Genomic DNA, 57316 nt, shown 5'->3' with positions numbered 1-57316 from the left:
GCGTCGGCCACGATGTCACCGTGTTCGAAAAGAGCGACCGCGTGGGCGGCCTGCTGCGCTACGGGATCCCCGACTTCAAGATGGAAAAGAACCTGATCGACCGCCGGGTCGAACAGATGCAGGCGGAAGGTGTGACCTTCCGCACCGGTGTCCTGATCGGCAAGGATTTCCCGGCCAGCGTCAGCAACATGGCGCGCGACACCATCTTCCCGGAAGACCTGGACAAGGAATTCGACGCCGTGATCCTGGCCGGCGGCGCCGAGCAGCCGCGCGACCTGCCGGTGCCGGGGCGCGACCTGAAAGGCGTGCACTTCGCGATGGACTTCCTGCCGCAGCAGAACCGCGTGAATGCCGGCGACAAGCTGAAGGACCAGCTCAAAGCCACGGGCAAGCATGTGGTGGTGATCGGCGGCGGCGACACCGGTTCGGACTGCGTCGGCACCTCGAACCGCCATGGCGCGGCCTCGGTGACCCAGTTCGAACTGCTGCCGCAGCCGCCCGAGCACGAGAACAAGCCGCTGGTCTGGCCTTACTGGCCGACCCGCCTGCGCACCTCGTCCTCGCACGAGGAAGGCTGCGAGCGCGACTGGGCGGTAGCGACCAAGCGCCTGGAAGGCAAGGGCGGCAAGGTGGACAAGCTGATCGCCTGCCGCGTCGAGTGGAAGGACGGCAAGATGATCGAAGTGCCGGATTCGGAATTCGAGATGAAGGCCGACCTGGTGCTGCTGGCGATGGGTTTCGTCTCGCCGGTACAGCAGGTGCTGGACGCGTTCGGGGTGCAGAAGGATGCGCGCGGCAATGCGCGCGCCACGGTCGATGGCGACGTCGCCTACCAGACCTCGAGCCCGAAGGTGTTCGCGGCCGGCGACATGCGCCGGGGCCAGTCGCTGGTGGTGTGGGCAATCCGCGAAGGGCGCCAGTGCGCACGCGCGGTGGACGAGTTCCTGATGGGGGCATCGACGCTGCCGCGCTAAGCATGGCGCGCGCATGAAAAAAGGCCGCCGGTCATCCCAGCGGCCTTTTGTTTTCAGCGGGCCGGCATCAGGCCCGTTTCAATTCCCGCTGCGGCGCCGAGTCGGCCGAAGTGGCCGCCACGCCATCCTTGCGGCGGCGCGCCAGCAGCACCAGCGCCAGCCACACCAGCAGCGCGCCCGCGCTGACCCACAGGCCCGCGACTTCGACCGGCAGGCGAACGTAGTGCAGCGCCACGTCGTGACGCCCGGCCGGCAGGTCGAGCACGATCGCGCCGGTGTCGGCGTCCAGGCGCCAGTCCTGCACCCGGCCATCGACCGTGGCCTGCCAGGCCGGGAAACCGAATACCGGCAGGCGCAGGCTGGCCGCGCGCGGCGCATCCACCGTCAGTGCGTAGGAATGGCTGCGCTTGTCGACGGCCGAGCAGGCGACGCCGGCGCGCCGGCAATCGTGGGCCTGCGAACCGTTTTCGGCGTACTCCTTCCACTGCGGTCCGCGCGCGCCCAGCGCGTATTCCGGCTGGCCGAAGCGGCCGCTGAAATACTGCTCGTGGGTCAGCATGCGCTCGCCGTCCTTGACGATCTTCAGCTGCAGCAGGGCGGCCTGGCCGCACTGGCCCAGGACCAGCAGCACCGCCGCCACCCGCACCGCCTTGCTCCAGCGCGTCCACGCGCCTTCGCTCAGCTGGATCGCCAGCGCGATGCTGGCCAGGATCGAGGCCACGAACATGAAGCGGTAGGGGAACTGCAGTTTTTGCATGGCGCCGATGTAGGCGTACAGCGGATAGGCCAGCTCGCTGCCCAGCAGCAGCGCGCACAGCGCGACCCAGCCGATGCGGCGCGCGGTAACCAGGCCGGGGCTCAGTGGCTGGGTTGCAGTGGCACGCACGCTGCGCGGAAGCAGTACCAGCAGCACCAGGCCCAGGCACAGCAGCGCGAACGGCCACTGCACGCCGAACCAGTAGGTGCCGTGCACGAACTGCGACACCAGCGGCAGCGCGAAGCAGCGGCGCCAGTTGAAGCCCTGTTCCCAGCCGGCCGGATTAATCAGCGCCATCTGGGTCACGGCCGGATAGACGAAGAACGCCGCCAGCGCCAGGCCCAGCACGATGCCGCCCAGCCAGGTCAGGTGGGCCGGCCAGGTGGACGGCCGCGGCGGCGCGACGATCAGGCGTGCGAAGCCGGTGCACAGCAGGGTCATCATGCCGCTCAGCAGATGGCTCAGGCAGATCAGGCACAGCAGCGCGGCGATGACGCGCGCGCGCGGCTTGTCGCGCATGCTCTCGGCCGCGAACAGGAGGCTGAACGGGATGCTCAGGCTCCACGGGAAGGCCGCCAGGTGGGTCGACATGAAGTACAGCGTCGGACAGGCCACCACGAACATCGCGCCCAGCAGCGCGGAGCGGGCCGGGTAGCGCCGCAGGAAGTACCAGAACACCACCGCCGCCACCATCAGGAACGGTACCGCGGCCGCCAGCACCAGCGCGCGCTCGGGCCGGAAGCCCAGCCACAGGAACAGGCTGCTGATGTAATAGAACAGCGGCTGGTAATAGAAAAACGACGGGTCGCCCAGCCCGCCCTGGGCCGCATAGGCCCAGCGCGGCAGCAGCCAGCCGTCCTGCAGCGCGGTATGGAACTGCTCGATCCAGCGCAGATGCACCGCGATGTCGTTCTGGTGCGCCAGCTTCAGGGTCATGGCCGGGTACAGCCACATCGCGGCGATGAACAGGAACAGGGCCAGCGCGCCGAGGGGACGCAGGCGGCTTTCGGTGGTGTTCATGGCTGCATTCCTTGGCGAGGGTGATCCTTGGCGCGGCGCAGGCGCCCGGCCACCAGCAACAGCAGCACGGCCACCCCGGCGGCCAGGCTGATGATGCGGCCGGTACGATCGGCCGCCAGGCCGATCCAGTGCAGGGCGACCTGATGGCGGCCCGGCGCCAGTTGCGCCAGCACCACCCCGGTGGCGGGATCGGCGGCCAGGGCTTGCGGCGCGCCGTCCACCGTCAGCTGCCAGGCCGGATAGGCGAACATCGGCAGGCGCACCTCGACCGCGCGCGGCGTCTCGATGGTGGCGCCGAAGGCGTGGGTGCCGTCGTCCCGGACCGGGGTGCAGGCGATCTGCAGGCGCAGGCATTCGCCGATCAGGCCGCCGTCCTCGACGTACTGCTTCCAGTGCGGACCGCGCACCGCCGGCAGGTATTCGGGCTGGCCGAACACGCCCTGCATGTATTGCTCGCGCTGCGGCAGATCGAGACCGCTCCGGTGGATCTGCCACTGCAGCAGCAGGGTCTGGGCGAAGTAGCCGGCGAAGATCGCCAGCGCCGCCAGGCGCAGCAGCCGGTTCCAGCGCGACCAGCCGCCCTCATACAGGTGCAGCACCAGCGCGATGCTGGCCAGGATCGTGGCCACGAACACGAAGCGGTAGGGGAACTGGATCTTCTGCAGCGGCGGCAGCAGCGCGTACAGCGGATAGGCCAGCTCGCTGCCGAGGGCCAGCGCCGCCAGCGCCACGATCGTGAAGCGGCGCGCCAGCACCTGTCCCGGCGTCGGCACCGGCGCGCGCCTGGCCAGCAGCACCAACAGGCACATGGCCAGCGCGAACACCGCGAACGGCCACTGGATCGCGGCCCAGCGCAGGCCGTACTGCATGAAGGTGACGGTCGGGAAGGCGAAGGCGCGGCGCCAGTCGAAGTTGTCGCCGCCGGTCCAGCCTGCCGGATTGATCAGGCCGAGCTGGGTCACCGCCGGATAGACGAAGAAGGCGGCCAGCCCCAGGCCGAGCGCGACGCCGAGCAGCCAGGCGCCGTGGCGCATCAGGTTGTGGCGCGCCGGGACATGCAGCACCAGCCGGCCGACACCGGTCGCCATCAGCGCGATCAGGCCGCTGAGCAGGTGGCTCAGGCACAGCAGGGCGAGCAGGATTGCAACCCGCGCCGGACGCGGATCGTCGCGCGTGCTTTCGCGGATGAACAGGATGCTGAACGGCAGGCTCAGGGTCCAGGGATAGGCCGCCATCTGCGCCGCCAGGAAGAACAGCACCGGGCAGAACACGACGAAGCAGGCGCCCAGCAGCGCGCGTCCGGCGCCGTAGCGCTTGAGGATCGAGAACTGCACGACCAGGCCCAGGATCACGAACGGCGTCAGGGCGCCCAGCAGCAGCGCGCGCGGCGGGCTGGCGCCGAGCAGCGCATAGGCACTGGTGATGTAATAGAACAGCGGCTGGTAGTACGAGAAGGTCGGGTCGCCCAAACCGCCGAACGAGGCCCAGGCCCAGCGCGGCAGCAGCCAGCCCTCCTGCAGCGCGGCCAGGAACTGATCCGACCAGCGCAGGTGTACCAGGATGTCGACCTGTTTCGGCAGGCGCAGTTCGAATAGCGATTGCGCCCACAACAGCAGCACGAAAGCCAGCAGCAGCGCACCGGCCAGCAAGGGATTCAGACGCGCGCTGGCGCCTCCCGCAGCGGGAAGGACGCCGGCGCCGTCGGCCGGCGGCGTGGCGCTCATGCGCCCGGTTCCTCGCGCTTGCTGAAGCTGCCGTCCAGTTCGGACGGGACCAGGCGGTTGAGCAGGTACAGCGGACGGCGCTTGACCTCGTTGAAGATGCGGCCCACGTATTCGCCCAGCAGGCCGACCGAGATCAGCTGCACGCCGCCGAGGAACAGGATCACCGCCATCAGGGACGGATAGCCGCGCACCGGATCCGAGAACAGCAGCGCCTTGGCGATCACCACCACCGCATACAGCAGCGCGAACAGGGCGATCGCCACGCCCGCGTAGGTGCTGACCTTGAGCGGGGCCACGGTGAACGAAGTGATGCCCTCGATCGCGAAGTTCCACAGCTTCCAGTAGTTCCACTTGGTCTCGCCGGCGGCGCGCGGGTCGCGGCGGTAGGACAGCGGACGCGAAGGGAAGCCGATCCAGGCGAACAGGCCCTTCATGAAGCGGTGCTCTTCGCGCAGGCCGCTCAGCGCCTGCACGGCGCGCCGGCTCATCAGGCGGAAGTCGCCGGTGTCTTTCGGGATGTCGACCCGGCTGACCTGCTTGATGATGCGGTAGAAATATTTGGCGGTGAGCTTCTTGAACCAGGTCTCGCCGTCGCGCACGGTGCGGGTGCCGTAGATGACGTCGTAGCCTTCGCGCCAGCCGTCGAGCATGGCGGGAATCAGTTCCGGCGGATCCTGCAGGTCGGAGTCGAGCACCACCACCACATCGCCCTTGGTGTGATCGAGGCCGGCGCTCAGGGCAATCTCCTTGCCGAAGTTGCGCGACAGGTCGACCACGGTGACGTGCGGATCGCGCTCGCGCAGGGCGTGCATCAGCTGCAGGGTGGTGTCGCGGCTGCCGTCGTTGACCAGCACGATTTCGTAGGCGCAGCCGATGCCGATCATGACTTCGGTCACGCGGCGGTGGAATTCTCCCAGTACCTCTTGCTCGTTATAGGCAGGCGCGACCACCGAGATCGAGGGCATGGCGCCGGGACCGCGCGGGGTCAGGGCGGCCTTCAGGCCGGGTCCGGGTTGGGGAGCGGTTACAGCCGGGTTTACCGATAAATCCATTTTTTGCTCACTACGAAATTAATGAAAAGAACGAGGACGGTGGCGACCACCTGGGACAGCAGGAAATGCAGGCCAATGCCGCTCAGCCAGCCGACGATGGCGCCATTGAGCACCGCGCCCAGCACCGACAGCGCGACGAAACGCGGGATGGTCTCCTTGTGCGAACGCTCGGTGGTGAAGGTATAGCGGCGGTTCAGGATATACACGACGCAGGCGCCGAAGCAGGCGCCGATGGCGGCGGCCAGGCCGGGGGCGACGTCCAGGAACATCACCAGCGCCAGGAAAATCGCATAATGCAGCCCGGTCGCCGTGGCGCCGACGAAAGCGAACTTGAGAAACTGCATGCCGTTACGGGCGCGTGCGCCGGAAAGCCGCGAAGGGGCAGCGGGCTTGTTCATGGCAAGAACCTTGACTTGAAAATAAACATTATATTAACAACTAGAAATGACAGGCGCGTTTTATGTAAGGTAACAACACTTTTTTGTGGACAAAACGAATACGCAAACCGTCTTTATATAAGAGAACCGGGAACCGCGGCCACGCGAATTGCTGCAAAGCAGCGATGACAAGAGGAAATGAACGGAGGTGGCTAAAGTTGCCTCACTGCATTTGTTGACTTAATTCAATAAATCGCAATATTGCGAAACATACATATCTCAACAAAAACAATAGCTTACCGAGCGAAATAGATGACTCGTGAGTTATTAGTGTTGTAATAGTACGTCGCCGCCTCGCCGTAAACAGGGGTGTCTCCAGCAGGATGATAGCTTTCTGCACTACAATACCGGATTACCCAAACTTTAATTACGCCGTGTCGAACCTAGTCGAAATCCGCGATCTGCATTTTGCGTACGGTGAGCGTTCCATCCTGTCGAATCTGCGCATGGACTTCCCGCGCGGCAAGCTCATTGCCGTCATGGGCGGCTCCGGCTGCGGCAAGACCACGGTGCTGCGCCTGATCGGCGGCCAGATCCGCCCCCAGCGCGGCGAAGTGCGCATCGGCGGCGAAGTCGTGCATCAGCTTGACACGCAGGGCCTGTACCGCCTGCGCCGCCGCATGGGCATGCTGTTCCAGTTCGGCGCCCTGTTCACCGACCTGTCGGTGTTCGATAACGTCGCTTTCCCACTGCGCGAACACACCGATCTGCCAGAAGAACTGATCCGCGACCTGGTGCTGATGAAACTCAACGCCGTCGGCCTGCGCAATGCGCACCGCCTGAAGCCGGCCGAGATCTCCGGCGGCATGGCGCGCCGCGTGGCCGTGGCGCGCGCGGTGGCGCTGGACCCGGAACTGATCATGTACGACGAGCCGTTCGCCGGCCTGGATCCGATCTCGATGGGCGTCACTGCCAACCTGATCCGCAACCTCAACGACGCGCTCGGCTCGACCTCGATCCTGGTCTCGCACGACGTGCAGGAGTGCTTCGCCATTGCCGATTACGTGTACTTCATGTCGGCTGGCAAGATCGTGGCAGAAGGTACGCCAGACCAACTGCGTGTTTCGGAAGACCCTTACGTGAAGCAATTCGTGAATGCAGCGCCGGATGGCCCGGTGCCGTTCCACTATCCCGGCAAGTCGCTGGCCGACGACCTAGGCTTGGGGGTGCGTAAGTGATCGCTCGCATTATTGGCGGCGTTGGCCGCACTGTGCGCGAAAACATCGCCAGCTTCGGCTTTGCGGTGCGTTCCTTCTTCAACCTGATGCGTGTGTCGCCTGGCGCCTTCCGTCGTCCGGGCCTGATTTCCGAGCAAATTCATTTCATCGGCAACTACTCGCTGGTGATCATTGCCGTCTCCGGCCTGTTCGTCGGCATGGTGCTGGCGTTGCAGGGTTACTACACCCTGAACCAGTACGGCGCCGAGCAGATGCTGGGCCAGGTGGTGGCGCTGGCGCTGGTGCGCGAGCTCGGTCCGGTGGTCACCGCGCTGCTGTTTGCCGGCCGCGCCGGCACCTCGCTGACCGCGCAGATCGGCCTGATGAAGGCCGGCGAGCAGCTGTCAGCAATGGAAATGATGGCGATCAACCCGCTGCAACGCGTGCTGGCGCCTCGTTTCTGGGCCGGCGTGGTCGCGATGCCGGTGCTGGCCACTGTGTTCTCGGCGGTCGGCGTGCTGGGTGGTTACCTGGTGGGCGTGAAACTGATCGGCGTCGATGAAGGTTCGTTCTGGGCGCAGATGCAATCCGGCGTCGATGTGCGAAATGACGTACTGAACGGCGTAATCAAAAGCTTTATCTTTGGCATCGCAGTGACCTTTACCGCCCTGTTCCAGGGGTATCAGGCCCAGCCGACGCCGGAAGACGTGTCGCGCGCCACCACGCGCACCGTCGTGATCGCTTCGCTGCTGGTCTGGGGTCTGAACTTCGTGATGACCGCCCTGATGTTCAATAAATAAGTTATTCAAAAAATACAACGGTTCTGAAGGTATTCAAATGCATCGCAAAACTATCGACGTCTGGGTCGGCCTGTTTGTCCTGCTGGGTCTGGCTTCCCTGCTGTTCCTGGCCTTCCAGGCCGGGAATATGAGTTCCATGTCGTTCGGCCAGACCTACAGCATCACCGGCCGTTTCGACAATATCGGCGGCCTCAAGCCGCAAGCGCCGGTCAAGAGTGCCGGCGTGGTGGTCGGCCGCGTCAGCGACATCACGTTCGACGACAAGAGCTTTCAGGCTTCCGTGCGCCTCGATATGGACACGGAGTATAAATTCCCAAAAGATAGTTCTCTTAAAATTTTGACTGCTGGTTTGCTCGGCGAGCAGTACATCGGTATCGAAGCCGGTGGCGACGAGAAAAACCTGGCCGAAGGCGACCGCATCATCCGTACCCAGTCGGCGACGGTGCTCGAAGATTTGATTAACCAATTTATCTACAGCAAGGCTGCAGAAGGAAAGGAAGGTAGTGAATGAAGCACACCGTCACGCTCTCGCGCCTGCGCGCATGCGCCATTGCCGCCGCTGTACTGGTCCTGAGCGGTTGCGCCACCACGGCCAATAACCCGCAAGACCCGCTGGAAGGCTATAACCGCGCAGTATTCAGCTTCAACGACGCGGTCGACCGCGCCGTGCTCAAGCCGACCGCCACCGGGTATAAAAAAGTGGTGCCGGGCTTCGCGCAAACTGGCGTGAACAATTTCTTCGGCAATTTGTCGGATGCCTGGAGCTCGATCAACAATTTCTTGCAAGGCAAGGGTGAAGACGGCGCCACCGATTTCGGCCGCTTCGCACTGAACTCGACCTTCGGCGTGCTGGGCCTGTTCGACATCGCTTCCGAAGCCGGCATGCCGAAACACAACGAGGATTTCGGCCAGACCCTGGGTAAATGGGGCGTGCCGAGCGGTCCCTTCTTGATGTTGCCGTTGTTGGGCCCATCTACGGTGCGTGACACCGCGGCCTTGCCGGCCGATTTCGCCGGCGACATCTGGAAGTACAAGGATCCGACCAACGTGCGCAATATCGGCGCCGGTGTGCGCATCGTCGACAAGCGCGCCACGCTGCTCGACGCGTCGAACCTGCTGGAAGAAGCCGCGCTGGACCGCTATGAGTTCCTGCGCGACGGCTACATGCAGCGCCGCCAGAGCCAGGTGTACGACGGCGACGTGCCGCGCCAGGCCGACGACGATGCGGATGCCGACGCGAACTCGCAGGTGGTGCCGCAGCCGGTGTCGCCGGACAAGAAGTAAACACTAACCAGGTACCAGCCGCCCGGCTGCGCTGTTGAAAGCGCCCGGCGGCGCCAACCGAAAGGAAAATGTATGAAGCCAGTCATGCAACTGTTCGCCGCCGCGGCCGCGACCGTGGTCTTCTCCACCAGCGTCATCGCCGCGCCGGTCGCCAATGAAGCGCCGGACGCGCTGGTCAAGCGCATCAGCGCCGACGTGATCGACAGCGTCAAGGCCGACAAGGACATCCAGGCCGGCAACCGCAGCAAGATCATGGACCTGGTCAATTCCAAGATCCTGCCGTACGTAGATGCACCGAAGATGACCCAGCAGGCGGCCGGCCGCCACTGGCGCACTGCCACCCCGGAGCAGCAGCAGAAGCTGACCCAGGAATTCCGCACCCTGCTGGTGTACACCTACGCCGGCGCGCTGTCGACCATCAAGAACGAAACCGTCGAGTTCAAGCCGATGCGCGGCAGCCCGACCGATACCGACGTCGAAGTGCGTTCGCAGGTGAACGTCTCGCGCGGCGAGCCGATCACCCTGAACTACCGTCTGAGCAAAGGTGACCAGGGCTGGAAGATCTACGACGTGAACGTGCTCGGTGCCTGGCTGGTCGAAACCTACAAGAGCACCTTCAACAGCGAAATCAGCAAGGGCGGCGTGGATGGCCTGATCAAGCGCCTGGTCGATCGCAACGCCCAGCTGGCATCGAAGCCGCTGGCCACCCCGGCAAAGTAAGCACGACGTAATGGCTGAAGCAAATCCGATGCTGTCGATCGACGCCCTGACCTTCACCACCGCCCGCGAGGCGCTGGAGCAGGGCGCGGCCGCGATCCGCGCCGGCGAGACCGTGTTCGACCTGGGCGGCGTGAAAGCCGCCGACTCGTCGGGCGTGGCCCTGCTGCTGGCCTGGCAGCGCCGCGCGCTGGACGCCGGCCACCGCGTCACCTTCGTCAACGTGCCCGACAACGTGCACAAGCTGGCGGCCCTGTACGGGGTCGATACGCTGCTGCCGCAGCAGGCGTGAAGCGCTGCCGTTGAAGTCCTTCGCATCGCGCCGGCCCGTCCGGCGCGACGTTTTTGTGGCATCCCTTGTGCGTAGTCCCTCCTGCCTGCGCCTGTATTGCACCCGCCCGTCGGGAATCCGGCCACGCCCGGCTTGACATGGCGATTTCACCTATAATCACCGGTTTCCCCTGCACGGTTACGGTGCGTACGATGTGCGCGCGCCACCCCACCCAACAAGCATGACAGCGATCCAGATCGACAGCGTCGAGAAAAGCTACAAAGGCTTCAAGGCCCTGAAGGGCGTCTCCCTGAACATCGAACAGGGCGAGTTCTTCGGCCTCCTCGGTCCCAACGGGGCCGGCAAGACCACCCTGATTTCCACCATCGCGGGCCTGATCCGGCCCGACGCCGGCAGCGTGCGCATCCACGGCCACGATGTCGTCACCGACTTCCGCGAAGCGAGGAAGCGCCTGGGCGTGGTGCCGCAGGAACTGGTGTTCGACCCGTTCTTCACGGTGCGCGAGACGCTGCGCCTGCAGTCGGGCTACTTCGGCATCCGCAACAACGACGCCTGGATCGACGAGGTGATGCACAACCTGGACCTGACCGACAAGGCCGACGTGAACATGCGCGCGCTGTCGGGCGGCATGAAGCGGCGCGTGCTGGTGGCGCAGGCGCTGGTGCACCGTCCGCCGGTCATCGTGCTCGACGAGCCGACCGCCGGCGTCGACGTCGAGCTGCGCCAGACCCTGTGGAAGTTCATCTCGCGCCTCAATCGCGAGGGCGGCCACACGGTCGTGCTGACCACCCACTACCTGGAAGAGGCGCAGGCCATGTGCCAGCGCGTGGCCATGCTCAAGCGCGGTGAAGTGGTGGCGCTGGATAACATGAGCAGCCTGCTGCGCCGGGTGTCGGGTTCGCAGCTGGTGGTGCACCTGAAGTCGGGTGACTTGCCGGAAGGGCTGCGCCATCTGGTCTCCCATGATGAGCATAACCACGGCAACAAGTACACGCTGCGCGTGAACGATTATTCCGAAGTCGAACCGATCCTGGCGCGCCTGCGCGAGTCAGGCGCTGTGATCGACGAGATGCAACTCGAACAAGCCGACCTGGAAGACATCTTCATCCAGATCATGGAGGGAAAATAAATGAACCTGTTCTCCGTGGGCTTCCGCACCCTGTTCTATAAAGAGTCGCTGCGCTTCTGGAAGGTCGCCACGCAAACCGTGGCCGCGCCGGTGGTCACCGCCATGCTGTACCTGCTCATCTTCGGCCACGTGCTGGACGGCCGGGTCGAGATGCTGGACGGCGTGTCGTACACGTCGTTCCTGATCCCGGGCCTGGTGATGATGAGCGTGCTGCAGAACGCGTTCGCCAACTCGTCCTCGTCGCTGATCCAGTCCAAGATCACCGGCAACCTGGTGTTCATCCTGCTGCCGCCGCTGTCGCATGCCGAGATTTTGTCCGCCTACGTCGCCGCCTCGATCCTGCGCGGCCTGGCCGTGGGTGCCGGCGTGTTCATCGTCACCGCCTGGTTCGCGCACCTGACCTTTGTGGCGCCGCTGTGGATCATCGTGTTCGCGCTGCTGGGCGCGGCCATCCTCGGCACCATGGGCGTGATCGCCGGCGTATGGGCCGAGAAGTTCGACCAGCTGGCGGCGTTCCAGAACTTCCTGATCATGCCGGCCACCTTCCTGGCCGGGGTGTTCTATTCCATCCAAAAATTGCCGCCTTTCTGGCTCGCCGTCTCGCATTTCAACCCGTTCTTTTATATGATTGACGGGTTCCGCTACGGCTTCTTCGGCCAGTCGGACGTATCGCCCTGGACCAGCCTGGCCATCGTGCTGGTGTTCCTGGTGGTGCTGACGACGATTGCGATCACCTTGCTCAAGCGCGGCTACAACCTGCGCCATTAATGAATACCCGCGCGGCATGGCCGCGCACCTTGAAGATATCTGGAGTTACCTTGGCGACCACACCTGAACTGATCCACGGCTATATCAGCGCCGGCCTCGAATGCACCCACCTCGAAGTCAAGGGCGACGGCCACCATTTCGACGCCGTGATCGTCTCCAACGCGTTTGCCGGCAAGCGCCCGATCCAGCGCCACCAGGTGGTGTACGCGGTGCTGGGCGACCGCATGCGCGAAGAGATCCACGCGCTGTCGATGAAGACCCTCACCCCTGAAGAATATCAAGGATAAGCATGGACAAGCTCCAGATCGTCGGCGGCAAACGCCTGCAAGGTGACATCCCGGTCTCCGGTGCCAAGAACGCGGCGCTGCCTATTTTGTGCGCGGGCCTGTTGACCGCGGGCGACCTGCACCTGTCGAACGTGCCGCGCCTGCACGACGTGCGCACCATGCTCAAGCTGCTCGAGAAGACCGGCCTCAAGATCGAGCAGGACGATGAGAAGGTGACCATGAACGGCAGCGCCATCGACTCGCTCGAAGCGCCGTACGAACTGGTAAAGACCATGCGCGCCTCGATCCTGGTGCTCGGACCCCTGCTGGCGCGCTTCGGCGAAGCCAAGGTTTCGCTGCCGGGGGGCTGCGCCATCGGCTCGCGTCCGGTCGACCAGCACATCAAGGGCCTGCGCGCGATGGGCGCCGAGATCACGATCGAGGGCGGCTACATCTACGCCAAAGCCAAGAAGCTGAAAGGCGCGCGCATCCACACCGACATGATCACCGTCACCGGCACCGAGAACCTCTTGATGGCCGCGACCCTGGCCGAAGGCGAGACGGTGCTGGAAAACGCCGCGCGCGAGCCGGAAGTGACCGACCTGGCCAACCTGCTGGTGGCGATGGGCGCGAAGATCGAGGGCATCGGCACCGACCGCCTGGTGATCCAGGGCGTCGACGAACTGCACGGCGCCACCCACGCCGTGATCTCGGACCGCATCGAAGCGGCCACCTTCCTGTGCGCAGTGGCTGCCACCGGCGGCGAGATCGTGCTGACCAACACCCGCACCGACATCTTCGACGTCGCGCTCGACAAGCTGCGCGAAATGGGCCTGCAGCTGACCGTCGGCAGCGACACCATCCGCGCCAAAATGGATGGCCGTGCGCAGCCGGTGTCGTTCCGCACCACCGAATATCCGGGCTTCCCGACCGACATGCAGGCGCAGTTCATGGCGGTGAACACCATCGCCAACGGCGCCTCGAAGGTCACCGAGACCATCTTCGAGAACCGCTTCATGCACGTGCAGGAGATGAACCGCCTCGGCGCGCATATCTCGACCGAAGGCAATACCGCCTTCATCAAGGGCGTGGAACGCCTGGTCGGCGCGCCGGTGATGGCGACCGACCTGCGCGCCTCGGCTTCGCTGGTGATCGCCGGCATGGCGGCCGAGGGCACGACCCTGATCGACCGCATCTACCACCTCGACCGCGGCTATGACAGGATGGAAGTGAAGCTGTCGGCGGTGGGCGCCGATATCGTTCGGATCAAGTAAGTGCGCATCAAGTAAAGACTCACATGACTTTCGAAAGCAAAAACGGCACGTCCCTGATCCTGGCGCTGTCCAAGGGCCGCATCTTCGAAGACACCCTGCCGCTGCTGTCGGCGGCCGGGATCGAGGTGCTGGAAAACCCGGAAACCTCGCGCAAGCTGATCCTGCCGACCAACGACCCGGGCGTGCGCGTGCTGATCGTGCGCGCCAGCGACGTGCCGACCTATGTCCAGCATGGCGCCGCCGACTTCGGCGTGGCCGGCAAGGACGTGCTGCTCGAGCATGGCGGGGAAGGGCTGTACCAGCCGATCGACCTGCGCATCGCCAGCTGCCGCATGTCGGTGGCGGTGAACGCCGGCTTCGACTACGAGAGCGCGGTGCGCCAGGGCGCGCGCCTGCGCGTGGCGACCAAGTTCGTCAACACCGCGCGCGAGCACTTCGCCTCGAAAGGCGTGCACGTCGACCTGATCAAGCTGTATGGTTCGATGGAATTGGCGCCGCTGGTCGGCCTGTCGGACGCCATCGTCGACGTGGTCTCGACCGGCGGCACGCTGCGCGCCAACAACCTGGTCGAAGTCGAAAAGATCATGGACATCTCCTCGCGCCTGGTCGTCAACCAGGCCGCGCTCAAGCTCAAGCGCGAGCGCCTGCAACCGATTTTGGAGGCGTTCGAACGCGCCTCGAATGCTAAAGGCTAAAAGCAATGGCAGTACAGATCCGCAAACTCGATTCCAGCACCGCTGACTTCAAGCAGACGCTGGGTGCCCTGTTGGCCTTCGAGGCCGAGACCGACGACGCCATCGAGAACGCCGTCACCAGCATCCTGCGCGACGTGAAAGCGCGCGGCGACGCTGCGGTGCTGGAGTACACGAATAAATTCGACCGCATCCCGAACGGCGGCGCCAGGTCGATGTCCGAATTCGACGTCGGCCAGGCCGAACTCGATGCGGCCCTGGCATCGCTGCCAGCGGCCCAGCGCGACGCGCTGCAAGTCGCGGCCGAGCGCGTGCGCGTGTTCCACGAACGCCAGAAGGAAGCGTCGACCGGTTTCACCTTCACCGAACCTGACGGCACGATTCTCGGCCAGCGCGTGACGCCACTTGACCGCGTCGGCATCTACGTCCCGGGCGGCAAGGCGGCGTATCCGTCGTCGGTGCTGATGAACGCGATTCCGGCCCACGTCGCGGGCGTGAAAGAAATCATCATGGTCGTTCCGACCCCGGACGGCGTGAAGAACCAGATGGTGCTGGCCGCGGCCGCGATCGCTGGCGTGACGCGCGTGATCACCATCGGTGGCGCGCAGGCCGTCGGCGCGCTGGCGTATGGCACCGAGACCATCCAGCCGGTCGACAAGATCGTCGGCCCGGGTAACGCCTACGTCGCCTCGGCCAAGCGCCGCGTGTTCGGCGTGGTCGGCATCGACATGATCGCCGGCCCGTCCGAAATCCTGGTGCTGTGCGACGGCACCACCGACCCGGACTGGGTGGCGATGGACCTGTTCTCGCAGGCCGAGCACGACGAGCTGGCGCAAGCCATCCTGTTGTGCCCCGACGCCGACTACATCGCCAAGGTGGAAGCCAGCATCCACAAGCTGCTGCCATCGATGCCGCGCGCCGCCACCATCACGACCTCGATGAGCGACCGCGGCGCCCTGATCAAGGTGCGCGACATGGATGAAGCGTGCGAGATCGCCTCGTCGATCGCCGCCGAACACCTGGAAATCTCGGCCGTCGAACCGCAGCAGTGGGCCGATAAAATCCGCCACGCCGGCGCCATGTTCCTGGGCCGCTTCTCGTCCGAATCGCTGGGCGACTATTGCTGCGGTCCGAACCACGTGCTGCCGACCTCGCGCACGGCGCGCTTCTCGTCGCCGCTTGGCGTGTACGACTTCCAGAAACGCTCGTCGGTGATCCAGGTGAGTGAAGCCGGTGCGCAGACGCTGGGCAAGGTCGCCGCAACCCTCGCCTATGGCGAAGGCCTGCAGGCGCACGCGCGCAGTGCCGAACTGCGCCTGCAACCAGTGCCGCCGCAGCAATCATGACGGCCTGGGTCAACCAGGTATTCTGCGAGGATGCGCTGGCCGGGCTGGCGCGCATCCCGGACGGTTCCATCGACCTGATCCTGACTGACCCTCCGTACAACCTCGGCAAGGACTACGGCAACGCCTCCGACCAGCAAAGCGTCGAGGCCTACCTGGCCTGGACCGAGCAGTGGATCGACGCCGCCGTTCCCAAGCTCAAACCCAACGGTAGCCTGTACATCTTCCTCACCTGGCGCTTCGCGCCGGAGATCTTCGTCATGCTCAAGAAACGCATGACGATGATGAACGAAATCATCTGGGACCGCCGCGTGCCGTCGATGGGCGGCAGCGTGCGCAGCTTCTCGTCGGTGCACGACACCATCGGCTTTTTCGCCAAGCGCAAGGATTACTACTTCGACCTGGACGCGGTGCGCATCCCGTATGACGCCGAGACCAAGAAGGCGCGCTCGCGCTCGATTTTCGTTGGCGCCAAGTGGCTCGAAGTCGGCTACAACCCGAAGGACGTGTGGAGCGTGTCACGCCTGCACCGCGAACATCCGGAACGCGCCGACCATCCGACCCAGAAACCGCTCGAGATCATCGAACGCATGGTGAAAGCCTCGTGTCCGCCGGGCGGCGTGGTGCTCGACCCGTTCATGGGCAGCGGCACCACGGCCATCGCGGCCAAGCGCCTCGGACGCCAGTTCACCGGCTTCGAACTGAACCCGGACTATTGCGAGATCATCCAGCAGCGCCTGGCCGCGCCCGAGGTGCCGCTGACCGGCGCCAAGGTCAAGGCCGCGGCCAAGGCCGCCAAACAACGCAAGGCGGCCAAGGCCGTCGACACCACCACGGAAGAAACATCATGACCGACATCACTAAGCTGATCGACAACGCCATCCGCGCCGACGTGCGCGCCATCGGCAGCTATCACGTGCCGGACGCCAGCGGCTACATCAAGCTGGACTCGATGGAGAATCCGTACCAGCTGCCGGAAGAACTGCGCGCCGAACTGGGCACGCGCCTGGCCGAGGCGGCGCTGAACCGCTATCCAGTGCCGTCCTACGACACGCTCAAGAGCCGCATCTGCGCCAAGCTGGGCGTCCCGGCCGGCTACAACGTCCTGGTCGGCAACGGCTCCGATGAGCTGATCACGATCCTGGCCACCACGATAGCGCGCCAGGAGCGGGAAAATAAACGCGCCGTGATCATGGCCCCGATCCCGGCCTTCGTCATGTTCTCGCGCTCAGCCCAGTTTGCGGGCGCGGACTTCGTCGGCGTGCCGCTGCGCGCAGACTTCTCGCTCGACCGCGAAGCCATGCTGGCCGCGATCGAAGAGCACAAGCCGTCGCTGGTGTTCCTGGCCTACCCGAACAACCCGACCGGCAACCTGTTCGACGCCGGCGACATGGAAGCGATCATCGAAGCGCTGGGCGAAACCGGCATTGCCGTGGTCGACGAAGCGTATCAGCCGTTCGCCAAGGTCAGCTTCATGGAGCGCCTGCCGCGCTTCCCGAACCTGATCGTGATGCGCACCCTGTCCAAGCTGGGCCTGGCCGGCATCCGCCTCGGCTACATGGCTGGCGCCGCGCCGCTGCTGGCGCAGTTCGAGAAGGTCCGCCCGCCGTACAACGTCAACGTGCTCACGCAAGTGGCGGCCGAGTTCGCGCTCGACCACATCGAGGTGCTGGACCGCCAGGCCGATCTGCTGAACGAAGAACGTTCGCGCCTGGCGGCCGCGCTGGCCGAACTGCCGGGCGTGACGGTGTTCCCGTCGGCCGCGAATTTCATCTCGCTGCGGGTGCCGGACGCCGAGCGCGTCTGCACGCATCTTCACGGCGCGAAGGTCCTGATCAAGAATTTGAGTAAAATGCACACATTGCTGGCCAACTGCATCCGCGTCACGGTCAGCACTCCCGAAGAGAACGCCCAGTTCCTGAACGCCCTGAAGACGTCCCTGAAGTAAACCAACCGCGGTCCACCGAGGCCGATTGACGAGCACCCCAGCAATGACCCGCACCGCCGACATCACGCGCAACACCAACGAGACCCAGATCCGCGTCTCGATCAACCTCGACGGCACCGGCCGCCAGAAGCTCAATACCGGCGTCCCCTTCCTCGACCACATGCTCGACCAGATCGCGCGCCACGGCATGTTCGACCTCGAAGTCGAAGCCGTCGGCGACCTGCACATCGACGCCCACCACACGGTCGAAGATGTCGGCATCACGCTGGGCATGGCGGTGGCCAAGGCGATCGGCGACAAGAAGGGCATCCGCCGCTACGGCCACTCGTATGTGCCGCTGGACGAGGCGCTGTCGCGCGTGGTGATCGATTTCTCGGGCCGTCCGGGACTGGAACTGCACGTGCCGTTCACGCGCGCCATGATCGGCACCTTCGACGTCGACCTGACCGGTGAATTCTTCCGCGGCTTCGTCAATCACGCGGCGGTGACCCTGCACATCGATAACCTGCGCGGCGTGAACGCGCACCACCAGTGCGAGACCGTGTTCAAGGCCTTCGGCCGCGCGCTGCGCATGGCCACTGAACTGGACGAACGCGCCGCCGGCATCATCCCGTCGACCAAAGGCAGCCTGTAATCATGGCGAACAAGATTGTGGTGGTCGACGGTCTCGGCAACCTGCGCTCGGTGGTGCAGGCGCTGCGCACCGCGGCGCCGGAAGCCGACGTGCTGGTCTCGCACAACGCCGACGACATCGACCGCGCCGACCGTATCGTGCTGCCGGGCCAGGGCGCGATGCGCGACTGCATGACCAGCCTGCGTGAATCGGGCGCCGAAGAGGCCGTGCTGCGCGCCGCGAAGACGCGTCCGGTGATGGGCGTGTGCGTCGGCGAGCAGATGCTGTTCGACGCGAGCGAAGAAAACGGCGGCACGCCGGGCCTGGGCCTGTTGCCGGGCAAGGTGGTGCGCTTCCAATTAGACGGCAAATTGCAGAGCGACGGCTCGCGTTTCAAAGTGCCGCAGATGGGCTGGAACCGCGTGCGCCACTCGCGCGAGCACCCACTGTGGGACGGCGTCGACGACGGCAGCTATTTCTATTTCGTGCACAGCTATTACGCGGTGCCCGAGAACGCGCAGGACACGATTGGCGAAGCCGACTACGGCGCGCCCTACTGCTGCGCGGTCGGCCGCGATAATATCGTCGCCACCCAGTTCCACCCGGAGAAGAGTGCGGAAGCGGGCCTGCGCCTGTACCGCAATTTCGTTCACTGGACTCCTTGAATCATTGTTGATTCACCCCGTTCGATTCACCCCGACTCACTCGTCAACCCAACCGATAACGACCATGCTGCTGATCCCCGCCATCGACCTGAAAGACGGTCACTGCGTTCGCCTGAAACAAGGCGATATGGACCTCGCCACCGTGTTTTCCGAAGATCCCGCCGAGATGGCGCTGCATTGGCTCAAGAAGGGCGCCCGCCGGCTGCACCTGGTCGACCTGAACGGCGCATTCGCGGGTAAGCCGAAGAACGAATCCGCCATCAAGGCGATCCTGAGAGCGGTGCAGGACTATGCCGACGACAACGGCATCGACGAGATCCCGGTGCAGCTGGGCGGCGGCATCCGCGACCTCGACACCATCGAGCGCTACCTGGACGACGGCATCAGCTACATCATCGTCGGCACCGCCGCGGTGAAGAACCCGGGCTTCCTGCACGACGCCTGCGGCGCCTTCCCGGGCCACATCATCGTCGGCCTGGACGCCAAGGACGGCAAGGTCGCGACCGACGGCTGGAGCAAGATGTCGGGCCACGAAGTGATCGACCTGGCGCAGAAGTTCGAAGGCTACGGCGTCGAATCGATCGTCTACACCGACATCGGCCGCGACGGCATGATGGGCGGCGTGAACATCGAAGCCACCGTCAAGCTGGCGCGCGCGGTGAAGATTCCGATCATCGCCTCGGGCGGCGTGCACGTGCTGGCCGACGTCGAAGCGCTGTGCGCGGTGCAGGACGAAGGCATCGAAGGCGTGATCTGCGGCCGTTCGATCTATGAAGGCACGCTCGACCTGGCTTCGGCCCAGGACCGCGCCGACGAACTGACCGAAGGCTCGGACGCTTAACGCATGCTCGCAAAACGCATCATTCCCTGCCTCGACGTCACCGGCGGCCGCGTGGTCAAGGGCGTCAACTTCACCGAGCTGCGCGATGCCGGCGACCCGGTCGAGATCGCGCGCCGCTATGACGCGCAAGGCGCCGACGAGATCACCTTCCTCGACATCACCGCCTCGAGCGACGGCCGCGACCTGATCCTGCCGATCATCGAAGCCGTGGCCTCGACCGTGTTCATTCCGCTCACCGTCGGTGGCGGCGTGCGCAAGGTCGAGGACGTGCGCCGCCTGCTCAATGCCGGCGCCGACAAGGTCAGCATGAACACCTCGGCCGTGACCAATCCGCAGCTGGTGTTCGACTGCGCCCACAAGCACGGCTCGCAGTGCATCGTGGTGGCGATCGACGCCAAGCAGGTCGAACCGGGCCGCTGGGAAGTCTTTACCCATGGCGGGCGCAACCCCACCGGCCTGGACGCCGTGGAATGGGCGCGCAAGATGGAAAGCCTGGGCGCCGGTGAGTTGCTGCTCACTTCGATGGACCGCGACGGTACCAAGTCGGGCTTCGACCTGGGGCTGACGCGCGCCGTGTCGGACGCGGTCGGCATTTCGGTGATCGCTTCGGGCGGCGTCGGCGGCCTGCAGGATCTGGCCGACGGCATCCTCGAAGGCCACGCCGACGCGGTGCTGGCGGCCAGCATCTTCCACTACGGGCAGCACACGGTCGGCGAAGCCAAGCGCTTCATGGCTGAGCGTGGCATCCCGATGCGCCTGGAGTAAGCAGATGGTGAACAACGCCAAATGGCTGAACAAGGTGCGCTGGGATGAACACGGCCTGGTGCCGGTGATCGCCCAGGAAGCGGCGACCGGTGACATATTGATGTTCGCCTGGATGAACCGCGAAGCGCTGGAACGCACCGTCGAACTGAAGGAAGCGGTGTACTGGAGCCGCTCGCGCAAGAAGCTGTGGCACAAGGGCGAAGAATCGGGCCACACCCAGAAGGTGCTGGAGATTCGCCTCGACTGCGATGAAGACGTGGTGCTGCTCAAGATCGAGCAGGCCGGCGGCATCGCCTGCCATACCGGACGCCATTCGTGCTTCTTCCAGAAGTACGACAATGGCGACTGGCACAGCGTCGAGCCGGTGCTGCAGGACCCCGACACCATCTATTCTACGGACAAGAAGAAATCCCCATGAGCGTTACCCTGGCCCGTGTCGCGGCCGTGATCGAATCGCGTAAACCCGAGCAGGGCGGCGACCCTGCGACCTCGTATGTCGCCAAGCTGTTCGCCAAGGGCGACGACGCGATCCTGAAGAAGATCGGTGAGGAAGCCACCGAGCTGGTGATGGCCGCCAAGGATGCGCGCGTGGCGGGCGACTCGGGCAAAGTGCTGTATGAATGCGCCGACCTCTGGTTCCATTCGATGGTGTTGCTGGCCAAGTTCGACCTGACCCCGCAGCAGGTGCTGGACGAGCTGGCACGCCGTGAAGGCGTGTCGGGCATCGACGAAAAAGCCGCGCGCAAGGAATAAGCTGTTGCATTAAAGCTTGCCTCGATGCAAGTAAGCGCCTGCTCACCGTGCGGCCAAGCCGAACCGGTGTCATAATCGGCTTTTGGTCGTCACACCGATGTCACGCTTCGTTGATACGATGCGCTGGTTCCACGGAAAGCCCAGCCACGTGGCACGGTGTAATAAAAAACCTGGAGACAAGATGGATAACTGCATTTTTTGCAAGATCGTCGCCAAGCAGATTCCGGCCGCCATCGTCTATGAAGACGAAGACGTGCTCGCCTTCAAGGACATCAACCCGGCTGCCCCCGTGCACCTGCTGGTGATCCCGAAGCAGCACGTGGCCACGCTATCGGACTGCACCGATGCCCATGCCAGGGTGCTGGGCAAGATGCTGGCGCTGGCGCCGAAGCTTGCAAAAGAGAATGGTATCGACGTCAAGACCGACGCGAATGGCAACACCAGCGGCGGTTTCAAGACCCTGATCAACGCCGGTCCGGATGGCGGTCAGGAAGTCTATCACCTGCATTTGCACATGGTTGGCGGTCCGCGTCCGTGGCGTGGCCTGAACATCTAAGGCAGGCGTAAGTTTTGGTGGGAGCAGTCGGTTCCCGCATCGCATATACTGCGTGTTGGCGGCACTATTCGCTGCACATACGCTTGTCCGTTTTACAGGCGCCAGGCGCCTTGCTAGGAGATAAACATGGGTTCGATGAGTATTTGGCACTGGGTGATCGTGCTGGTGGTTGTGATGCTGATTTTCGGCACCAAGAAGCTGGGCAATATGGGTTCCGACCTGGGCAAGGCCGTGAAAGGCTTCAAGGACGGCGTCAAGAGCGATGAAGAAAAGGCCAACGCGGCCAATCCGGTCAACCCGGCCACGGGTCAGCCGACCCAGCAAGTGGCCGACAAGTCGACCATCGACGTGGAAGCCCGCGACAAGACCCGTCTGTAATCAAGCAGTTCCATGATCGATCTTGGACTGTCGAAACTGGCGATCATCGGCGTGGTCGCCCTGATCGTGATCGGCCCTGAAAAGCTGCCGAAAGTGGCGCGCATGGCCGGGACGCTCTACGGCCGCGCCCAGCGCTACCTGCACGACGTTAAATCCGAGGTCAGCCGCGAAATCGAGCTCGACGAGCTGCGCAACCTGCACAAGGAAGTGCAGGACCGCGCGCAGTCGTTCAAGGACGAGGTGCAATCGGCCAAGAACGACTTCGAGTCGAACGTGACCAGTCACGTCGACGAGGTCGAAGCGCTCTGGGATGGCGGTAATGCCCATGAGAACGCCAGCACCAGTGCCAGCAGCAGTAGTGGCTACGGCACGCCGACGCTCGAAGACATCGACCGCAAGGCCAAGGACTTCCGCCGCAAGAAGCTGGTGCGCACTTCCGCCGTGCCGGCCTGGTACAAGAACCGCCATGGCACCAAGCGCCATGTGATGTCGGGCGCCGCCCGCGTCCGCAAGTTCCGTCCGGGTTCGGGCGCGAAATCCAATTCTTCCTTCTTTTGATTAGCTGAAAATAGTAGATGAGCGAGCAAGCCGGCGAAGAAACTTTTATCTCGCACCTGGTCGAGCTGCGTGACCGGCTGGTCAAGGCCTCGATCGGTATCGCGATCGTCTGCGCCGCGCTGATGCTGTGGCCGGGCCCGTCGCAAATCTACGACCTGCTGGCCGAGCCGATGATCGCCTCGATGCCGAAGGGCTCGACCATGATCGCCACCGGCGTCATTTCGCCGTTCCTGGTGCCGATGAAGGTGACGCTGCTGCTGTCTTTCATCGTCGCGCTGCCGTGGGTGTTCTACCAGGCCTGGGCGTTTGTCGCCCCTGGCCTGTATGCCCATGAAAAGCGCCTGGTGCTGCCGCTGGTGATTTCGTCCTCGCTGCTGTTCATCGGCGGCGTGGCGTTCTGCTACTTCTTCGTGTTCGGCCGCGTGTTCCACTTCATCGGCGAGTTCGCCCCTACCTCGATCGCGGTCATGCCCGATATCGAGAACTACCTCGATTTCGTGATGTCGATGTGCCTGGCCTTCGGCGCCTCGTTCGAGGTGCCGGTGGTGGTGGTGATCCTGGTACGCATGGGGATCGTCAGCATCGAGAAGCTGCGCGAGATCCGTTCGTATGTGATCGTCGGCGCGTTCGTGATTGCCGCCATCGTGACGCCGCCGGACGTGGTCAGCCAGCTGGCGCTGGCGATTCCGATGTGGCTGCTGTACGAACTGGGCCTGCTGGTGGCGCCGGCCTTCCAGCGCGCGACGCAGGCGCCGGAAGAGGCAGCGTAATTCGTAGGGGCGGCGGCGTAGCCGCCAACCCTAAGGGCAACTCCCCACCACGTAATATCCCGCCGACCTCTGCGCCAGCGTGCTGGTGAAGAAGATGTTGTACAAGCCCATGTTCTGATTCGAGCCGTTGGCCAGCGCATAGCCGCCGCTGGCGTGCGCGCGACCCGCCTGCACGTGAGCGTAATTGGTGGCCGTGCTGGTGGTGCAGGTGAACACCGGTGGCGGTGTCCCGGTGCCGACCTGGAACGATGGAATCGTACAAGCCGCCGACACCTGGCCGTTGCTGCCGGTCGCCGTCACACTGCCGCTGTAGGTGCCGTCGAGCCGCGCCGCATACGCCTTGCTGAACCCGCTCCCGCTGCCCGCCGCAGCATCGTTCACCGGCGACGGCCCGCTCAACAACACCCGATAGCTCGCGATCGTCCCGCCATCGAACGAGGCGGCACCGGTGATCGTCACGGTCGATCCCGATACGCTGGCGCGGCACGCGCTCATCACCGGCGCCTGCGCCTGCGTCACGCGCAGGTTGTTGGTGAACCAGAAATCCATCAGGAAGGCCGGATAGTTCACCCGCGTCGCATTCACGAAATTGGCATTCTGCCCGCCGCTGCCGGCCGGCCACGCATGACCCAGCCCGCTGACCGTGATCTCGGTGGTGCGCAGCTTGCCGTTGGCATCCGTGTACGGCACGTTGCTGCCGCTGCCCGGCACGCTCACCGCCGCGCCTTTCACGAACGTGCCGCCATAGACCTGGCGCAGCGCGGCGGCGTCGAGCGGGCCGTAGGCCTGCGCCACCGTGTAGTCGCTCGTGCCCCAGATCACGCTCGCGATCTGGCTCGAGAAGGAAGCGGCCGCGTTGCCCGCCATCGCGCGGCAGTTGTCGGCTGCGGTGGTGGCGCTGAAGCCCGACGGCACCAGCGAGATCTGCCCCGAACTGACGCCCGGCGCGGGACCGGCGCTGATGCCGACGCCGGCGAAGATCTCGGGCGCGGTGCAGGCCAGCACCATGGCCTTGGCACCGCCCGAGGACAAGCCCGTCACGTACACCTGCTTCGGATCGATCGCGTACTGTGGGTTGCTCAGGAAGCGGTTGACCAGATCGAGCAGCACCGCGCTGTGGCCATAGCTGCGGCTGCGGTTGGTGGCGGCCCAGTCCCAGCAGTGGGTGCCATAGACATTGCCGGTGGCGTTCGGCGCCAGGATCACGGCACCGTAGCGGTCGGCCATCGCCTTCCAGTTGAAGCCGGCGTCGCCGCTGCTGTCGATCACGTCGCCGCCCGCCGTCTGCACGCAGCCGTGCAGCACCAGGATCAGCGCGCGCTTGCCGTCGAGGGTTGGCGGCGTGGCCGGCCAGTAGTAGTAGCCGGTGAGGGCGCCGCCGTAGGTCGTGTCGCTGGCCCAGGTCTGGTTGGCGCTCCAGGTGCCGGGGCCTTGCTGGACCGGCGTCTGCGCGTGCGCCGATGCCCAGGGCGCCAGCAGCACCGCCAGGAAGGCGAGCTGCAGCAGTAACTGGGGGAAGAACAGCATGGCGGCGTGCGCCGCCCGTCGGACGAGGGATTGCATGCGGTGTCTCCGATTATGGTTATGCGACGGGAAGCCCGTCGTTTCATCATAGTCCGCGAGATACCGTGCACAAGCGGGCGTGCCGGCACGCCGCTTGTGCGCTTTTGCACAGCCGAGTGGCCGTGCGCAAGGAAGGTATTACTGCATCAGCTCCGAGATCATCTTCACCGGCGCATTGCCGTAGCTGAGGAACTGGTCGTGGAATTCCTTCAGCTGGAAGCGCTCGCCCAGCTGCTGCTTGCGCTGCTCGCGCAGTTCCATGATCTGGTGGTAGCCGCTGAAGTAGCTGGTCAGCTGCACCGAGGTCAAGGTCACGCGGCGCCACTTCTCGTCGGCTTCCTGGCGCGTCTGGAATGCCTGGCGGGTCAAGAGGTCGATCGCTTCGGCCTGCTTCATGCCGTTCACATGCACGCTGTAGTCGAGGATGGTGTTGGTCACGCTGCGCAGGTTCCACTTCGAGTACATCAGCCACATCTCGGGCGCGTTGTCGCCGTAGCCCGATTCGAGCATCATGCGCTCTCCATATACGGCCCAGCCTTCGACCATGGCGCCATTGCCGAACAGGGATTTGATCAGCGAAGGCGAACGGTTCGCATGCACCAGCTGCGCATAGTGACCGGGGATCGCTTCGTGGATGTTCAGGATCTGCAGGATCCACTCGTTGTACTCGCGCAGGCTGCTCTCGGCCTGTTCCGCCGTCAAACCGTCGAGCGGGGTGACGTTGTAATAGGTCTTGTCCTTGGAGCGGTACGGGCCCGGTGCGTCGATGCTGGCGCCGGCCACGCCGCGCTGGTACATCGGGGTTTCGCGCACTTCCAGCGGTTTGCTTGGGTCGAGCGTGAGCAGGTCGTGCTTGATGACCCAGTCCTGCAGCTGCGGGATCTGGCGCCGGATCTCGGACACGAAGTTCTCGCGCGTCACGTGGCGGCTCGAGAGCTTGTCGATCATCATGCCGATCTTCTTGAAGCGGTCCGTTGGCTTGCTGACGCCCGCCATGTAGCGCGGCCATAGTTCATCCGACACCGCATCCATGCGGGTAAGCAGCTCTTCGCGCGTGGCCAGCGCCTTGCGGTAGGTCTGCTCGGCGCTGTTTGAAGACTGGATGTCGAGCGCGAACTTCTGTTCGTACAGCGCTTTGCCGATGCGGAACGGGCGCGCCTGGCCGTTGGCGGCCTGGCGCTTCTCGATCCCGTCCAAAAATTCCATGTAACCCAGCAGCGCAGTGCCGGCGTTGGCGATGCGCTGGGCGAAGATGGCTTTTTCCTGCGTGGTCAGGATCGATTCCTGGGCCGCCTTGCCCAGGTCGGCCAGGATCACCATGGTGCCCGGCGCCTGCGCGATCGCGAGCTGGGTGTGCTCGCGCGTCGGCGTGGTGATCGAGGCTTGCGCCGCCTGGTAGTAGGCCGGCACCTCGGCGAGGCGCTTGAGGATGGTGCGCAGGCGCTGCGGCTTGGCGGCGTAGTCGGTATTCAGGATCAGGTCGAGCGGCGCGGCAACGTTGTACAGCGCCGGGTTCCACTCGTATTCGCGCCAGCTGGTCAGGCTCCAGCGGTCCTGTTCCAGTTTGTTCAGCAGCAGCGCCAGGTCGGTGCGGTAGCGCGGCGACAGCTGCTTGGGATCGAGCTTGCCGAATTTTTCCAGCCACTCGTTGGCGAAGGCGAGCTTCCTGGCACGGGTGGCGGCATCGGGAATGGTCAGGTTGGCGGCCTGGTCGAACTTGCCGACATAGATGCCGCCTTCAGGATCGATGCGCCACAGCGCGGTCAGGTATTGCATGCTCATCGACGCCATGCGGCGGTCGAGGCGGCGCTCGCTGGCGCTGGCGCTGGACGCGGTCGACGCGGTGGCCGCACCGGCAGCGGCTGCGCCGGCTGCGACGACGGCGGCTTTCTTGCCTTTATTGCCCGTCGTTTTCTTGACGACTTTGGAGGACTTGGCCTTGGCTTTGGACTTGGAGGTGGCGGCGCTGGCCGGCGCCAGTGCGAAACACGCCAGCAAGGCTGCCAGCGCGATCTTGGTTTTCATCATCGTATTCGGCCCTGTGACAAATGAATAGGGTGGCCAGAATCGCCCTTTGCAGGCGCGGATTCGGGCGCGGAGCGCGTGCAGATTAGCATCAAACGTGGCCGTTGCGGCCATCCTGAAACATTCCGACACGTAAGTTTGACAATGTTGATGTCGCGTCAACCTAGCGTCCCAGGCCCGTGCGCAACATCTCCAGCATGTCCTGCGGCGACATGCGCGCCGCCATCTCGGTGCCTTCCAGCAGGCTGTCGGCCAGGTCGCGCTTGTGGCGGTGCAGGTCGACGATGCCTTCCTCGATGGTGCCGCGCGCCACCAGGCGGTAGATGGTGACGGGACGCTGCTGGCCCATGCGGTGCGCGCGGTCCGAGGCCTGGTCTTCCACCGCCGGGTTCCACCACGGATCCATGTGGATCACATAGTCGGCCGCGGTCAGGTTGATGCCGACCCCGCCCGCCTTCAGGCTGATCAGGAACATGTCGCCGTCGCCGGCCTGGAACGCATCGACCCGTTTTTTACGTTCCTGCATCGGCGTCGCACCGTCCAGGTACTGGTAGCGGATGCCCTGTTTATCCAGGTAGCTGCGGATCAGGGTCAGGTGGTCGACGAACTGGCTGAACACCAGCACCTTGTGCCGGTTCTCGAGCAGGTCGGACGTCAGGCGCGCGAACGCGGCCAGCTTGCTGCTGACAATGCCGGCGCCGGGCGCCACCAGCTCGGGATTGCAGCAGGCGCGGCGCAGGCGCATCATCTCGGCCAGGATCTCGATCGACTTCTGGCCTTCGGGCGCTTCCAGCGCCGCCAGTTTATCCAGCGCTTGCCGGCGCAATGATTCGTACAGCGCGCTCTCTTCGGCACTCAGCTCCACCGGCAGCACGATTTCGGTGCGCGGAGGGAGTTCGGTCAGCACCTGCGCCTTGGTGCGGCGCAGGATGAAGGGCGCGGTCAGGCGGCGCAGGCGCGCACGGGCGCCGGCTTCGGCGCGTCTGTCTCTATTCTTGTCCGTCTGCGCCTTTTCGATCGGGCCGGCGAAGCGCAGCTGGAACTGGTCGGCGGTGCCGAGCAGGCCCGGATTGATGAAGCGGAACAGGTTCCACAACTCGCCCAGGTGGTTCTCCAGCGGGGTGCCGGTGGCGGCCATGCGGAAGTCGCCCTGCAGCGCCATCACCGTCTGCGAACGCTTGGTGTGCATGTTCTTGATCGCCTGCGCTTCGTCCAGCACGATGCTGTGCCAGCGCCGGCCCTTGAACCGCGCCGCTTCCAGCTGCAGCAGGCCGTAGCTGACCACCACCACGTCGAACGGGCCGGCCTGTTCGACCGTTGCCGCGCGGTCGCCCGCACCGAACAGCTTCAGGTTCAGCGTCGGCGCGAAGCGCGATGCCTCGTCGATCCAGTTCAGGCACACGGTGGTCGGCGCCACCACCAGCGCCGGACCGTCCTTGGCGCGCGTGAGCAGCAGCGCCAGCGCCTGCAGCGTCTTGCCCAGGCCCATGTCGTCGGCCAGGCAGGCGCCCACGCCCCAGTGGGCCAGGCGTCCCAGCCACTCGAAACCCTCGCGCTGGTAGTCGCGCAGTTCGGCCTGCAGCGTCGACGGCAGCGCGGGCACGAAGGCCGCGTTCTCGGCCATGCGCGCCAGGTGCGTGGTCCAGGCCTTGTCGGCGTCGACGCTGCCGGCGTCGCGCGCCAGTTCGTCCAGCGCAAAGCTCGACAGCGCGTGAGTACGGATACCGTCGCCATGCAGTTCGCCGTAGGCGCCCAGCTCGGTCAGGCGTCGGTGCAGTTCGTCGGACAGGGCCAGGTATTCGTTCTCGCCCAGCGCCACGAAGCGGCTGCCGCTCTCGCGCATCTTCTCCAGCAGGGTGCGCAGGTTCATCACGCGGCCCTCGTCGATCACGACGTCGCCGTTGGCCGCGAACCAGTCCTTGTCGCGCCGGATCTGCACCCGCACCGATTTGGCTGTCGCCTTTTTGGTGACGCGGAATTTCTCGCCTTCGGGCCAGGCGACCACGATGCCTTGTTCCTCGACCCCGCGCAGCTGGTCCACCAGTTCCAGCGCCAGCAGTGGCTGGCCGAGCAGCCATTCGCCGTGGTCGAATTCCGCCTGCTCCAGCACCTGGCAAGCGCCCACCAGCTGGCGCTCGGCTTCGCGCTCGGCGTTCAGGTCGCGCCGCGCCTCTAGGCGCACGCCGTCGACATCGGCGATCACGCTGGCCGCGCCTTCGCCCGGACCGTAATAGGCGCCGGCATCCGGCAGCGGGCGCACCAAGAGCTGCATGCGCAGGCCCTGTTGATAAGGGCGCAGGTGCACGTGCAGCCGCGGGTCGGCGTCGATGGTCTCGATGTCGGTCGCGCTGGCACCGATGTCCGACTGCACGGTGACGATCGAGGACACGGCGCCGATCGCGCGCAGCACGCGCCGCTCGGCCGCCAGCGGCACGTTCAGGCCGTCGCCCAGGATGGCGGCGATGCGCCGGTGTTCGTCGTTGATGTGCACCAGGCGCAGGCGGGTCGGCGTTTCGCGCGTGACCACCACGTCGCCGTTGGCCGCTTCCAGGCTCGGTTGCAGCGCGATGTGGACGCTGTCGTCGTGCTTGGTGACGCGCAGTTCCGGCTCGCCCGGCAGCAGCTCGACCCGCGTGCCCGGCGCATCCATCCAGAACAGCAGCGGATGGCCGACCAGCGCCGCCAGCGCCTTGGTGATCTCGAGCTCGAAGCGGATGCCGCTGCCGGCGTAGTAGCGGCGCCCGGCGATGGCATGCACCGCCTGCAGGTCCTGGGCGGTGAGGAAGTCGAGTTGCTGGCCTTCCTCGGCCAGGCGCTTTAGGCCCACGGCGCGGCCGCGGGTCCAGGCGCCTTGCGCGTCGCGTTTCTGTTCGCGCGGTTCGACTTCCTGCACGCCCAGGTGCGGGTCGTAGCGGATCATCCACACCAGGCGCGATTCGCGTACCGTCTCGACGCTGACTGCCGGCTGCAGGTTGATCAGGGCGTTCAGCTGGCGCTCCCACGATTCCTCGCGCGCGAACCAGGACGTCATGTCGGCGAAGCGGTGGCGCCGGCGCAGTTCGGAGGCGCGCTGTTCATGTGCGATTGCACCTGGAACGGCGCCGGCCTGGCCCATCTGCGCCAGCACGCCGGCCAGCTGGGCCGACCACAGATCGAAGCCGGCTTGTTCGGACACGGCCAGCATGTCCTCGATGCGGGCGCGCTGCCCGCTCAGGGCGGACAACCCCAGCCAGTAGTGGATCAGGGCGCGGAACACGGTCGGTTCCAGCGCCATCTCCCAGCTGCGGGTGGCGAACAAATCGGCGTCGACGGTGCCGCGCCTTACTTCGTGCAGCATGCCGAGCTGGAACCAGACCGCGTTTTCGGGACGCTGCACCGAGCGCGTGACGCTCTCCAGCCAGGCATCGAGCAGCTTGCGGTGCCCGGCATCGGTGCTGCGCAGCAGGGCGGCGACGGCCAGGTGCGCGGCCGGGCCGTCGAAGGTGGCCTTGCGCTTGCCGGTTTCCTTGCGCAGCTGTTTCAGCGCCGCTTCGACGCCGGCCAGGCCCGCATCCAGGTCGTCGCGCAGGATCTGTACCACGCTGCGCAGGAACAGGCCGGGCGAATCGCCCATCTCGGCTACCATCTCCAGCGTGTCGTCCAGGCGCCCGCACAGCAGGTAGTGTTCGCCCAGCGCCAGGCGCAGCGGGCTTTCGGGGCTGCTCCTCGGCAGGTAGCGCTCGGCGCAGGCGCGCACCGCCGGCGCGATCGCCGGTTCGTTCAGCAGGTGCAGCACCAGCACCTGCAGCACCCGCTCGCGCAGGCGCGGGTGGATGCGTTCGATCAGGGCCGGCTCGAACGGCCGCGCGCAGACGTCGACCAGCGGATGCAGGTAGTTCGCCTCATGGCAGCGCAGGCAGGCGTCGAGCAGCGGCGTGACCACGTCTTCGCCTTCGCCCGTGAGCAGGGCGATGCGCAGCAGGGCCAGGCCCTGGCGGTAGCTGCGCAGCATCAGGTTGCCCTGCCAGTCGCGCCGCAGGGGCGATACCTGGCCGTAGGCCGCCGCCACCTGGGCGAACAGGCCGTCGTCGAGGGCGCGGTCGAGCATCGGCCAGGCGGCGAACGGCACGATCGCCATGCCGCGCTCGTTGGCGTCGAGCAGCAGGCCGGCGCCGTGCAGGCGCGCCAGCTCGTCGGCCCATTGCGCCGGCGGCAGCGCCGCGCCCAGCGCGCGCATGTGTTCCAGGATGCGCTGGCGGCCCATCGGCTCGCCGGCCATCGCCAGCAGCGTCAGGATCGCGCGTTCTTCGGCACTGCAGTCGGCCAGCAGGGCGTCCAGGTCGTCCCGCGTCATGCAGCGTCGAGGTTGTCGATCTCGATCTGCGGCAGGCCTGACGGCACCGGAATGCCGAACACGCGCAGGTAGAACACCAGTTCCGCTTCCAGCGTGCGCACCACGCTGTCGGCCTTGCGGAAGCCGTGGCCTTCGCCTTCGAGCGTGATGTAGGCCACCGGCAGGCGGCGCGCGCGCAGCGCTTCGACCATGCTCTCGGACTGCTGCGGCGGCACCACCTTGTCGTCCAGGCCCTGGAAGAAGATCATCGGGCGGCGCAGCTTGTCGCTGTGGTGGATCGGCGAGCGTTCGCGGTACACGGCCTGCGCACGATCGGGCGGGGCGATCAGGTACTGGTTGTAGTGCGATTCGAACTTGTGCGAGTCGGCGTCCAGCCCGGCCAGGTCGGACACGCCGTAGTAGCTGGCGCCGGCCTTGAACACGTCGTGGAAGGCCAGGCTCGATAACACCGTCAGGCCGCCGGCGCTGCTGCCGCGGATCAAGAGGCGTTCGGGATCGACCAGGCCTTGCTGCGCCAGGTAGCGCGCGCCGGCCACGCAATCCTCGACGTCGACCACGCCCCACTGGCCCTCGAGCAGGTTGCGGTATTCACGGCCAAAGCCGGTGCTGCCGCCGTAGTTCACGTCCAGCACGGCGAAGCCGCGGCTGGTCCAGAACTGGGTCGACAGCTTCAGGGTGCTGGCCGCCATGCCGGTCGGGCCGCCGTGGCCGATCACGATCAGCGGCGGCAGTTCGCCGGCGGCCGGTTCGTGGTCGGCGTTGGCGGGGGCGTAATAGAAGGCGTGCGCGGTGCGGCCGTTTTCACTTGGATACTTGACCGCGAGCGGCACCGACAGGTAGCCGGTGCTTGGCGGCTGCGGGATCGAATGCGCCAGCACCTCGTTGGCGTCGCCCAGCAGGTCGATGCGCACCAGTTCCGGCGCGATGGTCGGGGCGCCGCCGAGGAAGGCGACGATATCGCCCTGCACCCGCAGGTCGCGGATTTCTTCGTATGCCGTCTCGATCGGCAGCAGGCTGCCGTCGCGCGTGGACAGGCGCGCCAGATAGCTGACGCCGTTCTCGATATAGGCGCAGATGATCTCGTCGTCCGAACGGAAGCCGTACAGCGAGCCGCCGAAGGCCCAGTGCGGGCTGCCGAATTCCGCTGCGCGCGGGCACAGCGGCTCGACCACGCCGTGCCCGAAGCGGTACAGGTTCCACCAGCCGCTGCGGTCCGAGACGAAGTGCAGCACGCCGGCCGGCGACCACTCCGGCTGGCAGATCGATTCCTGGGGGCCGCCCGCGACCAGGCGCCCGTTGGCCAGCGTGCCGTCGTCCTGGACATCGGCCAGCCACAGTTCGGTGCCGACCCACGGCATGCGCGGATGGTCCCAGCACAGCCAGGCCAGCTGGCGTCCGTCGGGCGACAGGCGTGGCGCGGCATAGAAGTCGTTGCCCTCGACCAGTACGGTCTCGACGCCGTCGAAGCCGACCGCGCACAGGGTGTTGGTGGGGTAGGTGGCGCCGCTGGAGTGGTCTTCGCGCACGGCGACCAGGCGCCGGCGCGCGCGGTCGAGCACGAAGTCGGCGAAGCGGCGCGTACCGTCCAGGGTGACGGCGGTCGGTTCGCCGCCGGCCGGGATGCTGTACAGGCGGTTATCCACATGGTGCGAGAACCAGATGTCGCCATCGGCCAGCAGGCAGGCGCCGCCACCGTATTCGTGCACCCGGGTGCGGACGTTGAACGGAGCCGGGGTGAGTTCGCACGTGCCGCCGGCGTCGTGCAGCATCAGGGTGGTGCGTCCGGATTCGCTGGCGCGTCCCTCCAGCCAGGCCAGGCGTGGGCCGTCGAGCATGACTTGCGACAGCGGCACGGCGCCGGCGGCCACCACGGCGGCAGTGATCGGCGACGTCCAGGCGCCGCACGGCGTGGCTTGTTTGCTCGAATCTTGGCTGGCGGCAATGCTCATGACGACTCCCTTTCAACTTGGACCATGCATTATAAGAGCCTATGCCGGCAGGCAGGAGTCGCTCCTGACGCGCCTGGCAAACGTGAGCGGCGTTGCTCGTCGTTGCATGGCTAGCCATGCGGCCTCCTCGCGCCTTGCCCACGCTTGCCATGCATCGCCATGAGCTTCCCCCTGCCTACCGGCATAGGCTCTCGTGTGCGCGAAGAATGCGATAATAGAGGCTTTCCCTCGCGTTTCTTGTCTCCCATGCCACAATTCGCCCCGCTCCAGAACGATACCTTCCTGCGTGCGTTGCTGCGCCAGCCGACCGAGTACACCCCGGTGTGGCTGATGCGCCAGGCCGGACGCTATCTGCCGGAATACCGCGCCACCCGCGCGCGCGCCGGCTCGTTCCTGGGACTGGCCAAGAACCCGGACTACGCCACCGAAGTCACGCTGCAGCCGATCGACCGCTATCCGCTGGACGCGTCGATCCTGTTCTCGGACATCCTGACGGTGCCGGACGCGATGGGCCTGGGCCTGTACTTCGCCGACGGCGAAGGCCCGAAGTTCGAGCGTCCGCTGCGCACCGAGGCTGAAGTCAACGCCTTGCAAGTGCCGGACATGGCGTCGCTCGACTATGTATTCAAGGCCGTGACCTCGATCCGCACTGCGCTGAATGGCCGCGTGCCGCTGATCGGCTTCTCGGGCAGCCCGTGGACGCTGGCCTGCTATATGGTCGAAGGCGGTGGCTCGCGCGAATTCCATACCGTCAAAAAGATGCTGTATTCGCGCCCGGACCTGATGCACCGCATCCTGGACATCAATGCGCAAGCCGTCATTCAATACCTGAACGCCCAGATCGATGCCGGCGCGCAGGCGGTGATGATCTTCGACTCGTGGGGCGGGGCGCTGGCCGACGGCGCCTACCAGGAGTTCTCGCTCAAGTACATGCGCCAGATCGTGGCCGGCCTGAAACGTGAAAAGAATGGCGAGCGTATTCCCGCCATCGTGTTCACCAAGGGCGGCGGCATCTGGCTCGACGAGATGGCGGATATCGGCGCCGATGCACTGGGCCTGGACTGGACGGTGAACCTGGGCCGCGCACGCGCGCTGGTGGGCGACCGCGTGGCGCTGCAGGGCAACCTGGATCCGGCCATCCTGTTCGCCGAGCCGGAGCAGATCCGCGCAGAAGTCGAACGTTCCCTGAGCGCTTACGGCACCCCGGGCAACGGCCATGGCCACGTGTTCAACCTGGGCCACGGCATTTCGCAATTCACGCCGCCGGAATCGGTCAGCGCCATGGTCGAGGCTGTGCACAGCTTCAGCCGCAAGCAGCGCGCCGGCTAAGCTGTCCCCTGCTTGTCCCCCTGGCGGCGCCGGCGATCCGGCGCCGCGCACTGCAAACCCTCACTTGTTCACAACTTTGTCAAAGCGATGAAAAATTCCTGTGGACATCTCAAATGCCGCAGAGTTAACGTAACTCCTTGATATTGAAGTTGATTTTATCTTTGGAGTGAGGGTCGTGCCGTGTGCGCCACAACGTTGTCCCGCAGAATAGGGTACAAATCGGGCCCTTGTTCACAAAGTTATCAACAGGCGCCGGATAGTTGGGGAAAAGTGCTTGGTTTACCGAGACTTAGCGCGCTTCTTCAAGTATCGCTTGAAGTTTCTGATGCAACGCAGCGAGTTTTCCCGAACGAATCACCCACTTATGCACAACAACGCGAATCCAGCCGAGGTTGTTAACAGGTCGCCGTGGGTAGTTGCAAGTCCATGATTTTTATAAGAAAAATAGACTTGATTTCGAGAATTATCAAAATTGACTTGATCTAACGTAAACCTTTGACGGGGTCAAGTCCCACGCTATTCACAAAGTTTTCCACAGTTTTGCACAGGGCCTAAATTGTCATACTGCATACTCGAAGTCGTGCTCGACACGCCGCTGAACAGCAGCTTCGATTACCGCTGGCCATGTGAGCCGGGACAAGAACCCGTACCAGGACAATTGGCGCTGGTATCGTTCGCGCGGCGCGAGATCATGGCCCTGATCGTCGCCGTCAAGCACGACACCGAAGTGCCGCCGGAAAAACTGAAGGACGCACTGGCGGTGCGCAGCCAGTTGGCGCCGCTGCCCGAACGCTGGATCGCGCTGGCGCGCTTCGCCGCCGAGTATTACCAGCGCCCGCTGGGCGAAGTGGCGCTGCCCGGCCTGCCCAAGAATCTGCGCGTGCCAAAGACCGTGGCGCTGGACCGCGCCCTGAAAAAGCTGGCCAAGCTCGATGCGCCGCAGGACGCCAGCGCGGTCGACATGCCGACCCTGAACCCCGCCCAGCAGGAAGCGGCCGACGCCATCGGCGGCGCCGACGGTTTCACGCCGCTGCTGCTGTGGGGCGTGACCGGCAGCGGCAAGACCGAGGTTTATCTGCAAGCCTGCGCCCAGGTGCTGCAGCGCGACCCGCAGGCGCAGATCCTGATCCTGGTCCCCGAGATCAACCTGACCCCGCAGCTGGAAGGGAATATCCGCGCGCGCTTCCCCGGCATGATGCTGGCCACGCTGCACAGCAGCCTGTCCGAGGGCGAGCGCATGCTGCACTGGCTGGCCGCGCACAACGGCCAGGCGCGCATCGTGCTCGGTACCCGGCTGGCGATCCTGTCCTCGCTGCCGAACCTGAAGCTGATCGTCATCGACGAAGAGCATGACCCGTCGTACAAGCAGCAGGAAGGCCTGCGCTATTCGGCGCGCGACCTGGCTGTGTGGCGCGCGCACCAGCTGGGGATTCCGATCGTGCTCGGATCGGCCACGCCGTCGCTCGAATCCTGGCACCACGCCAGATCCGGTCGTTACCGCCGCCTCGACCTGCGCGAACGCGCCGTGCGCGACGCCGTGCTGCCCAAGGTGCGCCTGGTCGACATGGAGCGCGACCGGCCGCGCGATGGGCTGACCAGCACCGTGCTGGCGGCGCTGCGTGAACGGCTCGAGCGCCGCGAACAGTCGCTGCTGTTCCTGAACCGGCGCGGCTATGCCCCGGTGATCTGCTGCGACGCCTGCGGCTGGATTAGCAACTGCACCCGCTGCACCGCCTTCATGGTGCTGCACAAGCCGGAAAACCGGCTGCGCTGCCACCACTGCAGCCTGGAGCTGCGCATTCCGCGCTCGTGCCCGACCTGCGGCAACGTCGACCTGCAGCCGCTGGGACGCGGCACCCAGCGCGTGGAAGAGGGCTTGCAGGCGATGTTCCCGGAGGCGCGCATCCTGCGCATCGATGCCGATTCGACCCGCCTGAAAGGCAGCGCGCAAGCGGCGTTCGACAGCGTGCACCGCGGCGAGGTCGACATCCTGATCGGCACCCAGATGGTCGCCAAGGGCCACGACTTCAAGAAGCTGACCCTGGTCGGGATCCTGAACCCGGATACGGCCCTGTTCTCGCAGGACTACCGCGCCAGCGAGCGCCTGTTCGCGCAGCTGATGCAGGTGGCGGGACGGGCCGGCCGCGCTGGGGCGCCATCCGAAGTGCTGGTGCAGACCCGCTATGCCCAGCATCCGCTGTACGGCGCGGTGATGCGCCACGACTACGAGCGCTTCGCCGGCAGCCTGCTGGACGAGCGGCGCGAAGCGGGACTGCCGCCCTTCATGTACCAGGCGCTGCTGCGCGCCGAGGCGCGCGAACTGCCGATCGCCATCGAATTCCTGGAAGCGGCGCGCGACTGCATGCCGGTCGAGGGCATCATGATGAACGACCCGATTCCGATGACCATGACGCGCGTGCACAACGTCGACCGCGCCCAGTTGCTGGTCGAGTCGAGCTCGCGCCCGGCGCTGCAGGCTTTCCTGCGCATATGGGTGGAAGAGCTGAGGGCGATGAAGTCGCGCGTGAAGTGGTCGCTCGAAGTTGACCCGCTCGATATTTGATCGTAAAAATCCATTGCGCATGGACGGATCCCAGCGAGAACCGTAGTCTTCCCGACGACCGGGTCACGGTGACCTCGACTGGAGAACTTTCCGAATGACGCACAACCCCAAGCTAGCCGTCCTGATCGATGCCGATAATGCGCAAGCGTCGATCATCAAGGAGCTGTTCACCGAAGTATCGACCTATGGCACCGCGTCGGTCAAACGCGCCTACGGCGACTGGACCACGCCGAATCTCAAGGGATGGAAGGAAACGCTGCATCTGATGGCCATCCAGCCGATCCAGCAATTCAGTTACACGACCGGGAAGAATTCGACCGACTCGTCGTTGATCATCGACGCGATGGACTTGCTTCACTCAGGCAAACTGGATGGATTTTGTCTGGTGTCGTCGGACAGCGACTTTACGCGTCTGGCGACCCGGATCCGGGAAGCCGGCCTGGCCGTGTACGGTTTCGGCGAACGGAAAACCCCGCCGGCCTTCGTGGCTGCCTGCGACAAATTCATCCATACCGAAAACCTGCGGCCAGCGGCCGCGGCTGCGCAGCAGGAGTGCAAGCAGGCCAAAACGGTGCAGCCGGCAGCTCCGATCGTGCTGGACGCCGAAACGACACAGATCGTACAAAAAGCCGTCATCGCCGCCGCGCGCGACGATGGATTTGCCTATCTCAGCAACGTGGGCAGCCTGATTCTCAAGAACAGCCCGGCATTCGATCCACGCACCTACGGCTGCCAAAAGCTGAGCGAACTTGTACGGCGTCTGCCGTTCCTGGCGATTCGGGAAAGCCAGGACGAGCGCGGGATCGTGACGCAACTGCACGTCAAGCTGAAGTGATGCGTGATCCGGAGCGATCGCTCCGGCTATGCTGATGTGAAAAATTGTTGAACGTCCGTTCAAAAACCTTTACATTACAGTTATTGAACAACCGTTCCATAACTGGATGCTTCTCATGGCACGCCCCAGAAACTTCAATGAAGACGAAGTCATCGAACGCGCCGCCGGTGCCTTCGGCCGGCTCGGCTACACCGGCTGCTCGGTGGACGACCTGGTCGAAGCGACAGGGCTGCAGCGCGGCAGCCTGTACAAGACGTTCGGCTCCAAGCGCGGCTTGTTCGAACAGGTATTGCGCCGGGCGCTGGCCGGAGAATGGCAGCAGGATCCGGCGGCGCTCGACCTGTTGATCACCGCGCTGCGCGAACTGGCGAGCTTCGACTTGCCCATCGCTGCACTATGCCGCGAAGCGCTGGCGGCTTCCTCTCAAGACCCGGCGCGGCTGCTGGGATCGCGTTTGCTCGAACATCTTCCGACAAAGGATTGACGATGCCCCGACTCGAACTGACCGAACACGAACTGATCGTGCACCTGAGTAAGTGGGAGGCGCTGGCTGCCCTGCATCCCAGCTTGCGCATTCCTTTGTCGCAGGTGCGCGGCGCCACGGAGGACAGCGGCTTCGGCTGGATGAGCATGGGATGGCGCATGCCGGGAACGCATCTTCCTTTCGTAATCGCGGCCGGAACCTTCCTGAAAGGCGGCGACCGCCAGTTCGTCTATACGCGGCGCAAGCGCAACACGATCGTGATCGAACTGGCCGGCAACGAGTGGACCCGGCTGGTGATCGGCGTGAAGGACGCGCATGCCGAGACAGCCCGCATCAATGCCGCGGTGGCGCGCACCCGGCAGCGTCACTGAGGCGAAAAAAAACCGCGCCGTCTCGCGCGGCGCGGTGTTTGTTACAAGCAGCGGGCTTAATTGCTCAGCAAGACCTGGGCGATGATGCCGGTGGCGATCGCTGCCAGCACGTAATCGTTGCCGGCGCGGACCCAGTGATGGCCACGCGGCGGCGCGCTCAGGTGACGGGCACGCCAGTCGCGCACGACGTAGCGGTCGTGGCGGTATTCGCGGCTCAGGTGATGGCCGCGGCGCAGGTCGTGACGCGGGCCGCCGCCGCGGTAGTCGTCGCGATGGTAATGGCGGGCGTCGTAGTGGTGCCGGTCGCCGTGGCCGCGCGGGCCGTGTCCGCGGTCGTGGTGGCGGTCCTTGTCATGGTGCTTGTCGTGCTTTTGATAGTGTCCGTGGTCGCGGCCATGGTCACCGCGCTCGGCAAATGCACTGCCGCTGGCGGCCATGCTCAAGGCCATCAGTGCTGCTGCGATCAGTTTGGTTTTCATGTTGGTTCTCCTGTGGCACGCTGTAACGAAGTGATGCCATTACACCGCGGATCAGCTTTCCCAGGTGAAGCATTCCGGTAAGGAATGCTACAAAATATTTCATAGACGAAAATAAAAAACCGCGCTCTCGTTCGAGGCGCGGTTTTTCGTGTCAGGCGTTTAGCTTAGTTGCTCAGCAAGACCTGAGCGATCAGGCCGGTGGCAATCGCTGCCAGCACGTAGTCGTTACCGGCGCGCACCCAGTGATGGCCTTTCGGCGGCGCGCTCAGGTGACGGTCGCGCCAGTCAGTGACGACGTAGCGGTTGTCACGGTATTCCTTGCTCAGGTGGCCGCCGCGGCGCAGGTCGTGGCGCGGGCCGCCGCCGCGCTTGTCGTCGCGATGGTAGGTGCGGGCATCATAATGGCGCCTGTCGTCCTTGCCCCGCGCGTCGTCATGACGGTCGTTGCGGTCATTGTCGTAACGGTCGCTATGCTGCTGCTGGTAGCCACGGTCATTGTCGTGGTCGCCGCGCTGGGCGAAGGCGCTGCCGCTGGCGGCCAGGCTGACGGCGATGAGTCCGGATGCGATCAAGGTGTTCTTCATGTCAGTTCTCCTAGTGGCTCGCTGAAATTTTTCAGATGAGCCATTAGACGCCGACGCAGGCTTAGCAGGTGGTGCATTCCGGTAAGGATTGCTACAAAACATTTCACCTGCCGATGAGACTGCTATCACCTTAGCGCGGATAGATGAACCCGGTACGGATATCCATCGGCACCAGCTTCTCGCCGTCGCGCACCATCAACCGCTGCGGCGGCTCTTCACCCGCCCGGGCACGCGCGATCGGGTCCAGGTCCTCGCCCTCGCGCAGCGGTTTGTCGCAGCGCTCGTACACGTTCGGGCAACCGGTGGCCTTGACCAGCGCCTGCATGATCGACACCTTCCACAGGTCGACGCCGGCGGCATTGAACTGGCACACCAGGTAGCCCTCGACGCCGCCGTAGCCGTGCACCAGCAGGCCCGGCAAGCCATCCTTTTCGCCGTCGACCAGCTGCACCAGCGCCTGCGGATCGGCGTCCTGCACGGCGCCGGCACGGCGCTCGACGGCTTCGGCCACGCGGCGCTTGATCAGCGCGTGGTCGACCGGCTCGTCCTCGCGCAGGGTCCAGACGCGGGCCGCGATCTGCGATTTGGCATTGTAGGCGGCGCGCGCCAGGAATTTGCGCGCCGACGATTGCACCAGCGCGGTGGCGCCCTGCTTGCTGCGTTCCTGCGGCTTGCCCTCGACTTTTTCGATGGCCGACAGGTAGATCCACGGGTCGCCGGACAGAATGCTTTTTTCCTTGCCCTGTTTGATGGTGATGATGAGCATGGGGTGCTTTCGTTTTGGGGGACAGCGATAAGGGACAGCGATAATACAGCAAGCGCCGACCACGCATTCGCGACAGGCGTGGCGGCGGGTGTTGCGAGATTCACCTCGGGTCCGGGCAAAATAGCGTATCGTTTCGCCAGTCAACTGCGAAAGAACAGCATGAAGAAACTGAACGTGGACGTCGCCGTCATCGGCACCGGTACCGCCGGCATGACCGCCTACCGCGCCGCCAAGGCGCAGGGCGCACGCACGGTGGTGATCGAGGGCGGCCAGTACGGCACCACCTGCGCCCGGGTCGGCTGCATGCCGAGCAAGCTCCTGATCGCGGCGGCCGAAGCGGCGCACGTGATGGAAACCTCGGGCCCATTCGGCGTGCATGCGGGCGAGGTGCGGGTCGACGGCCGCGCCGTGATGGAGCGCGTGCGGCGCGAGCGCGACCGTTTCGTCGGCTTCGTGCTGGAAGGGGTAGAATCGATGCCGGTGGCCGACCGCCTGCAGGGCCATGCGCGCTTCACGTCGCCGTGCACGCTGCAGGTGGACGACCATACCGAGATCGAGGCCGGCCGCTTCGTGATCGCCACCGGCTCCACGCCGCTGCGCCTGCCGCAGCTGGAAAACGTCGGCCCCGGCGTCGTCACCAGCGACGACGTGTTTTATTGGGACGAGCTGCCGCGCTCGGTGGCGGTGATCGGCACCGGGGTGATCGGCCTCGAGCTGGGCCAGGCCCTGAGCCGGCTCGGCGTGCGGGTGCGTCTGATCGCGCGCGGCGGCAACATCGCCCATGTCAGCGATCCCGAAGTGCTGCGCTGCGCCGCGCGCGTGATGGGCGAAGAACTCGACATCGCCTTCCAGACCCAGGTGGTGGGCGCCGAGCAGGATGGCGACGAGGTGGTGCTGCGCACCCGCGACGCGCTCGGCAAGGAAAGCAGCGAGCGCTTCCAGTACGTCCTGATGGCGGCCGGGCGCACGCCGAACGTGCACGACCTGGGGCTGGAGCATACCGGCCTGGAACGCGGCGAGGACGGGATTCCCCTGTTCGACACCCGCACCATGCAGTGCGGCACCAGCCACATCTTCATCGCGGGCGACGCCAACAACGAGCGCGCCTTGCTGCATGACGCCGCCGACCACGGCAAGATCGCCGGCGACAATGCCGGGCGCTTCCCGGACGTGCGTCCGGGCCTGCGCCGCACGCCGATCGCGGTCGCGTTCAGCGAACCGAACATCGCCACGCTGGGAAAGAACTGGCGTACCCTGTGCGCCGGCGGCCAGCGCAAGTTCGCGGTCGGCAGCGTGTCGTTCGCCAACCAGGGCCGCAGCCGGGTCATGTTGCAGAACAAGGGGTTGTTGCGGGTGTATGCGGAATACGGCACCCGATTGTTCCTGGGCGCCGAGATGATCGCGCCGCGCGCCGAGCACCTGGCGCATCTGCTGGCCTGGGCCTGCCAGATGCGGCTGACAGTGGAACAGATGCTGGACATGCCGTTCTACCATCCGGTGATCGAGGAGGGCGTGCGTACCGCGCTGCGCGACCTGGCGGCCAATCTGTCGAAGGGTGACAGCGAGACCCTGGTCGAGGATACCGAGCCGGGGACATGACCCGGCAGCGCGAAATCAGTTCAGCAGGCTGTCATCCAGCTTGCCCTCGGCCGCCATCTGGCGCATCACGCGCACGGTGTCGGTATCGGCTTCCTGGTAGGCCGACTTCTTGAATTCGTCGTACATCGCGTTGGCTTCGTCGACGTGGTCGCCCTGGCCGTCGTCGTAGCAGAAGCGCACTAACAGCATGGCGTTGGTCGGCGCCTCGATGATCATGCGCAGGCTCGAGGCGGCGATCTCGCCCTGGGCCGGCACTTCGTAGCGCACTTCCTGCAGCGGGGTCAGGACCACGCTGTCCTCGATCACCAGCTCGCCGAAGGTCAGGCGGCGCTTGAGGCGGCCTGCGTCGCGCTCCAGGATCTCGCATTTATCCAGATGCGGAATGAAAGCGGTCGGCTGCTCGGCGCGCAGCACCAGGCCGCGCCACAGCTGCTCGCGGGTGAGGGTGTCGATCAGCGGGTTCATCGGATCGTTGACGGCGACGAGATGTTCGAATTTCATGTGCGGATGTCCGTGAAAATGAGCGCCGCGCCACGTCCTGATGGGTGGCGCGCAAAGGACGCATGGTACCCGATTGCGCGGCTAGACGCAGGACGCTTTCCATCAAGGCCGGGCCTGCTTGATGACGCTGAATCGGGTGTTGCAATCCGGTCGCGCAATTGCAGGGCACCGCCCGCTGGGCACGCCGGATTGTTACAATCCTCGTCTATCCCACCAGAAAAATTTCCCATGTCCAACGCACCAAAGTTCGGCCTCAACGGGCCGCAGAGCGAAGCCGCGCTGTATCTGGACGGCCCTTGCCTGGTGCTGGCCGGCGCCGGCTCGGGCAAGACGCGCGTGATCACCCAGAAGATCGCCTACATGATCGAGCACTGCGGCTACGATCCGCGCACCATTGCCGCCCTGACCTTCACCAACAAGGCCGCGCTCGAGATGCAGGAGCGCATCGGCAAGCTGCTGAAACAGCCGAAACAGGCCAAGCAACTGACCGTGTCCACCTTCCACTCGCTGGGTGTCAAGATCCTGCGCCAGGAAGCGGCCGGCGTGGGCCTGAAAGATAAATTTTCGATCATGGACAGCGACGATTGCTACACCATCGTCTCGAGCCTGGCGCTGACCACCGATAAGCAGGAAGTGCGCGCCATCCAGAACCGGATCTCGCTGTGGAAGAACGGCCTGGTGGACCCGGACGATGCGATCCGCGAGGCGCGCGACGAAGACGAAGCCATGGCCGGCCGCGTCTACCGCAGCTATGTGGCCACGCTGCAGGCCTACCAGGCGGTCGACTTCGACGACTTGATCCGCCTGCCGGTGGAATTGTTCCGCAACAACGAGCCGATCCGCGACCGCTGGCAGCGCCGCCTGCGCTACCTGCTGATGGACGAGTACCAGGACACCAATACCTGCCAGTACGAGCTGGTGAAACTGCTGGTGACCGGCCTGGGCAAGAAGCCGATGTTCACGGCGGTGGGCGACGACGACCAGGCGATCTACGCCTGGCGCGGCGCCTCGGTCGAGAACCTGAAAACGCTGCAGACCGACTTTCCCGACCTGCGCGTGATCAAGCTGGAACAGAACTACCGCTCCACCACCCGCATCCTGCAGGCGGCCAACGCGGTGATCGGCAACAATCCGAAGCTGTTCGAGAAGTCGCTCTGGTCCGAGCACGGCCTGGGCGAGCCGATCAAGGTGCTGGGCATGCAGAACGATGACCAGGAAGCGGATCAGGTGGCGATCATGATCTCGGCCGACCATTTCCAGCGCAAGAACAAGTGGTCCGATTACGCGATCCTGTACCGCGGCAACCACCAGGCGCGCGTGATCGAGCAGGCGCTGCGCAAGGAACGCATCCCGTACACCATGTCCGGCGGCCAAAGCTTTTTCGACAAAGCCGAGATCAAGGACATCATTGCCTACCTGCGCCTGATCGCCAACCAGGACGACGACCCGGCCTTCATCCGCGCCGTCACCACGCCCAAGCGCGGGGTCGGCATGGCAACACTGGAAGTATTGGGCGAATTCTCCAAGCAATGGAACTGCTCGCTGTTCGAAGCGGCAAGGAAGGGCGGCATCGAAGCCAAGCTGGCCGACCGCCAGCTGGGGCCGCTACGCGACTTCTGCCACTTCATCGCCGAGCTGGAAGACCGCGCCACCCGTCCGGGCCCGTCCGGCAGCGGCGACCATGCGGCCGAGGTGCTGGACGACATGATGAAGGAGATGAACTACGAGCACTATTTGTACGAGAACTTCGATGACCGCGCAGCCCAGTCCAAGTGGCAGAATGTGCTCGAGTTCAATAACTGGCTGAAGGACCGCGGCCGTGGCGGACGCGACCGCGATGGCGAAGAAAAGAATCTGCTGGAACTGACGCAGATGGTGGCCCTGATGTCGATGCTGGAAGGCCAGGACGAGGAGCAGGACGCGGTGCGCATGTCGACCCTGCACGCGTCGAAGGGGCTGGAGTATCCGCACGTGTTCCTGGTCGGGGTGGAAGAGGGCATCCTGCCGCACAAGGGCGACCCGGACGCGTCGGTGGAGTCGATCGCGGCGCGCATCCAGGAAGAGCGGCGCCTGATGTACGTCGGCATCACGCGTGCCCAGCGCAGCCTGCACGTAAGCTGGTGCAAGCGGCGCAAGCGCGCCGGCGAGCTGGTCAACTGCGACCCGTCGCGCTTCATCAAGGAGATGGCGCTGGACGTCGGCGAAGCGGCGCCGATGGAAAGCGAAGTATTGAGTCCGAAAGAAAGATTGGCGAACCTGAAAGCGTTATTGGCAACGCCGAAGCCGATCGTGAACTGAGCGCCCTTGCCCGAACTGCAATGCAAGGCTGGCATAATGCCGGCTTTGCAGCCGGAGTTCGCCGTGGACCAGGAAGACCGTTTCATCAATCTCGAGATCAAGCTCGCCCAGCAGGAAGACCTGCTCGACGAGATGAACAAGACCATCTACCGCCAGGAACGCCGCATCGACCAGCTGGAAGCCATGCTGACCAAGATGGCCGACCACGTGCGCACCCTGCGCGACGCCGGCCAGGCGCCGCTCAACGAACCGCCTCCGCATTACTGAGATGCTGCCCCAGGCGCTGGCCCAGGCACAGTAGCGTCAAGGTCGGCGGCAAACCCCATGGCCCCGGAATCACCGAGGCATCGCACACGAACAGCCCCCTGGCCGAGGTCTGCAAATCGGCATCGACGCCCGCTCCGATGCGCACGCTGCCGCCCGGATGCGCGGCGAAATGCCAGCTCCTGAACACATGATGCGCCCCGGCCTGGGCCAGGATCGCGCGCGCCATCGCTTCTCCCTGCCGCAAGCGCGCGCGGTCGGCATCGGTGAGCCGCTTGTCGGCCCAGCGCGGCCCGATCCGGCCGCCGATATCGTCGCGAATCTTGACCATGATGCTCAGCGTGCGCCGGTGCGCGAACAGGCGGTCCACCCTTCCGACTTGCGCCGCGAAGGCCTGGTACATCGGGCGCGGCAAGGTCAGGTCGGCCAGCGCGATGCCGGCCTGCGCGTCGTGCATGCCGGCCGCCATCGGCACCTCGGCGCCGCCGTCGATATCGTCGACGGTTCCCATCACTGCCACTACCGGATCGCTGAAGAACGGCGCATGGCGCGGCCCCAGGGCTGAGGCGTGCAGGATGCGCGGGCTGCCGATGCCGCCACCGGCCAGCACCACCAGCGGCGCACGTACGGTGTGCAGGCGTTTGTCCTGCACCAGCTCGACCCCGGCCGCGCGGCCGTCTTCGAGCAACACGCGTGTGACCCGGCTGCGCGCCTGCAGGAGCGCGCCATGGCGCACTGCCTGCTCGACGAATTCGCGCGCACTCCACTTGGCGCCGAACGGGCAGCCATAGGCGCAGCGCCAGCAGCCGCTGCGACAAAGCGCGGGGCGGATCATCTTGTCCAGCTTGCGCCAATCGAGGCCGAGGGCGCGCGCCGCTCCTGCGATGCGGGCCGCCATCGGGCCGACCAGGTTGTCGGGCAGGGGCGCCATCGGCAGGTCGGCGCGCAATGCGCCGAGGGCCGGTTCGAGGTCGATGCCGTATGCATCGAACAGCGCGCGCGGCGGCGGCGCGGCGGTGGCGAAGTTCACCGCCGAACTGCCGCCCAGCGTGGCGCCGCCTACCAGCAGCGAAGCATCGCGATGGATGAAGGCGGCACGGCCGGGCACCGCGGCCATGCTTGCCATCTGGGTCACGGTGCCGCTCAGGGGCGCGGCGCCGCCCTGTTCCAGGATCAGTACCCGGCGCCCGGCGCGCGCTAGTTCGCGCGCCACGCTGGCGCCACCGGGTCCGGTGCCGACTACGATCGCATCGAAACGGGCAGGAGAAGAAGTCATGGGAAAGCGGGGAAATGCATGGCGGCCGATGCTAGCACAGGCGCCGCACAGGGGCGGGATGCAGACCATCCGGCGCATGCGACGATGACCTCACGGTCATCAATACCGCCGTCAATACGGCCTCCCCATGCTGTTACATTGGATACTTTTTAATTGTGTCGATATAAGAGCAAGCCTGCTATGATCTTCGCGCAAGGCTGTCGAGCTAGCCCGGCAGCACCCTTCCCAGTGTTCGCGAAAGATCCCATGTACCGTCCACAACTGCTCATCGTAGCCGCCGCCGTCGCGCTGGCGCATGCACCTGCCATTGCCGCTCCCACCTCCGCCGTCCTCGACGCATCCAACCCCTTCGCCAAGCCGAGCAGCCTGCCGCTGAACTACCCGGCCTTCGACAAGATCAAGGACGCGCATTTCCTGCCTGCGTTTAACGCCGGCATGCGCGAGCACCTGCGCGAAGTCGAGGCCATCGCCAACGACAAGGCCGCGCCGACGTTCGACAACACCATCGTCGCGCTGGAGCGCTCGGGCCAGCTGCTGTCGCGCGTGGGCGCGACCTTCTCGAATCTGCACGGCGCCAATACGAATGACACGCTGGATGCGGTCGACCGCGAGATGTCGCCCAAGCTGGCTGCGCACGACGATGCGATCCACCTGAATCCGAAGCTGTTCGCGCGCGTGAAAGCGCTGCACGACAAGCGCGCCTCGCTCGGCCTGGACGCCGAATCGACTTTCCTGCTCGAGCGCTACTACAAGGAATTCGTGCGCGCCGGCGCCAATCTGTCGGCAGCCGACCAGCGCAAGCTCAAGGCTTACAACGGCGAGATCGCCTCGCTGCAGTCCGACTTCACCCAGCGCGTGCTCAAAGGCGTCAACGCCGCGGCACTGGTGGTCGACACCCGCGCCGAACTGGAAGGCATGAGCGACGCCGAGATCAAGGCCGCCGCCGACGAAGCCGAGAAGCGCGGCGTCAAAGGCAAGTTCGTGATCCCGCTGGTGAACACCTCGAGCCAGCCGGCGCTGTCGACGCTGAAGAACCGCAAGACGCGCGAGCGCCTGCTGCAGGCATCGCTCCAGCGCGGCGCCACCGGCGGCGAATTCGACACCCGCCAGCAGGTGCTGCGCCTGGCCAAGCTGCGCGCTGAACGCGCCGTGCTGCTGGGCTATCCGAACTTCGCGGCCTATTCGCAGGAACTGGAAACCGCGCGCAACCCGGCCGCCGTCAACAAGCTGCTGGGCGACCTGGCCAAGCCGGCCGTCACCAATGCGCAGAAGGAAGCGGCCGACATCCAGAAGGTGATCGATGCCGAGAAGGGTGGCTTCAAGGCCGCAGCGTATGACTGGCCGATGTACCAGGACAAGGTGCGTGCCCAGCGCTACAACTTCGACGAGAACCAGCTGCGCCCGTATTTTGAAATGAACCGCGTGCTGGTCGACGGCGTGTTCTTCGCCGCCACCAAGGAATACGGCATCACCTTCAAGGAACGCAAGGACCTGCCGGTGTACAACCCGGACGTGCGCACCTTCGACGTGTTCGATGTCGACGGCAAGCAGCTGGCGATCTTCATCTTCGACCCGTACGCCCGCTCGAACAAGCAGGGCGGCGCCTGGATGAACGAATACGTGTCGCAGTCGCACCTGCTCGGCCTGCGTCCGGTGATCGGCAACCACCTGAACATTCCGAAACCCCCAAGCGGCCAGCCGACGCTGCTGACCTACGACGAAGTAGTGACCGCCTTTCACGAATTCGGCCACGCGCTGCACGGCATGTTCTCGGATGTGAAGTACCCGCACTTCTCGGGCACCAACGTGCCGCGCGACTTCGTCGAGTATCCGTCGCAGGTCAACGAGATGTGGGTCACCTGGCCTGAAGTGCTGGCCAACTACGCCAAGCACCACCAGACCGGCGCGCCGATGCCGAAGGAATTGCTGGACAAGGTGGTGGCCTCTAAAAAGTTCGACCAGGGCTACAAGACCAGCGAATACCTGGCCGCGGCCCTGCTCGACCAACGCTGGCACCAGCTGGCGCCGAACCAGATTCCGACCGACGTGCTGGCCTTCGAGGCGAAAGCCCTGAAAGACGCCGGTGTCGACTACGCGCTGGTGCCGCCGCGCTACCGCACGACGTACTTCTCGCACTCGATGGGCGGCGGCTATTCGGCCGGCTACTACGCCTACCTGTGGAGCGAGCGCCTGGATGCCGATACCGTGCAGTGGTTCACCAATAACGGTGGCTTGAGCCGCAAGAACGGCGACCACTTCCGCAAGACGCTGCTGTCGCGCGGCGGCACCGCCGAAGCGATGGACCTGTTCCAGAACTTCCGCGGCCGCGGTCCGGTGATCGAGCCGCTGCTGGAACGCCGCGGCCTGACCGGTAACTGATTGCTGCACGCGCCCCCTGTCGTCATGAGCGACAGGGGGCGTTTCGTTTGAGTTCGAAATACCTTCCCACCATAACGCACAAGAGACTTCATGAACCGTCCACCACTGCTGCTGATCGCAGCCAGCGTCGCCTTCGCCACCATGACGATTTCCCAGCCAGCCGCCGCCGCCCTGCCGGCATCGAATCCATTCGCCAAGCCGAGCACCCTGCAGTACGGCTACCCGGCCTTCGACAAGATCAAGAACGAGCACTTCGCTCCGGCCTTCGCCGAAGGCATGCGCGAACAGGCGCAGGAGATCGTCAAGATCGCCGACAACAAGGCGGCGCCGACTTTTGAGAACACGATCGTGACGATGGAGCGTTCGGGCCAGCTGCTGGGCCGCGTGCGCGCGGTGTTCTACACTCTGGTCGGTTCCTACACCAATGACAGCCTGCAGGCACTGGACAAGCAGCTGGCGCCGCAGTTCGCCGCCCATGGCGACGCGATCCGCCTGAACCCGAAGCTGTTCGCGCGCATCAAGACCCTGCACGACAAGCGCGACTCGCTCGGCCTGGACGCCGAATCGAAGTTCCTGCTGGAGCGCTACTACAAGGACTTCGTGCGCTCGGGCGCCAATCTGTCGGACGCCGACAAGACCAAGCTGAAGGACTACAACGCCCAGCTGGCCGCGCTGCAGACCCAGTTCAGTCAGAACGTGCTGAAGGAAGTGAACGACTCGGCCTTCGTGCTTGAGTCCCGCGAAGAGCTGGCCGGCCTGCCTGAGAAAGCGATCGCCGCCGCCGCCGTGGAAGCCAAGAAGCGTGGCCTGGACGGCAAGTTCGTGATCCCCGTGACCAACACCACCCAGCAGGCGCCGCTGGCGGTGCTGAGCAACCGCGCCACGCGCGAAAAGCTGCTCACCACCTCGATGATCCGCGGCACCCGCGGCAACGAATTCGACAACCGCAACGTGGTGCTGCAACTGGCCAAGCTGCGCGCCGAACGCGCCGAGCTGCTGGGCTACGAGAACTACGCCGCCTACTCGCTGGAAGACCAGACCGCGAAAGACACCGCCTCGGTCAACAAGCTGCTGGGCGACCTGACCCAGCCGGCCGTGCGCAATGCGAAGAAAGAAGCCGCCGAGATCCAGCAAGTGATCGACGCTGAAAAAGGCGGCTTCCAGGTCGCGGCCCAGGACTGGAGCCTGTACAGCGACAAGGTGCGCACCGCCAAGTACGCGTTCGATGCCAATCAGCTGAAACCTTACTTCGAATTCAACAACGTGCTGGAGAAGGGCGCCTTCTTCGCCGCCACCAAGCTGTGGGGCATCACCTTCAAGCAGCGCACCGACCTGCCGACCTACGACGCCGACGTGCGCGTGTACGACGTGTTCGAAGAAAACGGCACCCACCTGGCGATCTTCGTGGTCGACCCGTATGCGCGTCCGAACAAGCGCGGCGGCGCCTGGATGAGCTCCCTGGTCGACCAGAGCACGCTGCTGGACAAGAAGCCGGTCATCACCAACAACCTGAATCTGGTCAAGCCGGCCGCCGGCGAGCCGACCCTGCTCACCTGGGACGAAGTGCGCACCACCTTCCACGAGTTCGGCCATGCCACCCACGGCTGGTTCTCGAAAGTGAAGTATCCGCGCTTCTCGGGCACCAGCGTGCCGCGCGACTACGTCGAGCTGCCGTCGCAGGTCTATGAAATGTGGATGGCTTGGCCGGAAGTGATGGACAGCTACGCCAAGCATTACCAGACCGGCGCCGCGATGCCGAAAGAACTGCTGGAAAAACTGCGCGCGGCCCAGCGCTTCAATGAAGGCTACCGCACCACCGAATACCTGGCCGCGGCCGTGATCGACCAGCGCTGGCACCAGCTGGGTTCAAAACAAATCCCGACTGACGTCGTGGCATTCGAGCAGCAGGCGCTGAAGGATGCGGGCCTGAATTTCGCGCCGGTCCCGCCGCGCTACCGCAGCACCTATTTCTCGCACGCGATGGGCGGCGGCTACTCGGCCGGCTACTACAGCTACCTGTGGGCCGAGCGCCTGGACGCTGACGCAGGCGAGTGGTTCAAGGAAAACGGCGGCCTGCTGCGCAAGAACGGCGACCGCTTCCGCCAGATGGTGCTGTCGAAAGGCGGCACCCAGGATGCGGTCGAGATGTACCGTGCCTTCCGCGGCCGCGACCCGGTCATCGAGCCGCTGCTCGAGCGTCGTGGCCTGAACTGATCACTACCCCATTTACAACATCGAGAACAAGACCATGAACCGTCCTCACATCATGCTGGTCGCCGCCGCCAGCGTCGCCGCCATCAACGTCGCCGTGGCCGCCCCGGCCGCACCCGGCAACAAGCTGGAAGCGTCGAACCCGTTCGCGCGCGAAAGCTCGCTGCCGTTCAACTACCCGGCCTGGGACAAGATCCGCAACGAGCACTTCGCGCCGGCCTACGCCGAGGGCATGCGCCAGCAGGCCGCCGAGATCGATGCGATCGCCAACAACAAGGCCGCGCCGACGTTTGACAACACCATCGTCGCGATGGAAAAGAGCGGCCGCCTGCTGAATCGTGTGAGCGGCGCCTTCGGCACCCTGTCCGGTTCCTACACCAACGACACCCTGATCGCCCTGGGCAAGGACCTGGCGCCGAAGCTGTCGCAGCACGGCGACGCGATCCGCCTGAACGACAAGCTGTTCAAGCGCATCGAGACCCTGTACAACAAGCGCGCCAGCCTGAAGCTGGACGCCGAGTCGACCTATCTGCTGGAACGCTACTACGATGACTTCGTGCGCGCCGGCGCCAAGCTGTCGAGCGCCGACAAGGCCAAGCTGAAGGACTACAACAGCCAGCTGGCCGCGCTGCAGACCCAGTTCGCGCAGAACGTGCTGAAGGAATCGAACGCATCGGCGCTGGTGGTCGACAGCCGCGCCGAACTGGCCGGCATGAGCGACAAGGCGATTGACGCCGCCGCCGCGGAAGGTAAAAAACGTGGCCTGGACGGCAAGTTCGTGATCCCGGTCGTGAACACTACCCAGCAGGCCAGCCTGGCCGTGCTGACCAACCGGTCCACCCGTGAAAAACTGCTGGCCGCCTCGATGGCGCGCGGCAGCCGCGGTGGCGAGTTCGACAACCGCGACGTGGTGCTGAAGATCACCAAACTGCGCGCCGAACGCGCCCAGCTGCTGGGCCATCCGAACTTCGCTTCGTACCACCTGGAAGACCAGACCGCGCAGACCACCACCGCCGTCAACAGCCTGCTGGCCGAACTGGCCAAGCCGGCCGTGAACAACGCGCGCAAGGAAGCGGCCGAGATCCAGAAGATGATCGACGCCGAGAAGGGTGGCTTCCAGGCCGCCGCGCATGACTGGGCCTTCTACAGCGACAAGGTGCGCGCCCAGCGCTACGCCTTCGATGCCGGCCAGCTGCGCCCTTACTTTGAACTGAACCGCGTGCTGATCGACGGCGTCTTCTTCGCCGCGACCAAGGAATACGGCATCACCTTCAAGGAACGCAAGGACCTGCCGGGCTACAACGAAGACGTGCGCATGTTCGATGTGTTCGACGTCGACGGCAAGCAGCTGGCGATCTTCACCTTCGACCCGTACGCGCGCTCGAACAAGCGTGGCGGCGCCTGGGCCAACGCCTGGGTGGCACAGAGCTCGCTGCTGGGCACCAAGCCGGTCATCGCCAACAACCTGAATATTCCGAAGCCGGCCGCGGGCGAGCCGACCCTGCTCACCTACGACGAAGTGCGCACCACCTTCCACGAATTCGGCCACGCGCTGCATGGCATGTTCTCGGATGTGAAGTACCCGCGCTTCTCGGGTTCGCGCGTGCCGCGCGACTACGTCGAGTTCCCGTCGCAGGTGAACGAGATGTGGATGGCATGGCCTGAAGTGCTGGCCAACTACGCCAAGCACTACCAGACCGGCGAGCCGATGCCGAAGGAACTGCTGGACAAGGTGCAGGCGTCGCAGCAGTTCAACGAAGGCTTCCGCACCACCGAGTACCTGGCCGCGGCGCTGCTGGACCAGGCCTGGCACCAGCTGACCCCGGAGCAGATCCCGACCGACGTGCTGGCGTTCGAAGCCGACGCGCTGAAAAAGGCCGGCGTCGACTTCGCCCTGGTGCCGCCGCGCTACCGCACCACCTACTTCTCGCACACCTTCGCGGGCGGCTACTCGGCCGGCTACTACGGCTACCTGTGGGCCGAGAAGCTGGACGCGGACACCGTCAACTGGTTCAAGGAAAACGGCGGCCTGACCCGCAAGAACGGCGACCACTTCCGCAAGACCTTGCTGTCGCGCGGCGGTACGCTGGATGCGATGCAGATGTATCGCAACTTCCGCGGCAAGGATGCGGTCATTCAGCCGCTGCTGGAGCGTCGTGGGTTGACCGGTAACTGATCGGTGTTTGGTGCCGGTCGTGGCGACATGACCGGTGCGTATCACCGCGTCGGCGGCAAAGCCGCCAACCCTACGATAAACGGTAGCGCCGGCCGCCAGGCCAGCCCTACGTAGGGTTGGCGGGTCCCCCGCCGACGCGTTCAACCTGCTCCCGCTTCCCGGCGCATTGTCCAGCGTTCAACCCGCCCCACCTCCCGCGCGCACTGCCCAGAACAGCCGTGTTCTACCTTCCTCCCCCCATGTCGTACAATCAAATCGACCCACCACCGGAGGAAAACGATGCAACCCGAACAAGATGCCGACCTGAAGGCCCGCCTCAAAGCCCTGCACCGCCACCTGCAGGAAACCGGCGAGACCGACGTCGAACTCGAAATGCTGCTGCGCCAGCTCGACGGCGATATCGAGAAAGTCCTGGAACGCCGCTCGCAAGCCCAGCTCGATGACGCCACCTATGGCCTGGGCTCGCGCTCGCAGGAACTGGCCGCCCGTTTCGCCGCCCGCCACCCACGCGTCGAGTCCGGTCTGCGTGAACTTGGCAATATCCTGTCGAACATGGGGATCTAGTCTGGAACATAGACTGGGCAAATAAGCCACAAGTCATTGATAGTTAAGCCATTTTCTGGGGGCGGCGATGCCGCGAAAATGGTTTTCCGGTACAATGCCGGCCAATGAACTCCCCCACCAATCTCTTCGCGAGCGTTCCCAAGCGCTCTAGCCGCGCTGCTACTGCGCCTTTCCTGCCGATGTCCCGCGCCGAAATGGACGCGCTCGGCTGGGATTCGTGCGACATCATCCTGATCACCGGCGACGCCTATATCGACCACCCCAGCTTCGGCATGGCGCTGGTCGGCCGCCTGCTGGAAGCGCAGGGCTACCGGGTCGGCATCATCAGCCAGCCGGACTGGACGTCGGTGGAGCCGTTCCGCGCGCTGGGTAAGCCCAACCTGTACTGGGGGATCACCGCCGGCAATATGGACTCCATGGTCAACCGCTACACGGCTGACCGCAAAATCCGTTCCGACGACGCCTATACGCCGGACGCCGCGCCGAACAAGCGCCCGGACCGCGCCGTGACCGTGTACTGCCAGCGCGCCCGCGAAGCCTTCCCGGGCGTGCCGGTGATTGCCGGCAGTATCGAAGCCTCGCTGCGCCGCATCGCCCACTACGATTACTGGTCGGATAAAGTGCGCCGCTCGGTGCTGTTCGAATCGAAGGCCGACCTGGTCATCTTCGGCAATGCCGAACGCGCGCTGGTGGACGTCACGCGCCGTATCGCCGCGGGCGAGAACATCAAGGATATCCGCGACCTGCGCGGCACCGCCTTCCTGGTGCCGCAGGGCTGGCTGCCGGACGAAGAATGGTCGGTGCACAATTCCACCCGCGTGGACGTGCCGGGCCGCATCGACAAGCAGCCGAATCCGTACGCGATGGCGCTGGAAGACCCGAAAGCCTGCGCGCTGGACAATGCCGCGCCGGAACCGGTGGCGAAACCCGTGGTCATCATGACGCGCGAGCAGCGTCAGGCCGCCGCGCGCGAAAAGGCGGCCAAGACCGTGGTGCGCCTGCCGAGCTTTGAGACCGTCAGCGAAGACCCGGTGATGTATGCGCACGCGTCGCGCGTGTTCCACCTGGAATCGAATCCGGGCAATGCGCGCGCACTGGTGCAGGCGCATGGCGACCGCGACGTCTGGCTCAATCCGCCGCCGCTGCCGCTGGCCATGGACGAGATGGACAACGTCTACGACTTGAACTATGCGCGCGCGCCGCACCCGAGCTATGGCAAGGCCCATATCCCGGCCTGGGAAATGATCCGCTATTCGGTCAACATCATGCGTGGCTGCTTCGGCGGCTGCACCTTCTGCTCGATCACCGAGCACGAAGGCCGCATCATCCAGAGCCGTTCGGAACCGTCGATCCTGCGCGAGATCGAGCTGATCCGCGACACGACCAAGAATTTTGCCGGCACCATCACCGACCTCGGCGGCCCGACCGCGAACATGTACCGCCTGGCGTGCAAAGAGAAGAAGATCGAGGAAAGCTGCCGCCGCCTGTCGTGCGTGTATCCGACCATCTGCAGCAATCTGGGCACCGACCACAGCAAGCTGATCTCGCTGTACCGCAAGGCGCGCGCCATCCCCGGCATCAAGAAGATCCTGATCGGTTCCGGCCTGCGCTATGACCTGGCGGTGCGTTCGCCCGAATACGTCAAGGAACTGGTGACCCACCACGTGGGCGGCCTGCTGAAGATCGCGCCAGAACACACCGAGCAGGGCACGCTCTCGAAGATGATGAAGCCGGGCATCGGCGCGTATGACGAGTTCAAGCGCATGTTCGAGAAGTTCTCGCTGGAAGCGGGGAAGAAGCAGTACCTGATTCCTTACTTCATTGCGGCGCACCCGGGTTGCACCGACGAAGACATGCTGAACCTGGCCCTGTGGCTCAAGAAGAACAACTTCAAGCTGGACCAGGTGCAGACCTTCACGCCGACGCCGATGGCCATGGCGACCACGATGTATCATTCGCGCAAAAACCCGCTGGCCAAGGTCACCGAGGATTCGGAAGTCGTCGAAACTGCGCGCAGCGGCAAGGTGCGCAAGGCGCATAAGGCTTTCCTGCGTTATCACGACCCGGCCAACTGGCCGATCCTGCGCGAGACGCTGACCAAGATGGGCCGTGGCGATTTGATCGGCAATGGCGAGCGGCACTTGATTCCGGCATGGCATCCGTCGGAAGAGACCGGGCAGCCGGTGAGCGAGCGCAAGCGCGTGGTGCCGGGCAATGTGCCGATGTCGGAGCGCGAGACGGCCAAGCGCGGTCCGGCTGCTGCGCGTCCGGGCGTGCGTGGCGCTGGTGGCCGTGCCGATCGGGCGCCGGCTGCTCCGGCCGCATCGACGGCGGCGCGTCCGTCGATCCTGGCTACCATCAAGACCAAGCCGAAGGCTGACGTCAAGCAGAAGTCCGGCCGCCGCTGATCGCTGTCGCATGAACGTCTATCTGGCTGTCGTCGAATCGCTGGCGGACTGGGAGATCGGCTATCTGACGGCCGAGCTGAACAGCCGCCGCTACTTCGCCGATCCGGGAATGGACTTCAATCTGCTGAAGGTTGGCATCACCAGCGATGACGTTCGCAGCATGGGCGGCGTGGTCTATACGCCGGACCTGACCTTCGATGCGATCGGGTTGCAGCAGGACGATGTACTGGTGCTGCCTGGTTCGAACCTGTGGGATCAGCCCCAGACCCGTCCGGTTCTGGAGCTGGCGCGCAATGCGCTGGATCGCGGACATCGGGTCGCGGCCATTTGCGGCGCTACGGTCGGCCTGGCCAGCGTTGGCGCCCTGAATACGCGACGCCATACCAGTGACGATCTGGAATCCCTGAAACAGTCCTGCCCTGAATACAGCGGCGAATCCTGGTACCGCAAGGAAGCGGCGGTGCGCGGCGATAACCTCATCACCGCCAGCGGACTGGCGCCGCTCGAGTTTTCATATGAAGTACTGAAGATGCTGAAGGTCTGGCGTCCGGAAACCGCCAAGGCTTGGTTCCGCTTGCACAAGACAAGGCAAGAGCGCTGGTATCACGAACTTGTCGCTTCGATGTCGTGAAAAACGACAGAAAACAGGCCTTGCAGGCGCATGATAGTGTGGCTATAATCTCGCCTCTCCAACGCAAACGCAGTCGTTAAGACAGCGAAGCGAAGGAAAAAAGGGAGTTGACGAGATCGTAGTAAAGCTTCATAATCTCGCTTCTCTGCTGCTGACGAACACAACGATTCGCAACGATGCAGCAAGTGCAGTACC

General features: G+C 64.9%; 52 protein-coding genes (1 of these 52 cut by a window edge). 39 read left to right on the top strand and 13 right to left on the bottom strand.

Annotation, left to right across the window (positions count from 1 at the left end):
- Positions 1–974: the 3' portion of a glutamate synthase subunit beta gene (locus RTQ83_RS09780; protein ID WP_312513847.1), read on the top strand. The gene continues 490 nt to the left of window position 1, outside the view; 974 of the gene's 1464 nt are visible here — the last part of the coding sequence; its start codon lies beyond the left edge, outside the window; its stop codon occupies positions 972–974.
- 67 nt (positions 975–1041) lie between these two features.
- Here the strand turns inward: RTQ83_RS09780 and RTQ83_RS09775 are convergent, their stop codons facing one another.
- Genes RTQ83_RS09775 through RTQ83_RS09760 form a run of 4 tightly spaced genes read right to left on the bottom strand, consistent with a single transcriptional unit; the run spans position 1042 to position 5925 of the window.
- Complete coding sequence (locus RTQ83_RS09775; protein WP_312513845.1) at positions 1042–2751, bottom strand: hypothetical protein; 1710 nt, start codon at positions 2749–2751, stop codon at positions 1042–1044.
- Positions 2748–4475, bottom strand: coding sequence for a 6-pyruvoyl-tetrahydropterin synthase-related protein (locus RTQ83_RS09770; RefSeq protein WP_312513843.1), 1728 nt, complete (start codon positions 4473–4475; stop codon positions 2748–2750). Before RTQ83_RS09770 ends, RTQ83_RS09775 begins: the two co-directional genes overlap by 4 nt.
- Positions 4472–5527 carry a glycosyltransferase family 2 protein gene (locus RTQ83_RS09765; RefSeq protein WP_312513841.1) on the bottom strand — a complete coding sequence of 352 codons (1056 nt, stop codon included), beginning with the start codon at positions 5525–5527 and terminating at the stop codon, positions 4472–4474. The genes RTQ83_RS09770 and RTQ83_RS09765 overlap by 4 nt, the downstream gene beginning before the upstream one ends.
- Positions 5512–5925 carry a GtrA family protein gene (locus RTQ83_RS09760; RefSeq protein WP_312513839.1) on the bottom strand — a complete coding sequence of 138 codons (414 nt, stop codon included), beginning with the start codon at positions 5923–5925 and terminating at the stop codon, positions 5512–5514. The genes RTQ83_RS09765 and RTQ83_RS09760 overlap by 16 nt, the downstream gene beginning before the upstream one ends.
- Before the next feature lie 413 nt (positions 5926–6338).
- On the opposite strand from RTQ83_RS09760, the gene RTQ83_RS09755 reads away from it, so the two are divergent.
- The 24 genes from RTQ83_RS09755 (at position 6339) to tatC (ending at position 23533) form a co-directional block, all read left to right on the top strand.
- Positions 6339–7142, top strand: a complete 804-nt coding sequence (locus RTQ83_RS09755; protein ID WP_312513837.1) for an ABC transporter ATP-binding protein — start codon at positions 6339–6341, stop codon at positions 7140–7142.
- Positions 7139–7921: a lipid asymmetry maintenance ABC transporter permease subunit MlaE gene (gene mlaE / locus RTQ83_RS09750; protein WP_312513835.1), complete on the top strand. Its 783-nt coding sequence runs from the start codon at positions 7139–7141 to the stop codon at positions 7919–7921. The genes RTQ83_RS09755 and mlaE overlap by 4 nt, the downstream gene beginning before the upstream one ends.
- A 37-nt stretch (positions 7922–7958) precedes the next feature.
- Positions 7959–8432, top strand: coding sequence for an outer membrane lipid asymmetry maintenance protein MlaD (gene mlaD / locus RTQ83_RS09745; protein WP_312513832.1), 474 nt, complete (start codon positions 7959–7961; stop codon positions 8430–8432).
- On the top strand, positions 8429–9205 hold the full coding sequence (locus tag RTQ83_RS09740) for an MlaA family lipoprotein (protein ID WP_312513830.1): 777 nt from the start codon (positions 8429–8431) through the stop codon (positions 9203–9205). The genes mlaD and RTQ83_RS09740 overlap by 4 nt, the downstream gene beginning before the upstream one ends.
- A gap of 72 nt (positions 9206–9277) precedes the next feature.
- Positions 9278–9925, top strand: coding sequence for an ABC transporter substrate-binding protein (locus RTQ83_RS09735; protein ID WP_312513827.1), 648 nt, complete (start codon positions 9278–9280; stop codon positions 9923–9925).
- A gap of 10 nt (positions 9926–9935) precedes the next feature.
- Positions 9936–10214: an STAS domain-containing protein gene (locus RTQ83_RS09730; RefSeq protein ID WP_312513824.1), complete on the top strand. Its 279-nt coding sequence runs from the start codon at positions 9936–9938 to the stop codon at positions 10212–10214.
- A 220-nt stretch (positions 10215–10434) separates the two neighbouring features.
- On the top strand, positions 10435–11343 hold the full coding sequence (locus RTQ83_RS09725; RefSeq protein WP_312513822.1) for an ABC transporter ATP-binding protein: 909 nt from the start codon (positions 10435–10437) through the stop codon (positions 11341–11343).
- A complete protein-coding gene (locus tag RTQ83_RS09720) occupies positions 11344–12111 on the top strand; it encodes an ABC transporter permease (RefSeq protein WP_312513820.1) in 768 nt (255 codons plus the stop codon).
- A 50-nt stretch (positions 12112–12161) separates the two neighbouring features.
- Positions 12162–12398: a BolA/IbaG family iron-sulfur metabolism protein gene (locus tag RTQ83_RS09715; RefSeq protein ID WP_312513818.1), complete on the top strand. Its 237-nt coding sequence runs from the start codon at positions 12162–12164 to the stop codon at positions 12396–12398.
- Between the two features lie 2 nt (positions 12399–12400).
- Positions 12401–13651 (top strand): UDP-N-acetylglucosamine 1-carboxyvinyltransferase, encoded by a 1251-nt coding sequence (gene murA, locus RTQ83_RS09710; RefSeq protein WP_312513816.1) that lies wholly within the window; start codon positions 12401–12403, stop codon positions 13649–13651.
- 23 nt (positions 13652–13674) lie between these two features.
- Positions 13675–14346, top strand: a complete 672-nt coding sequence (gene hisG / locus RTQ83_RS09705) for an ATP phosphoribosyltransferase (protein ID WP_312513814.1) — start codon at positions 13675–13677, stop codon at positions 14344–14346.
- 5 nt (positions 14347–14351) lie between these two features.
- The gene (hisD, locus tag RTQ83_RS09700) at positions 14352–15689 is read left to right on the top strand and encodes a histidinol dehydrogenase (RefSeq protein ID WP_312513812.1); all 1338 of its coding nucleotides are present in this window, start codon (positions 14352–14354) and stop codon (positions 15687–15689) included.
- Entirely contained in the window at positions 15686–16537 is an 852-nt protein-coding gene (locus RTQ83_RS09695) for a site-specific DNA-methyltransferase (RefSeq protein ID WP_312513810.1), read from the top strand. The genes hisD and RTQ83_RS09695 overlap by 4 nt, the downstream gene beginning before the upstream one ends.
- Positions 16534–17634, top strand: coding sequence for a histidinol-phosphate transaminase (hisC, locus tag RTQ83_RS09690; RefSeq protein ID WP_312513808.1), 1101 nt, complete (start codon positions 16534–16536; stop codon positions 17632–17634). The genes RTQ83_RS09695 and hisC overlap by 4 nt, the downstream gene beginning before the upstream one ends.
- Positions 17635–17677: 43 nt before the next feature.
- Positions 17678–18268: an imidazoleglycerol-phosphate dehydratase HisB gene (hisB, locus tag RTQ83_RS09685; RefSeq protein ID WP_312513806.1), complete on the top strand. Its 591-nt coding sequence runs from the start codon at positions 17678–17680 to the stop codon at positions 18266–18268.
- 2 nt (positions 18269–18270) lie between these two features.
- A complete protein-coding gene (gene hisH, locus RTQ83_RS09680; RefSeq protein WP_312513804.1) occupies positions 18271–18912 on the top strand; it encodes an imidazole glycerol phosphate synthase subunit HisH in 642 nt (213 codons plus the stop codon).
- 64 nt (positions 18913–18976) lie between these two features.
- On the top strand, positions 18977–19753 hold the full coding sequence (gene hisA / locus RTQ83_RS09675; RefSeq protein WP_312513802.1) for a 1-(5-phosphoribosyl)-5-[(5-phosphoribosylamino)methylideneamino]imidazole-4-carboxamide isomerase: 777 nt from the start codon (positions 18977–18979) through the stop codon (positions 19751–19753).
- Positions 19754–19756: 3 nt separating this feature from the next.
- Entirely contained in the window at positions 19757–20518 is a 762-nt protein-coding gene (hisF, locus tag RTQ83_RS09670) for an imidazole glycerol phosphate synthase subunit HisF (RefSeq protein WP_312513800.1), read from the top strand.
- A 4-nt stretch (positions 20519–20522) separates the two neighbouring features.
- The gene (hisI, locus tag RTQ83_RS09665) at positions 20523–20936 is read left to right on the top strand and encodes a phosphoribosyl-AMP cyclohydrolase (RefSeq protein WP_312513797.1); all 414 of its coding nucleotides are present in this window, start codon (positions 20523–20525) and stop codon (positions 20934–20936) included.
- Positions 20933–21271 carry a phosphoribosyl-ATP diphosphatase gene (locus RTQ83_RS09660; RefSeq protein ID WP_312513795.1) on the top strand — a complete coding sequence of 113 codons (339 nt, stop codon included), beginning with the start codon at positions 20933–20935 and terminating at the stop codon, positions 21269–21271. Before hisI ends, RTQ83_RS09660 begins: the two co-directional genes overlap by 4 nt.
- A gap of 181 nt (positions 21272–21452) precedes the next feature.
- Entirely contained in the window at positions 21453–21827 is a 375-nt protein-coding gene (locus tag RTQ83_RS09655; protein WP_312513792.1) for a histidine triad nucleotide-binding protein, read from the top strand.
- Positions 21828–21953: 126 nt separating this feature from the next.
- Positions 21954–22205, top strand: coding sequence for a Sec-independent protein translocase subunit TatA (gene tatA / locus RTQ83_RS09650; protein ID WP_312513789.1), 252 nt, complete (start codon positions 21954–21956; stop codon positions 22203–22205).
- Between the two features lie 12 nt (positions 22206–22217).
- Positions 22218–22763, top strand: coding sequence for a Sec-independent protein translocase protein TatB (tatB, locus tag RTQ83_RS09645; protein ID WP_312513786.1), 546 nt, complete (start codon positions 22218–22220; stop codon positions 22761–22763).
- A gap of 17 nt (positions 22764–22780) precedes the next feature.
- Positions 22781–23533: a twin-arginine translocase subunit TatC gene (tatC, locus tag RTQ83_RS09640; RefSeq protein ID WP_312513784.1), complete on the top strand. Its 753-nt coding sequence runs from the start codon at positions 22781–22783 to the stop codon at positions 23531–23533.
- Positions 23534–23563: 30 nt separating this feature from the next.
- On the opposite strand, the gene RTQ83_RS09635 is transcribed toward tatC, so the two are convergent.
- From RTQ83_RS09635 to RTQ83_RS09620, 4 genes are all read right to left on the bottom strand, one after another.
- On the bottom strand, positions 23564–25060 hold the full coding sequence (locus tag RTQ83_RS09635; protein ID WP_409456100.1) for a PHB depolymerase family esterase: 1497 nt from the start codon (positions 25058–25060) through the stop codon (positions 23564–23566).
- 174 nt (positions 25061–25234) lie between these two features.
- Positions 25235–27124 (bottom strand): DUF885 domain-containing protein, encoded by a 1890-nt coding sequence (locus tag RTQ83_RS09630; protein WP_312513778.1) that lies wholly within the window; start codon positions 27122–27124, stop codon positions 25235–25237.
- Between the two features lie 160 nt (positions 27125–27284).
- The gene (locus RTQ83_RS09625) at positions 27285–31454 is read right to left on the bottom strand and encodes a DEAD/DEAH box helicase (protein ID WP_312513776.1); all 4170 of its coding nucleotides are present in this window, start codon (positions 31452–31454) and stop codon (positions 27285–27287) included.
- Positions 31451–33403 (bottom strand): prolyl oligopeptidase family serine peptidase, encoded by a 1953-nt coding sequence (locus RTQ83_RS09620; RefSeq protein WP_312513773.1) that lies wholly within the window; start codon positions 33401–33403, stop codon positions 31451–31453. Before RTQ83_RS09620 ends, RTQ83_RS09625 begins: the two co-directional genes overlap by 4 nt.
- Before the next feature lie 246 nt (positions 33404–33649).
- Between RTQ83_RS09620 and hemE the strand changes: the two genes are divergently transcribed.
- The 5 genes from hemE to RTQ83_RS09595 all read left to right on the top strand — a co-directional run bounded on the left by hemE (position 33650) and on the right by RTQ83_RS09595 (position 38985).
- Positions 33650–34732 (top strand): uroporphyrinogen decarboxylase, encoded by a 1083-nt coding sequence (gene hemE / locus RTQ83_RS09615; RefSeq protein ID WP_312513771.1) that lies wholly within the window; start codon positions 33650–33652, stop codon positions 34730–34732.
- Positions 34733–35288: 556 nt separating this feature from the next.
- On the top strand, positions 35289–37295 hold the full coding sequence (locus RTQ83_RS09610) for a primosomal protein N' (RefSeq protein WP_312513769.1): 2007 nt from the start codon (positions 35289–35291) through the stop codon (positions 37293–37295).
- A gap of 94 nt (positions 37296–37389) precedes the next feature.
- The gene (locus RTQ83_RS09605) at positions 37390–38130 is read left to right on the top strand and encodes an NYN domain-containing protein (RefSeq protein WP_312513767.1); all 741 of its coding nucleotides are present in this window, start codon (positions 37390–37392) and stop codon (positions 38128–38130) included.
- 115 nt (positions 38131–38245) lie between these two features.
- The gene (locus RTQ83_RS09600) at positions 38246–38614 is read left to right on the top strand and encodes a helix-turn-helix domain-containing protein (RefSeq protein ID WP_312513764.1); all 369 of its coding nucleotides are present in this window, start codon (positions 38246–38248) and stop codon (positions 38612–38614) included.
- 2 nt (positions 38615–38616) lie between these two features.
- On the top strand, positions 38617–38985 hold the full coding sequence (locus tag RTQ83_RS09595) for a hypothetical protein (protein WP_312513761.1): 369 nt from the start codon (positions 38617–38619) through the stop codon (positions 38983–38985).
- Positions 38986–39041: 56 nt separating this feature from the next.
- Here RTQ83_RS09595 and RTQ83_RS09590 read toward each other — a convergent pair whose 3' ends face one another.
- From RTQ83_RS09590 to RTQ83_RS09580, 3 genes are all read right to left on the bottom strand, one after another.
- The gene (locus RTQ83_RS09590) at positions 39042–39464 is read right to left on the bottom strand and encodes an RcnB family protein (RefSeq protein WP_312513759.1); all 423 of its coding nucleotides are present in this window, start codon (positions 39462–39464) and stop codon (positions 39042–39044) included.
- A gap of 164 nt (positions 39465–39628) precedes the next feature.
- The gene (locus RTQ83_RS09585; RefSeq protein WP_312513756.1) at positions 39629–40048 is read right to left on the bottom strand and encodes an RcnB family protein; all 420 of its coding nucleotides are present in this window, start codon (positions 40046–40048) and stop codon (positions 39629–39631) included.
- A gap of 130 nt (positions 40049–40178) precedes the next feature.
- Complete coding sequence (locus RTQ83_RS09580) at positions 40179–40814, bottom strand: SAM-dependent methyltransferase (RefSeq protein ID WP_312513754.1); 636 nt, start codon at positions 40812–40814, stop codon at positions 40179–40181.
- 159 nt (positions 40815–40973) lie between these two features.
- Here RTQ83_RS09580 and RTQ83_RS09575 point away from each other — a divergent pair, with 159 nt between their 5' ends.
- Positions 40974–42413: a dihydrolipoyl dehydrogenase gene (locus RTQ83_RS09575; protein WP_312513752.1), complete on the top strand. Its 1440-nt coding sequence runs from the start codon at positions 40974–40976 to the stop codon at positions 42411–42413.
- A gap of 15 nt (positions 42414–42428) precedes the next feature.
- Here RTQ83_RS09575 and RTQ83_RS09570 read toward each other — a convergent pair whose 3' ends face one another.
- Complete coding sequence (locus RTQ83_RS09570; RefSeq protein WP_312513750.1) at positions 42429–42914, bottom strand: SRPBCC family protein; 486 nt, start codon at positions 42912–42914, stop codon at positions 42429–42431.
- A 228-nt stretch (positions 42915–43142) separates the two neighbouring features.
- Between RTQ83_RS09570 and RTQ83_RS09565 the strand changes: the two genes are divergently transcribed.
- Positions 43143–45212, top strand: coding sequence for a UvrD-helicase domain-containing protein (locus RTQ83_RS09565; protein ID WP_312513747.1), 2070 nt, complete (start codon positions 43143–43145; stop codon positions 45210–45212).
- Positions 45213–45248: 36 nt separating this feature from the next.
- The gene (locus tag RTQ83_RS09560) at positions 45249–45479 is read left to right on the top strand and encodes a SlyX family protein (RefSeq protein ID WP_290417711.1); all 231 of its coding nucleotides are present in this window, start codon (positions 45249–45251) and stop codon (positions 45477–45479) included.
- On the opposite strand, the gene RTQ83_RS09555 is transcribed toward RTQ83_RS09560, so the two are convergent.
- Positions 45454–46752: an FAD-dependent oxidoreductase gene (locus RTQ83_RS09555; RefSeq protein ID WP_312513741.1), complete on the bottom strand. Its 1299-nt coding sequence runs from the start codon at positions 46750–46752 to the stop codon at positions 45454–45456. The genes RTQ83_RS09560 and RTQ83_RS09555 overlap by 26 nt on opposite strands.
- Positions 46753–46998: 246 nt before the next feature.
- Here RTQ83_RS09555 and RTQ83_RS09550 point away from each other — a divergent pair, with 246 nt between their 5' ends.
- From RTQ83_RS09550 to RTQ83_RS09525, 6 genes are all read left to right on the top strand, one after another.
- On the top strand, positions 46999–49131 hold the full coding sequence (locus tag RTQ83_RS09550; RefSeq protein ID WP_312513739.1) for a M3 family metallopeptidase: 2133 nt from the start codon (positions 46999–47001) through the stop codon (positions 49129–49131).
- Between the two features lie 90 nt (positions 49132–49221).
- The gene (locus RTQ83_RS09545) at positions 49222–51345 is read left to right on the top strand and encodes a M3 family metallopeptidase (protein WP_312513737.1); all 2124 of its coding nucleotides are present in this window, start codon (positions 49222–49224) and stop codon (positions 51343–51345) included.
- Positions 51346–51379: 34 nt separating this feature from the next.
- Positions 51380–53518, top strand: coding sequence for a M3 family metallopeptidase (locus RTQ83_RS09540; protein ID WP_312513735.1), 2139 nt, complete (start codon positions 51380–51382; stop codon positions 53516–53518).
- A 279-nt stretch (positions 53519–53797) separates the two neighbouring features.
- On the top strand, positions 53798–54082 hold the full coding sequence (locus RTQ83_RS09535) for a DUF4404 family protein (RefSeq protein ID WP_312513733.1): 285 nt from the start codon (positions 53798–53800) through the stop codon (positions 54080–54082).
- A gap of 179 nt (positions 54083–54261) precedes the next feature.
- The gene (locus RTQ83_RS09530) at positions 54262–56490 is read left to right on the top strand and encodes a YgiQ family radical SAM protein (RefSeq protein ID WP_312513731.1); all 2229 of its coding nucleotides are present in this window, start codon (positions 54262–54264) and stop codon (positions 56488–56490) included.
- 10 nt (positions 56491–56500) lie between these two features.
- On the top strand, positions 56501–57121 hold the full coding sequence (locus RTQ83_RS09525) for a DJ-1/PfpI family protein (protein ID WP_312513729.1): 621 nt from the start codon (positions 56501–56503) through the stop codon (positions 57119–57121).
- The last annotated feature ends 195 nt before the right edge of the window (positions 57122–57316 follow it).

Source organism: Massilia sp. (genome assembly GCF_031995545.1).
Taxonomy (GTDB): domain Bacteria; phylum Pseudomonadota; class Gammaproteobacteria; order Burkholderiales; family Burkholderiaceae_D; genus Telluria.
The sequence above is the reverse complement of the archived record's forward strand: the minus strand, read 5'-3'. Positions and strand labels throughout refer to the sequence as shown.

Bases quoted from the DNA above. Each gene is read 5' to 3' on its own strand.
- hisA (WP_312513802.1), top strand. From the start codon at position 18,977: ATGCTGCTGATCCCCGCCATCGACCTGAAAGACGGTCACTGCGTTCGC.
- RTQ83_RS09570 (WP_312513750.1), bottom strand. From the start codon at position 42,914: ATGAAATTCGAACATCTCGTCGCCGTCAACGATCCGATGAACCCGCTG.
- RTQ83_RS09595 (WP_312513761.1), top strand. From the start codon at position 38,617: ATGCCCCGACTCGAACTGACCGAACACGAACTGATCGTGCACCTGAGT.
- RTQ83_RS09530 (WP_312513731.1), top strand. From the start codon at position 54,262: ATGTCCCGCGCCGAAATGGACGCGCTCGGCTGGGATTCGTGCGACATC.
- RTQ83_RS09540 (WP_312513735.1), top strand. From the start codon at position 51,380: ATGAACCGTCCTCACATCATGCTGGTCGCCGCCGCCAGCGTCGCCGCC.
- hisC (WP_312513808.1), top strand. From the start codon at position 16,534: ATGACCGACATCACTAAGCTGATCGACAACGCCATCCGCGCCGACGTG.
- tatC (WP_312513784.1), top strand. From the start codon at position 22,781: ATGAGCGAGCAAGCCGGCGAAGAAACTTTTATCTCGCACCTGGTCGAG.
- RTQ83_RS09590 (WP_312513759.1), bottom strand. From the start codon at position 39,464: ATGAAAACCAAACTGATCGCAGCAGCACTGATGGCCTTGAGCATGGCC.
- RTQ83_RS09575 (WP_312513752.1), top strand. From the start codon at position 40,974: ATGAAGAAACTGAACGTGGACGTCGCCGTCATCGGCACCGGTACCGCC.
- RTQ83_RS09630 (WP_312513778.1), bottom strand. From the start codon at position 27,124: ATGATGAAAACCAAGATCGCGCTGGCAGCCTTGCTGGCGTGTTTCGCA.
- hemE (WP_312513771.1), top strand. From the start codon at position 33,650: ATGCCACAATTCGCCCCGCTCCAGAACGATACCTTCCTGCGTGCGTTG.
- RTQ83_RS09550 (WP_312513739.1), top strand. From the start codon at position 46,999: ATGTACCGTCCACAACTGCTCATCGTAGCCGCCGCCGTCGCGCTGGCG.
- hisF (WP_312513800.1), top strand. From the start codon at position 19,757: ATGCTCGCAAAACGCATCATTCCCTGCCTCGACGTCACCGGCGGCCGC.
- hisI (WP_312513797.1), top strand. From the start codon at position 20,523: ATGGTGAACAACGCCAAATGGCTGAACAAGGTGCGCTGGGATGAACAC.
- RTQ83_RS09725 (WP_312513822.1), top strand. From the start codon at position 10,435: ATGACAGCGATCCAGATCGACAGCGTCGAGAAAAGCTACAAAGGCTTC.
- RTQ83_RS09585 (WP_312513756.1), bottom strand. From the start codon at position 40,048: ATGAAGAACACCTTGATCGCATCCGGACTCATCGCCGTCAGCCTGGCC.
- hisG (WP_312513814.1), top strand. From the start codon at position 13,675: ATGACTTTCGAAAGCAAAAACGGCACGTCCCTGATCCTGGCGCTGTCC.
- RTQ83_RS09770 (WP_312513843.1), bottom strand. From the start codon at position 4,475: ATGAGCGCCACGCCGCCGGCCGACGGCGCCGGCGTCCTTCCCGCTGCG.
- RTQ83_RS09605 (WP_312513767.1), top strand. From the start codon at position 37,390: ATGACGCACAACCCCAAGCTAGCCGTCCTGATCGATGCCGATAATGCG.
- RTQ83_RS09720 (WP_312513820.1), top strand. From the start codon at position 11,344: ATGAACCTGTTCTCCGTGGGCTTCCGCACCCTGTTCTATAAAGAGTCG.
- mlaD (WP_312513832.1), top strand. From the start codon at position 7,959: ATGCATCGCAAAACTATCGACGTCTGGGTCGGCCTGTTTGTCCTGCTG.
- RTQ83_RS09555 (WP_312513741.1), bottom strand. From the start codon at position 46,752: ATGACTTCTTCTCCTGCCCGTTTCGATGCGATCGTAGTCGGCACCGGA.
- RTQ83_RS09775 (WP_312513845.1), bottom strand. From the start codon at position 2,751: ATGAACACCACCGAAAGCCGCCTGCGTCCCCTCGGCGCGCTGGCCCTG.
- RTQ83_RS09655 (WP_312513792.1), top strand. From the start codon at position 21,453: ATGGATAACTGCATTTTTTGCAAGATCGTCGCCAAGCAGATTCCGGCC.
- RTQ83_RS09760 (WP_312513839.1), bottom strand. From the start codon at position 5,925: ATGAACAAGCCCGCTGCCCCTTCGCGGCTTTCCGGCGCACGCGCCCGT.
- hisB (WP_312513806.1), top strand. From the start codon at position 17,678: ATGACCCGCACCGCCGACATCACGCGCAACACCAACGAGACCCAGATC.
- RTQ83_RS09625 (WP_312513776.1), bottom strand. From the start codon at position 31,454: ATGACGCGGGACGACCTGGACGCCCTGCTGGCCGACTGCAGTGCCGAA.
- RTQ83_RS09560 (WP_290417711.1), top strand. From the start codon at position 45,249: ATGCCGGCTTTGCAGCCGGAGTTCGCCGTGGACCAGGAAGACCGTTTC.
- RTQ83_RS09730 (WP_312513824.1), top strand. From the start codon at position 9,936: ATGGCTGAAGCAAATCCGATGCTGTCGATCGACGCCCTGACCTTCACC.
- RTQ83_RS09525 (WP_312513729.1), top strand. From the start codon at position 56,501: ATGAACGTCTATCTGGCTGTCGTCGAATCGCTGGCGGACTGGGAGATC.
- tatA (WP_312513789.1), top strand. From the start codon at position 21,954: ATGGGTTCGATGAGTATTTGGCACTGGGTGATCGTGCTGGTGGTTGTG.
- murA (WP_312513816.1), top strand. From the start codon at position 12,401: ATGGACAAGCTCCAGATCGTCGGCGGCAAACGCCTGCAAGGTGACATC.
- hisD (WP_312513812.1), top strand. From the start codon at position 14,352: ATGGCAGTACAGATCCGCAAACTCGATTCCAGCACCGCTGACTTCAAG.
- RTQ83_RS09735 (WP_312513827.1), top strand. From the start codon at position 9,278: ATGAAGCCAGTCATGCAACTGTTCGCCGCCGCGGCCGCGACCGTGGTC.
- tatB (WP_312513786.1), top strand. From the start codon at position 22,218: ATGATCGATCTTGGACTGTCGAAACTGGCGATCATCGGCGTGGTCGCC.
- RTQ83_RS09765 (WP_312513841.1), bottom strand. From the start codon at position 5,527: ATGGATTTATCGGTAAACCCGGCTGTAACCGCTCCCCAACCCGGACCC.
- RTQ83_RS09695 (WP_312513810.1), top strand. From the start codon at position 15,686: ATGACGGCCTGGGTCAACCAGGTATTCTGCGAGGATGCGCTGGCCGGG.
- hisH (WP_312513804.1), top strand. From the start codon at position 18,271: ATGGCGAACAAGATTGTGGTGGTCGACGGTCTCGGCAACCTGCGCTCG.
- RTQ83_RS09660 (WP_312513795.1), top strand. From the start codon at position 20,933: ATGAGCGTTACCCTGGCCCGTGTCGCGGCCGTGATCGAATCGCGTAAA.
- RTQ83_RS09580 (WP_312513754.1), bottom strand. From the start codon at position 40,814: ATGCTCATCATCACCATCAAACAGGGCAAGGAAAAAAGCATTCTGTCC.
- RTQ83_RS09740 (WP_312513830.1), top strand. From the start codon at position 8,429: ATGAAGCACACCGTCACGCTCTCGCGCCTGCGCGCATGCGCCATTGCC.
- RTQ83_RS09635 (WP_409456100.1), bottom strand. From the start codon at position 25,060: ATGCTGTTCTTCCCCCAGTTACTGCTGCAGCTCGCCTTCCTGGCGGTG.
- RTQ83_RS09620 (WP_312513773.1), bottom strand. From the start codon at position 33,403: ATGAGCATTGCCGCCAGCCAAGATTCGAGCAAACAAGCCACGCCGTGC.
- RTQ83_RS09600 (WP_312513764.1), top strand. From the start codon at position 38,246: ATGGCACGCCCCAGAAACTTCAATGAAGACGAAGTCATCGAACGCGCC.
- RTQ83_RS09565 (WP_312513747.1), top strand. From the start codon at position 43,143: ATGTCCAACGCACCAAAGTTCGGCCTCAACGGGCCGCAGAGCGAAGCC.
- RTQ83_RS09545 (WP_312513737.1), top strand. From the start codon at position 49,222: ATGAACCGTCCACCACTGCTGCTGATCGCAGCCAGCGTCGCCTTCGCC.
- RTQ83_RS09535 (WP_312513733.1), top strand. From the start codon at position 53,798: ATGCAACCCGAACAAGATGCCGACCTGAAGGCCCGCCTCAAAGCCCTG.